This window comes from Janthinobacterium sp. GW821-FHT03C10 (assembly GCF_059420865.1).
Map to the genome: position 1 here is coordinate 55,317 of NZ_JBWKUN010000002.1, position 57,305 is coordinate 112,621.

52 protein-coding genes (2 of these 52 cut by a window edge) are annotated in these 57,305 nt (G+C 63.0%); 23 read left to right on the forward strand and 29 right to left on the reverse strand.

Translation table 11 applies throughout. The features are described 5' to 3' along the window. The 11 genes from ureG to tssK all read right to left on the reverse strand — a co-directional run. Window positions 1-22, reverse strand: partial view of an urease accessory protein UreG gene (gene ureG / locus AC07VH_RS08040; protein WP_493043815.1) — the beginning only. The gene continues 617 nt to the left of window position 1, outside the view; the window shows 22 of its 639 coding nt (coding positions 1-22); the start codon lies at window positions 20-22; the stop codon falls past the left edge of the window. Between the two features lie 22 nt (window positions 23-44). Further along, window positions 45-725 carry an urease accessory protein UreF gene (locus AC07VH_RS08045; protein ID WP_494787425.1) on the reverse strand — a complete coding sequence of 227 codons (681 nt, stop codon included), beginning with the start codon at window positions 723-725 and terminating at the stop codon, window positions 45-47. Beyond that, complete coding sequence (gene ureE / locus AC07VH_RS08050; protein WP_494787150.1) at window positions 725-1,249, reverse strand: urease accessory protein UreE; 525 nt, start codon at window positions 1,247-1,249, stop codon at window positions 725-727. Before ureE ends, AC07VH_RS08045 begins: the two co-directional genes overlap by 1 nt. Window positions 1,250-1,262: 13 nt before the next feature. Beyond that, the gene (gene ureC / locus AC07VH_RS08055; RefSeq protein ID WP_494787151.1) at window positions 1,263-2,963 is read right to left on the reverse strand and encodes an urease subunit alpha; all 1,701 of its coding nucleotides are present in this window, start codon (window positions 2,961-2,963) and stop codon (window positions 1,263-1,265) included. Window position 2,964: 1 nt separating this feature from the next. After that, a complete protein-coding gene (locus tag AC07VH_RS08060) occupies window positions 2,965-3,294 on the reverse strand; it encodes an urease subunit beta (RefSeq protein ID WP_219306870.1) in 330 nt (109 codons plus the stop codon). 23 nt (window positions 3,295-3,317) lie between these two features. After that, window positions 3,318-3,620, reverse strand: coding sequence for an urease subunit gamma (locus AC07VH_RS08065; RefSeq protein ID WP_034751936.1), 303 nt, complete (start codon window positions 3,618-3,620; stop codon window positions 3,318-3,320). Between the two features lie 25 nt (window positions 3,621-3,645). Then, window positions 3,646-4,488 (reverse strand): urease accessory protein UreD, encoded by an 843-nt coding sequence (locus AC07VH_RS08070; protein ID WP_494787152.1) that lies wholly within the window; start codon window positions 4,486-4,488, stop codon window positions 3,646-3,648. Window positions 4,489-4,642: 154 nt separating this feature from the next. Beyond that, window positions 4,643-6,853 (reverse strand): EAL domain-containing response regulator, encoded by a 2,211-nt coding sequence (locus AC07VH_RS08075; protein WP_494787153.1) that lies wholly within the window; start codon window positions 6,851-6,853, stop codon window positions 4,643-4,645. 174 nt (window positions 6,854-7,027) lie between these two features. Further along, window positions 7,028-9,193, reverse strand: a complete 2,166-nt coding sequence (locus tag AC07VH_RS08080; protein WP_494787154.1) for a sensor histidine kinase — start codon at window positions 9,191-9,193, stop codon at window positions 7,028-7,030. Next, on the reverse strand, window positions 9,190-12,243 hold the full coding sequence (locus AC07VH_RS08085; protein WP_494787155.1) for an ATP-binding protein: 3,054 nt from the start codon (window positions 12,241-12,243) through the stop codon (window positions 9,190-9,192). Before AC07VH_RS08085 ends, AC07VH_RS08080 begins: the two co-directional genes overlap by 4 nt. Window positions 12,244-12,405: 162 nt before the next feature. Then, window positions 12,406-13,821, reverse strand: a complete 1,416-nt coding sequence (gene tssK, locus AC07VH_RS08090) for a type VI secretion system baseplate subunit TssK (protein ID WP_494787156.1) — start codon at window positions 13,819-13,821, stop codon at window positions 12,406-12,408. A 104-nt stretch (window positions 13,822-13,925) separates the two neighbouring features. Between tssK and tssF the strand changes: the two genes are divergently transcribed. From tssF to AC07VH_RS08140, 10 genes are all read left to right on the forward strand, one after another. Further along, entirely contained in the window at window positions 13,926-15,731 is a 1,806-nt protein-coding gene (tssF, locus tag AC07VH_RS08095) for a type VI secretion system baseplate subunit TssF (protein WP_494787157.1), read from the forward strand. After that, window positions 15,695-16,720: a type VI secretion system baseplate subunit TssG gene (tssG, locus tag AC07VH_RS08100; protein WP_494787158.1), complete on the forward strand. Its 1,026-nt coding sequence runs from the start codon at window positions 15,695-15,697 to the stop codon at window positions 16,718-16,720. Before tssF ends, tssG begins: the two co-directional genes overlap by 37 nt. 30 nt (window positions 16,721-16,750) lie before the next feature. After that, window positions 16,751-17,005, forward strand: coding sequence for a PAAR domain-containing protein (locus tag AC07VH_RS08105; protein ID WP_494787159.1), 255 nt, complete (start codon window positions 16,751-16,753; stop codon window positions 17,003-17,005). Window positions 17,006-17,017: 12 nt separating this feature from the next. Then, the gene (locus tag AC07VH_RS08110) at window positions 17,018-19,612 is read left to right on the forward strand and encodes a type VI secretion system Vgr family protein (protein WP_494787160.1); all 2,595 of its coding nucleotides are present in this window, start codon (window positions 17,018-17,020) and stop codon (window positions 19,610-19,612) included. After that, a complete protein-coding gene (locus AC07VH_RS08115) occupies window positions 19,609-21,468 on the forward strand; it encodes an esterase/lipase family protein (protein ID WP_494787161.1) in 1,860 nt (619 codons plus the stop codon). Before AC07VH_RS08110 ends, AC07VH_RS08115 begins: the two co-directional genes overlap by 4 nt. A 2-nt stretch (window positions 21,469-21,470) precedes the next feature. Then, window positions 21,471-22,595, forward strand: a complete 1,125-nt coding sequence (locus tag AC07VH_RS08120; protein ID WP_494787162.1) for a T6SS immunity protein Tli4 family protein — start codon at window positions 21,471-21,473, stop codon at window positions 22,593-22,595. Between the two features lie 36 nt (window positions 22,596-22,631). Then, window positions 22,632-23,039, forward strand: a complete 408-nt coding sequence (locus AC07VH_RS08125) for a DUF2345 domain-containing protein (RefSeq protein ID WP_494787163.1) — start codon at window positions 22,632-22,634, stop codon at window positions 23,037-23,039. Beyond that, window positions 23,036-24,529, forward strand: coding sequence for an esterase/lipase family protein (locus tag AC07VH_RS08130; protein ID WP_494787164.1), 1,494 nt, complete (start codon window positions 23,036-23,038; stop codon window positions 24,527-24,529). Before AC07VH_RS08125 ends, AC07VH_RS08130 begins: the two co-directional genes overlap by 4 nt. Window positions 24,530-24,891: 362 nt before the next feature. Continuing rightward, entirely contained in the window at window positions 24,892-26,019 is a 1,128-nt protein-coding gene (locus AC07VH_RS08135; protein ID WP_494787165.1) for a T6SS immunity protein Tli4 family protein, read from the forward strand. A 71-nt stretch (window positions 26,020-26,090) separates the two neighbouring features. Next, window positions 26,091-26,570: a GNAT family N-acetyltransferase gene (locus AC07VH_RS08140; protein WP_494787166.1), complete on the forward strand. Its 480-nt coding sequence runs from the start codon at window positions 26,091-26,093 to the stop codon at window positions 26,568-26,570. A gap of 4 nt (window positions 26,571-26,574) precedes the next feature. On the opposite strand, the gene AC07VH_RS08145 is transcribed toward AC07VH_RS08140, so the two are convergent. The 6 genes from AC07VH_RS08145 to AC07VH_RS08170 form a co-directional block, all read right to left on the reverse strand. Continuing rightward, window positions 26,575-26,754: a hypothetical protein gene (locus tag AC07VH_RS08145; RefSeq protein WP_494787167.1), complete on the reverse strand. Its 180-nt coding sequence runs from the start codon at window positions 26,752-26,754 to the stop codon at window positions 26,575-26,577. Continuing rightward, window positions 26,747-27,124 (reverse strand): DUF2750 domain-containing protein, encoded by a 378-nt coding sequence (locus AC07VH_RS08150; protein ID WP_489630523.1) that lies wholly within the window; start codon window positions 27,122-27,124, stop codon window positions 26,747-26,749. The genes AC07VH_RS08145 and AC07VH_RS08150 overlap by 8 nt, the downstream gene beginning before the upstream one ends. Then, entirely contained in the window at window positions 27,114-27,398 is a 285-nt protein-coding gene (locus tag AC07VH_RS08155; RefSeq protein WP_494787168.1) for a hypothetical protein, read from the reverse strand. The genes AC07VH_RS08150 and AC07VH_RS08155 overlap by 11 nt, the downstream gene beginning before the upstream one ends. A gap of 1 nt (window position 27,399) precedes the next feature. After that, window positions 27,400-27,789, reverse strand: coding sequence for an Imm1 family immunity protein (locus AC07VH_RS08160; RefSeq protein WP_494787169.1), 390 nt, complete (start codon window positions 27,787-27,789; stop codon window positions 27,400-27,402). After that, window positions 27,786-29,426: a SulP family inorganic anion transporter gene (locus AC07VH_RS08165; RefSeq protein ID WP_494787170.1), complete on the reverse strand. Its 1,641-nt coding sequence runs from the start codon at window positions 29,424-29,426 to the stop codon at window positions 27,786-27,788. Before AC07VH_RS08165 ends, AC07VH_RS08160 begins: the two co-directional genes overlap by 4 nt. A gap of 68 nt (window positions 29,427-29,494) precedes the next feature. Further along, window positions 29,495-30,064: a TetR/AcrR family transcriptional regulator gene (locus tag AC07VH_RS08170; protein WP_494787171.1), complete on the reverse strand. Its 570-nt coding sequence runs from the start codon at window positions 30,062-30,064 to the stop codon at window positions 29,495-29,497. Between the two features lie 127 nt (window positions 30,065-30,191). On the opposite strand from AC07VH_RS08170, the gene AC07VH_RS08175 reads away from it, so the two are divergent. From AC07VH_RS08175 to AC07VH_RS08185, 3 genes are all read left to right on the forward strand, one after another. Continuing rightward, window positions 30,192-31,166, forward strand: coding sequence for an SDR family oxidoreductase (locus AC07VH_RS08175; RefSeq protein ID WP_494787172.1), 975 nt, complete (start codon window positions 30,192-30,194; stop codon window positions 31,164-31,166). 3 nt (window positions 31,167-31,169) lie between these two features. Continuing rightward, the gene (ku, locus tag AC07VH_RS08180) at window positions 31,170-32,045 is read left to right on the forward strand and encodes a non-homologous end joining protein Ku (protein ID WP_475413998.1); all 876 of its coding nucleotides are present in this window, start codon (window positions 31,170-31,172) and stop codon (window positions 32,043-32,045) included. Window positions 32,046-32,164: 119 nt separating this feature from the next. After that, window positions 32,165-34,477: a PAS domain S-box protein gene (locus tag AC07VH_RS08185; protein ID WP_494787173.1), complete on the forward strand. Its 2,313-nt coding sequence runs from the start codon at window positions 32,165-32,167 to the stop codon at window positions 34,475-34,477. Here AC07VH_RS08185 and ligD read toward each other — a convergent pair. Beyond that, window positions 34,461-36,959: a DNA ligase D gene (ligD, locus tag AC07VH_RS08190; protein WP_494787174.1), complete on the reverse strand. Its 2,499-nt coding sequence runs from the start codon at window positions 36,957-36,959 to the stop codon at window positions 34,461-34,463. The genes AC07VH_RS08185 and ligD overlap by 17 nt on opposite strands. Before the next feature lie 210 nt (window positions 36,960-37,169). Between ligD and AC07VH_RS08195 the strand changes: the two genes are divergently transcribed. From AC07VH_RS08195 to AC07VH_RS08225, 7 genes are all read left to right on the forward strand, one after another. Continuing rightward, window positions 37,170-37,493, forward strand: coding sequence for a hypothetical protein (locus tag AC07VH_RS08195; protein ID WP_475414000.1), 324 nt, complete (start codon window positions 37,170-37,172; stop codon window positions 37,491-37,493). A 224-nt stretch (window positions 37,494-37,717) separates the two neighbouring features. Then, window positions 37,718-38,059: a hypothetical protein gene (locus AC07VH_RS08200; RefSeq protein ID WP_494787175.1), complete on the forward strand. Its 342-nt coding sequence runs from the start codon at window positions 37,718-37,720 to the stop codon at window positions 38,057-38,059. Between the two features lie 41 nt (window positions 38,060-38,100). After that, window positions 38,101-38,439 carry a hypothetical protein gene (locus tag AC07VH_RS08205; RefSeq protein WP_494787176.1) on the forward strand — a complete coding sequence of 113 codons (339 nt, stop codon included), beginning with the start codon at window positions 38,101-38,103 and terminating at the stop codon, window positions 38,437-38,439. Window positions 38,440-38,716: 277 nt separating this feature from the next. Continuing rightward, window positions 38,717-40,885: a TonB-dependent siderophore receptor gene (locus tag AC07VH_RS08210; protein WP_494787177.1), complete on the forward strand. Its 2,169-nt coding sequence runs from the start codon at window positions 38,717-38,719 to the stop codon at window positions 40,883-40,885. Between the two features lie 15 nt (window positions 40,886-40,900). Then, window positions 40,901-42,094, forward strand: a complete 1,194-nt coding sequence (locus tag AC07VH_RS08215; protein ID WP_494787426.1) for a PepSY-associated TM helix domain-containing protein — start codon at window positions 40,901-40,903, stop codon at window positions 42,092-42,094. Window positions 42,095-42,255: 161 nt separating this feature from the next. Then, window positions 42,256-42,600: a hypothetical protein gene (locus AC07VH_RS08220; RefSeq protein ID WP_494787178.1), complete on the forward strand. Its 345-nt coding sequence runs from the start codon at window positions 42,256-42,258 to the stop codon at window positions 42,598-42,600. 45 nt (window positions 42,601-42,645) lie between these two features. Further along, window positions 42,646-42,906, forward strand: a complete 261-nt coding sequence (locus AC07VH_RS08225; RefSeq protein ID WP_475414005.1) for a hypothetical protein — start codon at window positions 42,646-42,648, stop codon at window positions 42,904-42,906. A gap of 67 nt (window positions 42,907-42,973) precedes the next feature. Here AC07VH_RS08225 and AC07VH_RS08230 read toward each other — a convergent pair whose 3' ends face one another. The 6 genes from AC07VH_RS08230 to AC07VH_RS08255 all read right to left on the reverse strand — a co-directional run bounded on the left by AC07VH_RS08230 (window position 42,974) and on the right by AC07VH_RS08255 (window position 50,937). Further along, window positions 42,974-43,531 (reverse strand): fasciclin domain-containing protein, encoded by a 558-nt coding sequence (locus AC07VH_RS08230; protein WP_489630512.1) that lies wholly within the window; start codon window positions 43,529-43,531, stop codon window positions 42,974-42,976. Between the two features lie 172 nt (window positions 43,532-43,703). After that, entirely contained in the window at window positions 43,704-45,146 is a 1,443-nt protein-coding gene (locus AC07VH_RS08235; protein WP_494787427.1) for an efflux transporter outer membrane subunit, read from the reverse strand. Window positions 45,147-45,190: 44 nt separating this feature from the next. Further along, complete coding sequence (locus AC07VH_RS08240; protein ID WP_494787179.1) at window positions 45,191-48,391, reverse strand: efflux RND transporter permease subunit; 3,201 nt, start codon at window positions 48,389-48,391, stop codon at window positions 45,191-45,193. Window positions 48,392-48,393: 2 nt separating this feature from the next. Further along, window positions 48,394-49,638 carry an efflux RND transporter periplasmic adaptor subunit gene (locus AC07VH_RS08245; RefSeq protein ID WP_494787180.1) on the reverse strand — a complete coding sequence of 415 codons (1,245 nt, stop codon included), beginning with the start codon at window positions 49,636-49,638 and terminating at the stop codon, window positions 48,394-48,396. A 271-nt stretch (window positions 49,639-49,909) separates the two neighbouring features. Continuing rightward, complete coding sequence (locus AC07VH_RS08250; protein ID WP_494787181.1) at window positions 49,910-50,770, reverse strand: alpha/beta hydrolase; 861 nt, start codon at window positions 50,768-50,770, stop codon at window positions 49,910-49,912. Beyond that, the gene (locus AC07VH_RS08255; protein WP_494787182.1) at window positions 50,767-50,937 is read right to left on the reverse strand and encodes a hypothetical protein; all 171 of its coding nucleotides are present in this window, start codon (window positions 50,935-50,937) and stop codon (window positions 50,767-50,769) included. The genes AC07VH_RS08250 and AC07VH_RS08255 overlap by 4 nt, the downstream gene beginning before the upstream one ends. A gap of 190 nt (window positions 50,938-51,127) precedes the next feature. Between AC07VH_RS08255 and AC07VH_RS08260 the strand changes: the two genes are divergently transcribed. Genes AC07VH_RS08260 through AC07VH_RS08270 form a run of 3 tightly spaced genes read left to right on the forward strand, consistent with a single transcriptional unit; the run spans window position 51,128 to window position 53,522 of the window. Then, window positions 51,128-52,087 (forward strand): LysR family transcriptional regulator, encoded by a 960-nt coding sequence (locus AC07VH_RS08260; RefSeq protein WP_475414010.1) that lies wholly within the window; start codon window positions 51,128-51,130, stop codon window positions 52,085-52,087. Next, on the forward strand, window positions 52,084-53,067 hold the full coding sequence (locus tag AC07VH_RS08265) for a D-2-hydroxyacid dehydrogenase (protein ID WP_494787183.1): 984 nt from the start codon (window positions 52,084-52,086) through the stop codon (window positions 53,065-53,067). The genes AC07VH_RS08260 and AC07VH_RS08265 overlap by 4 nt, the downstream gene beginning before the upstream one ends. Then, window positions 53,064-53,522, forward strand: coding sequence for a hypothetical protein (locus tag AC07VH_RS08270; protein ID WP_494787184.1), 459 nt, complete (start codon window positions 53,064-53,066; stop codon window positions 53,520-53,522). The genes AC07VH_RS08265 and AC07VH_RS08270 overlap by 4 nt, the downstream gene beginning before the upstream one ends. A 3-nt stretch (window positions 53,523-53,525) precedes the next feature. On the opposite strand, the gene AC07VH_RS08275 is transcribed toward AC07VH_RS08270, so the two are convergent. The 5 genes from AC07VH_RS08275 to AC07VH_RS08295 all read right to left on the reverse strand — a co-directional run. After that, complete coding sequence (locus tag AC07VH_RS08275) at window positions 53,526-54,029, reverse strand: DUF1993 family protein (RefSeq protein ID WP_494787185.1); 504 nt, start codon at window positions 54,027-54,029, stop codon at window positions 53,526-53,528. A 60-nt stretch (window positions 54,030-54,089) separates the two neighbouring features. Then, a complete protein-coding gene (locus AC07VH_RS08280) occupies window positions 54,090-54,965 on the reverse strand; it encodes an extracellular catalytic domain type 1 short-chain-length polyhydroxyalkanoate depolymerase (protein WP_494787186.1) in 876 nt (291 codons plus the stop codon). A 75-nt stretch (window positions 54,966-55,040) separates the two neighbouring features. Then, window positions 55,041-56,264 (reverse strand): sensor histidine kinase, encoded by a 1,224-nt coding sequence (locus AC07VH_RS08285; protein ID WP_494787187.1) that lies wholly within the window; start codon window positions 56,262-56,264, stop codon window positions 55,041-55,043. Next, complete coding sequence (locus AC07VH_RS08290) at window positions 56,261-56,971, reverse strand: response regulator transcription factor (RefSeq protein ID WP_494787188.1); 711 nt, start codon at window positions 56,969-56,971, stop codon at window positions 56,261-56,263. Before AC07VH_RS08290 ends, AC07VH_RS08285 begins: the two co-directional genes overlap by 4 nt. Then, on the reverse strand, window positions 56,968-57,305 hold the 3' portion of the coding sequence (locus tag AC07VH_RS08295) for a GNAT family N-acetyltransferase (protein ID WP_494787189.1). The gene runs 202 nt beyond the window's last position; the window shows 338 of its 540 coding nt (coding positions 203-540); the start codon falls outside the window, past its right edge; the stop codon is at window positions 56,968-56,970. The genes AC07VH_RS08290 and AC07VH_RS08295 overlap by 4 nt, the downstream gene beginning before the upstream one ends.

Consider the following 57,305-nt stretch of genomic DNA (forward strand, 5'->3'; position numbering starts at 1 on the left):
GATTGGAGGTAATCGATGTCATGTTTGCTCTCTCATTGAATAGTTCAGGAACGGTACAGGCGGCTGTACTGCACTTCGTGCCGCATCGACAGCAGCGACAGGCCCGGTGCCCAGTTGCCCATCTCGTCGTCTGCCAAGGTTTGCGCCGTGATCGCCGCCGCTTCCAGGTCCGGCCGCAGCGACAGCAGCAAACGCTGGCCCGCCACCTGCCCCAGCGGCACGGATTTCACGCAGACGAGCACCTGGTTTTCCGCCCAGGCGAACAGCATGGCCAGCAGCGCCTCTTCGCGCGGGATGGCCAGTGCCGCCACGGCGCAGGCATACGCGGTGGGCAGGGCCACTTCCGGCTCGCCCTGCAGCATGTCGATCAGCACGCCGTCGGCCACGCCCAGCTCGGCCAGCAATTTGGTCAGCGAGTATCCCATCTGGATGGTTTCGGCGCGAAATTCCGCCGTGTCGCGCGAAGCGATGAAACGCTCGCTCCAGCGCTGCACGGCGCCCAGGTCCTGCGCTGCAAACGCCTGCATCAAGCGCCAGCACAAAGGCGCCTCCCAGCGCGCCACCACCTGCGCCAGATGCTGCGCGATCCACTCGCGCGCCGTGGCCGCATCCGTCACCAGGCCCGATTCCAGCGCCGCTTCCAGCCCCTGCGAATAGCTGTAGGCGCCGATCGGCAAGGCCGGGCTGGCGAACTGCAGCAGATGCAGCAGGGCCGATGCCTGCATCACGCGGCGCCCGGCGCATCGCCTGGACGGTGGATTTTCTGCCGCAGCGGCACGGGCGCCAGCAAGTGCTGGCCGTGGCCGTCGTGGTGGCCATGGCCGCCGCCGTAGGCGCCCGCTTCCGGCTCGAACGGCGCGCTTTCTTCCGTCACCGTCGCCTGCAAGCCCTCCAGCATTTCCTTCAACACCACATCCTTGCGGATGCGCAAGAAGCCGTCGCCCACCTGCGCCTGCGTGTGGCGGTTCCCCAGGTGGAAAGCGCAGCGCAGCAGGGTATGCGCATCCGCGCAGCGCACCAGGTAGGTCGGTTCGCGCGCGGCGACGATCCGCACCACCTGCCCTTCCGGCCCCGTCATGCGCTCGCCGTCGCGCAGCACCGTGCCGCGCACGGTGAACACGGCGACGTCGTCGCCATTCGACAGCACGGCGCGCAGCCGGCATTTTTCGCGCTGGTCGTAGGGCAGCACCAATTGGGCAAACGGCGCGCGGTCATCGTCGGGACCTAATTTGGTATGCAAAGTGAGCATGCTTGTCTCCCGCTTAAAATAGAAAATAACGCTGCGCCATGGGCAGCACGGCCGCCGCCTCGCACACGAGCAGCTGGCCGTCGGCGCGCACGGCATAGGTTTCCGGGTCCACTTCCATGTGCGGCGTGGCGCCGTTGTGGATCATGTCGGCCTTGCGCAAGCCGCGCATGTTTTTCACGGCGATGACGGATTTATTGAGTTTGAGCTGATGCCCGATATCGAGCTCGTAGGCCGCCTGCGAGACGAACGTAAACGACTTTTTCAGGCCGCCGCCGAAGGCGCCGAACATCATGCGGTAATGCACGGGCTGCGGCGTGGGAATCGAGGCGTTCGGGTCGCCCATCTGCGCGGCCGCGATCATGCCGCCCTTGAGTATCATCGACGGCTTGACGCCGAAGAAGGCCGGCTTCCACAGCACGATATCGGCGATCTTGCCCGCCTCGATGGAACCCACCACGTGCGATATCCCGTGCGTGATGGCCGGGTTGATCGTGTACTTGGCGATGTAGCGCTTGGCGCGGAAATTGTCGCTGCGCGCCGTGTCGGGCGCCAGCGCGCCCCGCTGCACCTTCATCTTGTGCGCCGTCTGCCAGGTGCGCATGATCACTTCGCCCACGCGGCCCATCGCCTGCGAGTCGGACGACATCATCGAGATGGCGCCGATATCGTGCAGGATGTCTTCGGCGGCGATGGTTTCGCGGCGGATGCGCGACTCGGCAAAGGCCACGTCTTCGGCAATGGCCGGGTCCAGGTGGTGACACACCATCAGCATGTCCAGGTGCTCGTCGAGCGTGTTGACGGTGAACGGGCGCGTGGGGTTGGTCGACGAGGGCAGCACGTTGGACTGGCCCACGGCGGCGATGATGTCGGGCGCATGGCCGCCGCCCGCCCCTTCCGTGTGGAAGGTGTGGATGGTGCGGTCCTTGAAGGCAGCCAGGGTGTGTTCGAGGAAGCCCCCTTCGTTGAGGGTATCGCTGTGCAGCGCCACCTGAATATCCATGCGGTCGGCCACCGACAGGCAGTTGTCGATGGCGGCCGGCGTGCTGCCCCAGTCCTCGTGCAGTTTCAGGCCGATGGCGCCCGCGCGCACCTGTTCTTCCAGGGGCAGCGGCAAACTGACGTTGCCTTTGCCCATGAAGCCCAGGTTCATCGGGAAGGCGTCGGCGGCGGCCAGCATGGCGTGCAAGTGCCACGGTCCCGGCGTGCAGGTGGTGGCGGCCGTGCCCACGGCCGGCCCCGTGCCGCCGCCCAGCATGGTGGTCACGCCGCTCATCAGCGCTTCCTCGATCTGCTGCGGGCAGATGAAGTGGATGTGCGTGTCGACGCCGCCGGCCGTGACGATCATGCCTTCGCCGGCGATGATCTCGGTGGCGCCGCCGATGGCGAGCGTGACGCCGGGCTGGATGTCCGGGTTGCCCGCCTTGCCGATGCCGAAGATCAGGCCGTTTTTCAGGCCGATATCCGCCTTCACGATGCCCCAGTGGTCGAGGATGACGGCATTCGTGATGACGGTGTCCATCACCTCGGCCGCGCAGCGCTGCGACTGGCCCATGCCGTCGCGGATGACTTTGCCTCCGCCGAATTTCACTTCTTCGCCGTAGATCGCGTAATCATGCTCGATCTCGATGAACAGTGCCGTGTCGGCCAGGCGGATGCGGTCGCCCTTGGTGGGGCCGAACATCTCGGCATACGCGCCGCGGGGAATGCTGGCCATCTCAATCCTTTCCCGGTGGTGTGTCTTGCAGTTCGCCCATCACTGCGCCATTGAAGCCGAACACCTTGCGCTCGCCCGCCAGCGCCACCAGTTCCACCGTACGCTGCTGGCCCGGCTCGAAGCGCACGGCCGTGCCGGCCGTGATGTTCAGGCGCATGCCGTAGGCGCGCCAGCGCTCGAAGGCCAGCGCCGGGTTGACTTCAAAAAAGTGGAAGTGCGAGCCGACCTGGATGGGCCGGTCGCCGCGGTTGGCCACCACCACGGTGGCCGTGGCGCGCCCCGCGTTCAAGCTGATTTCGCCTTCTTCCAACTGGTATTCGCCTGGGGTCATGAGGGGCTCCTTCGCAAAAAAAACTACGGTATCGGGTGGTGCACGGTCACCAGCTTGCTGCCATCGGGGAAAGTCGCTTCCACCTGGATGTCGGGGATCATCTCGGCGATGCCGTCCATGACGTCCGCGCGCGAAAGTATCTTCGTGCCGTCCGACATCAGCTGCGCCACCGACTTGCCGTCGCGCGCCCCTTCCATGATGGCGGCGCTGATCAGGGCCACCGCTTCCGGGTAATTGAGCTTCAAGCCGCGCGCCAGGCGCCGTTCGGCCAGCAGCGCGGCCGTAAAAATGAGCAGCTTGTCTTTTTCGCGGGGAGTCAGGTCCATGGTTTTCCTTGTGCTTCTTTCCTGTTCAAGTGTTCCAGATGCGAGGCACGACGGCGTCGCGCCCCAGCATGGCGGGGCGCAGCAACTGCCAGGCGGCCAGCATGATGCGGCGCGCCGCCTCGCTGTCGCCACACAGCAGGCGCACCGCCACCAGCGATTTCATCTGCGTGGCGCCAAATGCGGCGCCTTCCGGCACGGCGATCCCGCGCACGGCCGCCAGTACGGCGGAAGAAACGGGCGTGCCGACGGCGATCAGGGTGGCGCATACCGTGTGTCCGCCCAGGCCGAGGGGGCTGGCCATCAGCGCGCCGCGGGCGGCCAGCACGCCCTGCTCCCACCACAGCAGCTTGCCGCCGCGGCGGATCCGCACCTGCTGGCTGATGCTGCCCGTGTTGAACATTTCCCCCGCGGCGCTGCGGCCCAGGCAGACGATGTCGCAGCCGATGTAGCCGGCGTCCGGCGCCAGCTCCACTTCATGGCGCAGGCGCACGCAGGCCTGGTCGAAGAAAATGCTTTCCTGCGGCAGCCACTCGATAGCGGCGCCGCGGCCCGCGCGCAGCACGATGTGCTGGCCCGAGACGTGGCCATTCGCGCGGTACCATTTGGCGGCGCCCGGCGACGTGAGCAAGGCGTGCGCGCCCTCGCCCGCCGTGACGTCGACGGCCAGCTGGTCGCCACCCACCACGCCGCCGGGCGGATGGATGATGATGGCGTGGCAGACGCCATCGCCTTCCGGGTACAGGGGCTTTTGCACGCGCAGGGGGCCGCTGTGCGTGCGCTCGACGAGGCGGCTGACGCCATCGTGCAGCGCAAAGCCCAGGCGCAGGTGCGCCTGCCAGGCGCCGTGCGCGCTGGCTGGTGTAGGCATGACTGGATGGCTGCTGTCTGGCATGCGGGGCAATCGCGTAAATAAGCGATTACCTAAGCAGGATATGTGCCAGCGTCAGGGGAAGGAAAAGTGAGAATCACGCACCGCGCTGCAGCGGACGCACCGGCATGGTGCATCGGCCGCACCGCGGCGCTTAGGCCTGGGCCATGGCCAGGGTGCGCCGTTCGCGCAGCAAGGCCGTAAACGATGCGGCGCCCAGGGGACGGCTGAAATAATAGCCCTGCATTTCATCGCAGCCGTGTTCCGTCAAAAAGTCGACCTGCTCGCGCGTCTCCACGCCCTCGGCGATGACGCGCATGTCGAGGTTGTGCGCCAGCGAGATGACGGAGCGGGCGATGGCCGCGTCGCTGCTGCTGGTGGTGACGTCGTCGACGAAGGATTTGTCGATCTTCAGCACGTCGATGGGGAAGCGCTTCAGGTAGCCGAGGCTGGAATAGCCGGTGCCGAAGTCGTCGAGCGAAATGCCCACGCCGATGTCCTTCAGGCGCGTCAGGGCCGCCACGGCCTTGTCCGGGTCGCCCATCACCGTGCTTTCCGTGATCTCGATGCCGAGGCAGGCGGGCGCGATGCCGTACTTGCGCAGGGCCGCCTCGACGAAAGGCACCGTGCGGTCCTGCGCGAACTGCTTGCCGGACAGGTTGACGGCCACCTTGATGCTGCCCAGGCCCGCATCGTGCCACACGCGGATCTGCGCGCAGACGCTTTCGAGCACCCACTCGCCGATGGCCGTGATGGAACCATACTCCTCGGCCAGCGCGATGAACAGGCCGGGCGGCACCTTGCCCAGCACAGGGTTATTCCAGCGCAACAACGCTTCCGCGCCCAGCATGGCGCCCGTGCGCAAGCACATCTGCGGCTGGTAATGCACTTCGAATTCATCGCGGCCGATGGCGCCGCGCAGCTGCTGCTGCATGGCCAGGCGGGCGCGGATATCGCTGCCCATGCGCTCCGTGAAGAAGGCGTAATGGTCGCGCCCCATTTCCTTGGCGCGCACCAGGGCCGTGTCGGCATGGCGCAGCACGTCGTCGAGGCTGTCGCCGTCGGCCGGGCACATGGCGATGCCGATGCTGGTGGTCAGCGCCAGGCGCTCGCCGTCGACGCTGAGTTCTTCGCGCAGGCCGGCCAGGATGGTTTGCGCCAGCGCCAGCGTGCGGCCCAGCAGGGCATCGTCCTGCAGCAGGATCTGGAATTCGTCGCCGCCCTGGCGCACCACCGTGTCGCCCTCGCGCACGCAGCCGGACAGGAAACGCGCCACCACCTGCAAGGCCTTGTCGCCCACAGCCTGGCCGTGCGAATCGTTGATGTTCTTGAAGCGGTCCAGGTCAAGGCACATCAGCACCACCTGCTGGCCGTCGCGCAGGGCGTTCGCGCGCGCCTGTTCGAAACGCTCGCGCAGCAGCACGCGGTTCGGCAAACCCGTCAACGCGTCGTGGTAGGAGAGGAAATCGATCAGATGCTGCTCGGCCTTGCGCTCGCTGATGTCGAGGAAGACGCCGATGTAGTTGACGACGGCGCCGTCCGGGCCGTGCACGGTGGAGGCGCTGAGCAAACAGGGATAGGTGTCGCCGCTCTTGCGCCGCGTCTGCACCTCGCCCGACCAGCAGCCGCTGCTGCGCAAGCCCTGGCGCAGGGCCAGCAGCACCGCTTCGCCCGTGTATTCGGCATGCAGGCGCATGATGTCCGTGCCCACCACTTCCTGTGCCGCATAGCCGGTGATGCGGGTAAAGGCGGGATTGGCGGTGACGATGATGCCGGCCGGATCGGTGATCAGGATGGCGTCCTGGGTCGCTTCGAAGACCTGGCCCGACAGGCGCAGCAATTCTTCGTTGGCGCGGCGGATCTGCACTTCGCGCGCCAGGGTGCTGGCCACCTGCTCCAGTTCGGCCGTGCGCTCGGCCACGCGCCGCTCCAGGTTGGCGCGCTCCTGCGCCAGCTGCAGCTGCGCCCGCGCCAGACGCACGTGGGCATCGGTGCGGGCCAGGATTTCCTCGGCCTGGAAGGGCTTGGCGATGAAATCGACGGCACCCAGCGCAAAGCCGCGCACCTTGTCGTCCGTATCGTATTGCGCCGACAGGAAGATCACCGGCACCTGGCTCAGCGATGGAATTTCCTTCAGGCGGCGGCACACTTCAAAGCCGTCGAGGCCCGGCATGCGCACGTCGAGCAGGATCAGCTCCGGCGGGCGCGCCTGGGCCGTCCACAGGGCCAGTTCGCCGTTCGGCGCCTGGCGCACCGCATAGCCGGCGCCGCCCAGCAAATCGCTCAACAGCTTCAGCGAAGCCGGCGTATCTTCAACGATCAGTACTTCGCCCTTCGAGTTCACTTCCGAAAAATCGCGGTGCATGTAGCAGTTCTCTCAGCTTTGGATGAGGCGCGGCGGTCCGTTGCCGCGCTGGACAAGACATTTCTTTGCGATGAACTACGTACTATCATCATAATCTTTATTGCAATTTAGCACCATCCATCGGCCCTACTTAGTCCGTCTTTTCAGCGAAACCGATGTTGTCAGCCCACACTTTCACGTGTGCGCCAGCGCCTCCTCATTCTCCAGCAAGTCGCACAGCTGGCGGTACCGATGCTGGTCGAGCATGGCCTGCAGCGGCGCCAGCACGGGCGCCGCCGCCGGCGGCAAGGCGCCCAGCAGCAGGGCCACCCTGGCCAGGTTCAATTCGCGCAGCGCCACCAGCAAGGCGGCGCGCTCCTCGCCGGCCAGCAGCTGCAAGTCCTGCGCCCGCAGTGCCGGCGGCGCCTCGTGCGCCGGCATTGCGGGCAGCGGCACGGGCGCCTGCACGGGCGCCTCGGCCGCCTGCGCGGGAATGCTGAAACGGAAGGTGGCGCCCTGCCCCGGCATGGATTCCACCGTCAGTTCCCCTTTCATCAGCTGCACGAATTCGCGCGAGATGGCCAGGCCCAGGCCCGTGCCATCCTTCGGTCCCGCGCTGTCGGCCTGCACGAAGGGCTCGAAGATGCGCTGCTGGTCCTCCGGGGCGATGCCGATGCCCGTGTCGCTGACGGCGAACGACAGCATCCATTCATCGCCGCCGCGCCGCTCGCCGCGCACGCGCAAGGTCACCTCGCCGCCGCCGGCGAACTTGACGGCGTTCGACATCAGGTTCAGCAGCACCTGGCGCAGGCGCGTCGCGTCGAGCAGCACGGCCGCGGGCAGGTCCGCGCAATCGAGGCGCAGCGCCAGCCCCTGCTGCTCGGCGCGCATGCCCAGCATGTCCATCACTTCCTGCAGCAGCGGCGCCAGCGCCGCCACGGCCGTCTGCGCCTGCAGGCGGCCCGCCTCGCCCTTCGACAGTTCGAGGATTTCATTGATCAGGGTGAGCAAATGGTTGCCCGAGCGGTGGATGATGGCCAGGTTGCGCTTTTCATCGTCCTGCATGTTCGGCGAGGCGGCCATCAGGCGCGAAAAGCCGATCACGGAATTCAAGGGCGTGCGCAGCTCATGGCTCATGTTGGCCAGGAAGGTGCTCTTGGCGCGGTTCGCCGCCTGCGCCTGGCTGACGGCCACCGACAGGGCGCTCGTGCGCTCGGCCACCAGTTCTTCCAGGTGGTGGCGGTGGCGCAGCAGTTCCAGTTCGGCCTCGCGGTGCGCCGTGATGTCGTAGTTCGAGCCCACCAGACGCATGGGCCGGCCCTGGCCGTCGCGGAAGATCACGGCGTCGGCCTTGATGTAGCGGATGGCGCCATCGGGCCACAGGATGCGGTATTCGTGCGTGAACGCCTGGCCGGCGCCCAGCGCGGCGCGCAGGGCCGCCTTGGCGGCCGGCACGTCGTCCGGCATCAGCGCCCTGCGCCAGATCGCCGCCGGCGCCATGCCGCTTTCCGCGTCGGCCTTGAACTGCGCATACATCTGCTCATCCCACTGCAAGGCATCGCTGCTGACGTTCCAGTCCCAGATGCCGATGCTGGCCGCGCCCGTGGCCATCTGCACGCGCTCCTCGCTGCGCTGCAAGGCGCGGTAGCGGCTGTCGAGCAGCGCCACCATGTCGCGGATGGAGCGGTACAAGGTGCGCAGCTCGCCCAGGAACCACGCTTTCGGCGGCGTGCCGGACGCTTCGCCCTGCCCTGCCTGGATGCCGGCCGCATACTGGCCGATCGCCTTCAGAGGCTTGAGCATCAGACACCACATGAGCAGCCAGATGCTGGCCACCAGGATCACGTCCAGCGCCACGATCATGGCGCCGATGCCCAGCGCGCGCTGGCGCAGCTGCGCGTGCAGCAGGGCCGGCGTCGCATACACGGCAACGTTGCCGATGACCTGTCCGCCCATCGTCACGGGGCGCCGCTGCACCAGCCAGCCGGGTTCCGCGGACAGCGAAGAAAAGCTGCCGATGGCACCGGACGCAGTGCGGCGCAGGACCAGTGCTTCCTTGCTGATGCCCGGCGTGAGGGAACTGGCCACCAGGTCGCGCTTGCCCAGCATGCTGCGCATGATGGCCTGCATCTGCTTTTCATCGAGATTCCACAATGGCAGTTCGATGGCCACGGCCAGCTGGTCCGCGCTGACCGACAGGCTGCGCTCCAGCTGCTGCCAGCGCTGCTCGCGTTCTGACTGGTAAAACAGCACGGCAAACACCAGCAGCAGCGCGGTGACGACAAAGGTCAGCGCCACGCTGACGGCCAGCACGATGGACACGCCGCCCAGGCGCGCGCCCTTGGATGCGTGCAAAGTCATGCGTCTTCGCCCTGCGGCTCGCTGGCCGGCTGCGCCAGCAAGGCGCACAGCGGCTGGTACTGGTGCTGTTCCAGCATGGCGGCGATGTGCGCGGTCAGCTGCGGCAGGCTGGTCGCCACGCCGGCCAGCACGATGGCGCTGCGCCGCAAGTCGAGGGCCTGCACGGATTCGAGCAGCGCCTGCCGCTCGGCCCCGCCCAGCTGGCCCAGCGCCTGCTGCAGGTCGAAGGCGGCGGCCGGCACGCGCGGCGCCGAGGCGGCCGTGCGCTGGAAGCGCAGGCCCAGCTGCTGCTCCAGCATGGCGAACAGGTGTTCCTGCTCGATCGGCTTGCGCAGGAAGCCGTCGGCGCCGGCCGCCAGCGCCTCCTGCTTTTCTTCCTCGAAGGCGGAGGCGGTCATGATCACCAGGCGCGGCTGCACCAGCGCCGGCTGCGCGCGCAGCCAGCGCGTCAGCGCCAGGCCGTCCAGGTCCGGCATGCGCCAGTCGCTGAGCACCATGTCGTAGCGCTGCGCCGCCAGCATGGCTTGCGCCTGCACGCCGCCCGCTGCCTCGTGCAGCTGGAAGCCCAGCGGCGCCAGCAAGCCGGCCAGCAGCTTGCGGCAATTGTCGTCATCGTCGACCAGCAGCACCATGCGCCCGCGCTGGGCCGGCGGCAGGCGCGCCACGCGGCCCGGCGCCAGCGCCGCGATGGCCGGCTGCCGCAGCAGCGGTGCGCGCAGCGCGAAGCTGAAGCGGGAACCGGCGCCCAGGGTCGATTCGACGCGCAGCTCGCCGCCCATCAGGCGCACGAATTCGCGCGAAATCGTCAGCCCCAGTCCCGTGCCGGCCTGCGCCACGGCGCTGTCGGCCTGCACGAACGGTTCAAAGATGCGTTCCAGGTCTTCTTCCGCGATGCCGCTGCCCGTATCGCGCACGGCAAACGCCAGCGCCACTTGCCCGTCGTCGCCCGCCTGGCAGGCCAGCGACAGGGTCACGCTGCCCTGCTCGATGAACTTGAGCGCGTTTGACAGCAAATTGAGCAGCACCTGGCGCAGCTTGGCGCCGTCGAGGCGCACCAGCGGCGGCACGCCGGCACGCTCGAGCCGCAGCGCGATGCCCTGGTCGCTCGAGCGCATGCGCACCATCTCGAGCACCTCGTCGAGCAAGCCGTTCAAGTCCACCGGCCCCGCCTGCAGCTGCATGCGGCCCGCCTCGATTTTCGACAATTCCAGGATATCGTTGATCAAGGTCAGCAAGTGGTGGCCCGCGCGGTTGATGATGGCCAGGTTGTGTTTTTCTTCCTCGAACATGCTGCTCGAATCGGCCATCATCTGCGAAAAGCCGATCACGGAATTCAAGGGCGTGCGCAATTCATGGCTCATGTTGGCGAGAAAAACGCTTTTCGCGCGGTTCGCCGATTCGGCCTCGGTGACGGCCACGGACAGGGCCGCCGTGCGCTGCTGCACCAGCTCTTCCAGGTGGTCGCGGTAGCCGAGCAGCTCCTGCTCGCTTTGCTTGCGCTCGGAAATGTCGACGATGCCGCTGCGCACCAGGCGCCGCCCTTCCATCGGCAAGCGCACCAGCCGCACCTCGCAGGGGAAAATGCTGCCGTCGGCGCGCCGCACATGGCGCTCGACCATGATGGGTTCGCCCAGCATGGCGCGGCGCAGATGCTCTTCCACCATCAGGCCCAAAGGCAGGCCGTCTGGCTGCTCCGTGCTGTACAGGTCGAACGGCCCGCGCGCCAGCAGCGCTTCGCGCGACATGCCCAGCATGCGCTGCGCGCTGCTGTTGGCGTCGATGAAGCGGTCCTGGTCCAGGTCGTACACGACGATGGCCTCGGGCGCATGCTCGACGAGGATGCGGAAGCGCTGTTCGCTTTCGCGCGCTTCGCGCTCGGCATGGCGCAAACGCCGCCGCTGCAGCAGCAGGGCGCTCAGCAAGCCGGCCATCACGATGAAGATGGCGCCCACCAGCAGCACGGCGGCGCGGTGTTCGTGCCACAGCTGCGGCGGACGGTTGAAGAACAGAGTGTGCGGCGGCAGCTGGCTGATGTCGGCATCCCAGCGCTGCAGCTGCTCCCAGTCGTACATGGGCACGGGGCGGACCGGCGGCAGCAAGGCACCCGGCGCGGCAGGCGCCTTGCCGTCCAACACGGCCAGCGACATCTGCGCCACCTGCTGCGCGGCCCGCTCGATGTGCAGGATGGAGCCGCCCAGGATGCCCTTGCCGACCGTCGCGTTATACATGCCAAAGGCGGGCACATTGGCCAGCCGCGCCAGCTGCACGGAAAACTGCACGGGCGTGGCGATGTTGCCATCCACGTCGCGGTTGACGTTGCCCGCCACCAGCAGCGTATTGGCGGGCAGGTGCGCCACCGCCGCGCGCATCTGCTCGAGGGACAGGTTGTCGAGATACCGCATGGCCACCTTGCCCCGCCAGGCCAGCGCCGCCTGCTGCATGCTGCGCTTCAAGGCCTGGTCGGCCTCGCTGGTGCCGACGGCCATGACGATGCTTTTGGTCTCCGGGAACAGCGCCATCGCTTGCGCCAGGGTGCCGGGAAAATCGACATTCGCCTTTTGCTGCCAGATGGACGCCGGGCTGCCGGCCGGCAAGGCCTTGCCCGAGGTGTTAATCGCCAGCACGGGCACGCCGCGCGCCAGCGGCGCCAGGTCCGACAGCAAGAAATCGAGCGCCGGCTGCTGCATGGCGATGATCAGGTCCGCCTTGCGCCCCATCATCTGGGTGTATCTTAAAAGCAACAAATCGCGCATCTCGTTGCGCAGCGCCGGGTCACCCTGGGTATTCAGGTTCAGGTGCTCGACCATGATGTCTTCGCTGGCCAGGCCCGCGGCGGCCATGGCGGCCACATAGGTGCGCGTGTACGATTCCACGCCGGCGCGGCCGTAATCGTAGGCGTTAAGGAACAGCACGCGCTGCCCCTGGTGCGCCGGCGCGGCGGCCGGCACGGCGGCAGGGGCCGCGGCGACACAGAGCGCCAGCAGCAATGCGCGGCCGCAGCGGCGCGCCGCTGTCCCACCCATCCCGCCGCCCGGCGCTTCACGCATCATTCGCCATGCCCATGCTCACCCTCGCCTGTCACCATGTTTCAACTATGCGCCGACCATTCAGCCACCGACACTTACAAAAACATGATAACGTCAACTGCCGGGGCAAGTCTATTGCTTAGGGCAATCATTTGACAATACACGCGCTCGCTACGCCAGCCATCGTTACGCGGCGGTGCCGCTGATACCGAACAATTCCAGCTTCAACCCTTTTATGCCAGACGGCACATAAATCGCAATCGCCTGGGCCTTGATCATGCCGTCATAAATACCGCCCTTGTTATCGATGGAAAAGTAATACGTGTTTGGCCGCACCGGCACTTCGGCGGGAACCTGTGCCAGATGGCGCAACTCGGCCCCCGGCAGCGCGCGGCCCAGCAATAGTTCGATATTGTCCGGAGATGAAATCTTGAACTGCAACGGCACCGTGGCGACCAGTTCCAGCGCCGGCATATCGGCGTTTACCGCAAGACAGAGTTCGGTCTGACGGTCGATGCGCGCAGCATCGAGCAAGCCGTGATAATGGGTGTTTTGTTGCGCGTCGTTGGACAGTGGAATCGGGAAGTAACGCGACAGGAGAACAGTATCGATCAGGTCGCGAATGATGCCATCGAGCTTGCCGAAACCGGGCGCCGCGTCATCGTGAGAATAAGCGGGCAAGTCGCTCAGTGTGTATTTTTTCGAGAACGTCATCAAGCCACCGGCCAATGCCATCAATTTTTCAAACAAATACACGGGATGGTGGCGCCGGTAACTGGCGCAATGACTGAGCATCGCGCTGGCCGTGCTCAAGGTATGGAGCATCCAGAACGAGGAAACATCCCCGCCATGAAATTCCACCGTATTGTTACCAGGCTGACGGTGGCGGCTGTACAACGCCTCAATCTTCGCGCCCATGCGCTCGATCAGGGAATCGAGCAGTTTCTGCAGCGAGGAATCGGCACTGATGGTCAGGCCAGGCGGCATGAAGGCGGCATCGATTTCAAAGCTGCCATTGCCAGCGCGGTACAAACGGATCACAGGGATGGCAAGGTAATCATTCAGGGGCTCCAGTTGCGACAGCAGATACACGCGTTTCTTCAGGTAGGCGACGTCTATGCTGACCGCCTCGCTGTACAGGTCCGGGGTTTCGATATCCGCCTGTGCATAGCGCGCGCCTGCGGAGCTCACATTGCCGCCATGTGCCTGCAGTGCGGGCAGCGCGGCATAAAAGGTAAAACTATGTTCGCTGGCTGGCAACCTGGACAAGTCAACCGCACTGGGCAATACGTCGCCAAGCGGCGCCTCAAACAGTTCACCATCCTGAAAGACGAGCGACATGGCGTCCGCCCGCAGGCTATTGTTGGCCAGCGCATCCATATTCCAGCTGACGCCATGCACGCCCCATAAATGTGGATTGATCAATGAAGCCAGACGCTGCAGGCGCGCTTCATGGTAGCGGTCCAGCTGCTGGAATTGCTGGGGACCGATGGCCAGGCCTTCGGACCAGAGCAATTTGGATGGCAATGTCATTGCGTTCTCCCTATTGAGCGTTGGAATCTTTCTGCCTTGCCAGTCTGATATTGCCAGCGTGGAGGTCATTGATGTTGCGCAGCAACCTTGTTCAATTATTTGCGCAAACGCAATTTACCCTTGAGCAAAGGCTCGGATACTGGCCATTCCACCGCCAGGACACAGGAAGAGAGATGGAGGACTTGCTGCCGTATTTCGAACGCGAGCTGGTGATGCTGCGGCGGCATTGCCGTGAGTTCTCCGAACGCTATCCGAGAATCGCCGGTAAATTGCACATGTCCGGCGAGTCGTGCGAAGACCCCCACGTGGAACATTTGATCGAATCGGTGGCCATGCTGGCGGCACGTATCTCAAAACGGCTCGATGACGACTATCCGCAATTTACGGAAGCCCTGTTCGAAGCCCTGTTCCCGCATTATCTGCGCCCCTTTCCATCGTGCAGCATCGTGTGCCAGCCCGCCCCGGCGGCTGGTGCGGGCGTATTGCACTTGCCATCCGGCAGTGAAATGGATGCAACGCCTGTACGTGGCGTGCGCTGCCGCTTCAAGACGGTCTACGACATGACGACCGGCGCATCGCTACTGGACAGCGCCGTTTTCGATGCGATGATCAAGGCGCCGCCGGGCGTGCGCCTGCCGGCATCGGCCAGTTGCTCGCTGAACATCGGCATCCTGCATCCCGGTGCGGCGCCCGCATCGCTGCGCGTTTTCATCGATGGCGAAGCTTCTTTGTCCGCTGCATTGCGCGATGCCCTGTTCATGCATACCGTCTGCGCATTCGTGTCGACCGACGCGGTGCAATGGATGGCCTTGCCTGCCGTGCCCTTGACGCCCGTCGGCTTCGCCGACACGGATGCCTTGATACCTTTCGGTGCTCGCTCGCAGCCGGCCTACCGCATCCTGAGCGAGTATTTTGCCTATCCGGAAAAATTCAATTTCTTTGACATCGATACCGCGGCGCTGGGCGCCGCCCTGCCGCCTGGCAGCCAGCGCCTTACCCTGCATCTGTGCATGGCCGGCTTGCGCTCCGATTCCGCCACGGCGCGCATGTTGTCCAGCATTTCCAGCGAAAACCTGAAGCTGGGCTGCAGTCCCGCAGTCAATCTCTTCCGCCAGGAAGGCGTGCCGATTTCCGTCACCCGGCAGAAAACCGATTACTCCGTGCTGGCCCATGCCACCCATGCGCATGGCTACGAAGTCGTCACTGTCGATGCGGTGCGTTTGCTGCGCCAACGCGGCGGCGAAAGCACGCTGACGGAATTTCGCCCCCTGTACAGCCTGCGCCATGGGGAGGGTGCGTCTCAACAAGGTCATTACTGGGTCTTGCGCCACGATACGGCGCTGGCCATCAACAGTCCGGGTCACGAAAAGAAAATCACGCTGGTCGACGGCGACTTCAATCCCCTGATCCATGAAAAGGCCAGCCTGTCGCTGTCGCTGACATGCAGCAACCGCGATCTTCCCCTTGCGCTCAAATACGGCCAGCCGCAAGGAGACCTGCAGCCATGCGCTGGCGGCCCGGCACTGCACATGCTGCGACGCCCCAGCCAGCCGCGCCGCTTCTCACCTGGCGCGGGCCTGCACTGGCGCCTGATTTCGCACCTGACGCTGAATCATCACGCGCTGGTCCAGGAGGGCCTGCCGGCGCTGCGCGAAATGCTGACGCTGTACGACCTGTCCCGATCGGCGACCTCGCAACGCCAGATCGGCGGTATCGCCGCGCTGGCCCACTCGCCGACCACGACATGGCTGCGGCACCGGCGCGGCACCTCGCTGGCGCATGGCGTGGAGGTACGCATCACGCTGGACGAGGAAGCCTTTATCGGCAGCGGCATGCACCTGTTTGTACAGGTGATCGATCACTTCCTTGGGCTGTATGTGCAAATCAACAGTTTCATCGAACTGGTGGTGCTGTCACTGCAAAGCGGAGAGGAGCTGATCCGATGCAAACCAAGAAGCGGACTGCAGAATCTGGTGTAGTCCAACACTTGCTCGCCGAACCTTACCGCTATCAGTTCGTGCAGGCGGTGCGTATTCTGCTGTGCTGGCTACGCCGGCAGAATGTGTCCCATGCGCAAACCTTCGGCCAGGTGCTGCGCTTCAAGAACAGCCTGTCCTTGAGTTTTCCGGCCAGTGAAATCGAGCAGCTCTCGCTCGACGAGAATGAACAACTGATCCTGATACCGGCTTTCATGCGGTTTCTGGGCGTCGGCGGCACTTTGCCCTTGCACCACTCGGAACGGATCGCCGCCTACCGCCTGTCGAGCAAGGACGCCGGCGTCTCGGCCTTCCTCGATATCTTTTCGCACCGCATGCTCACGCTGTATTACGCGGCGTGTGAAAAGTATCGGCTGGAATCCATGCTCCAGACCCAGGCAAAGGACGAGCAACTACTGTTGTTGTCGGCACTGGCCGGCGTGCAGCGCGATGCTCTGCCGTCGAGCGCAGAACCTGATGCCGTGACACAGGACGTCGCGGCCTGGTACGCGGGTCTGCTGCGCTGCCGCCCCGTCTCCGCGCAAGCGATTGCCCCCGTGCTGGCCGAATACTGCGGCGTACCCGTCGCCCTGCAACAATTTGTCGGTGGCTGGGACTATCTGGAAAAAAACCGGCGCAGCCTGCTGGGCAGTATCAACTTCACCCTGGCGCGCGGCGCAACGCTCGGCCTGCGGCTGTGGCGCCAGGACATGCGCGTCTGTCTGCATATCGGTCCGCTGGATCCGGCGGGCCTGCAACGCTTCCTGCCGCGCAGCGCAGGTGCGGCGGCACTGGCGAAGATGCTGGCGCTGTTTGGCGTACCGGATTTGCAATACGAAGTGCGGCTGATACTGAGTCCGCCATGCATCAAGCCCCTGCTCCTGAGTTCCAAGCCTTCCGAAAGACGGCGCCTGGGCTGGACGACGTTCTTGCAGACGGCACAAGGCAAGGTACGCGGCGCCGAGGTGCGCTATTTGCTGCAGCTGGATTGAACAATTCATCCCTGGAAAAGCGAGGCAAGCATGAAACATGCGGGACGCGGCGTCATCCGACTCGGAGACGCAACCGATCACGGCGGCAAAGTCACCAGCGCATCGTCCGGCAGCACCGTGATGGGGAAGACGGCGGCGCTGGCCGATGACATGACTTTTTGCCCGAAGTGCAAGGGCAGCTTTCCCATCACGCCGGACGGCGCCGGCGCAAAACACATGGACAAACCGTACGCCTATGACGGCGATGCCACCGCCTGCGGCGCCCGCCTGATCACATCGCTATAAGGGAGGCAGGCCATGCATGCAAGCATCCAGGCGGCGCTATCGGCCTTCGACCTCGCCGCGCAAGAGCGGCGCCTGCTGAAGATCGATTTCCCCCATGACGATGGACCGGATGGCGCCATACTGCTGGTCAATTCGCTGACCGCCAGGGAAGAAGTATCGCGCGACTTCCGTTTCGAAGCCGAGCTGCTGTCGGACGACGCGCACATCGCGCTCAAGGCCATGATGGGCCGCATGGTGAGCATTTCCATGGTGCGCGACGATGGCACGCTGCGCCACTTTAACGGCTATGTGGGCGAATTTTGCCTGCTGCGCGCAGACGGCGGCTTCGCCTGGTACCGCATGGTGCTGCAACCGTGGCTGGCCTTTGCCCGGCTGCGCCAGGACAACGTCTCCTTTCATGGCCAAAGCGTGATGCAGCTGACCGAAACAACGTTTGCGCACTACGGGCAGCGCGACTGGAAAACCAGCATCCATGGCGACGATCCGCAGATCACCTGCGCCAACCAGCACAATGAAACCGACTACAACCACCTGCACCGGCGCTGGGAAGCCCTCGGCTGGTATTACTGGTACGAACACCGTGCCGATGGCCACACCTTGTGGCTCGCAGACAATAGCACCCTGGCGGACATGATCGCCACGGCATCCGGCGACGGCGCCATGCGCTTCCACTCCGCGTCGGGTTCCCTGGAAGACGATGGCCTGCAGCAATGGCAAGCCGTGCGCCGGATCGGCTCCGGGCAGCTGACCTTGGCCAGTTTCGACTATAAGAATCCGCAGCCACGCCTTGCCAGCGGCTACTCCCTGAATCACCAGGGCGATGTCTTTGCGCACGAATTGTATGAAAACACGGGTGCCTATGGCTACAGGAATGTCGATGACGGGGAGTCTCTGGCACAGCGCCGCATGGAAGAAAGCGACCATCTGCGCCAGTATTTCGAGGCGGCAGGCAATCACCGTGGCGCACAGCCCGGCCTTTGCTTCCGGCTCGATGGACATTTCAGCGCCGAGGAAAAACGCTATCAGCCTGGCCAGGAGCGCCCGGACAGTATTGCCGAACGCGAGTACCTGATCCTGTCAGTGGTGCATATCGCCAGCAACAATTATCAGGCGGGCCCCAGCGCGCCATCTGACTATGCGAACACGCTCGTGTGCGTGCGGCGGGACATCCGCTGGCGCCCGGGCCGCGGCTACAACAGCACACCGTGCGTGGTTGCCGGCGTGCAGACGGCGCTGGTGGTCGGGCCGGCCGGGGAAGAGATCCATACCGATGCACTGGGACGCATCCGCCTGCAATTTCACTGGGACCGCCTGGGGGAATTCGATGAACGCAGCTCGCCATGGATAAGGGTCATGATGCCGATGGCGGGAGCGCAAATGGGACAGATCGCCTTGCCACGCGTGGGCCAGGAAGTCGTCGTGCAATTTCAGGACGGTAATATCGACCACCCCATCGTCATCGGCGTCGTCTACAACAGCGCCAATCCGCCGCCGTGGCAATTGCCGCAGCAGCGCGCCCTGTCCGGCTTGCGCAGCCGCGAACTGGGCGCCCGCAGCGCCAACCATCTGGTACTCGACGACACCAAGGGCGCGATCCAGGCACAGCTGCGCAGCGAACACCAGGACAGCCGGCTCTCATTGGGCAACATCACCCGCATCGACGACAACGCCGGCCGCAAGGAAGCGCGCGGCGCGGGTTTTGAATTGGCCAGCAATGCCTGGGGCGCCCTGCGCGCTGCCAAAGGCATGCTGATCACCACCGAAGCACCGGCAGGAACTGGATCGGTCAAACAGCTCGACGAAACGCAGTCCCGCCTGGCGCAGGCACGCCAACTGCAAGAGGGACTTGCCGGCATGGCCGTCGACGCGGGCGCGCAGGACAGTACCGCACAGCAAGGCGCCGTGGCCGACGCCATCCAGCGGCAAAACGCCGCCATCAAGGGCAGCGGCGGCGATTTCCCGGAACTGTCCGAAGCACATCTGGTGCTGGCCAGCCCGGCAGGCGTCGAACTGAGCACGGCCCAGTCCATCCACCTGGCCGCCAGCGAGCACGTGGCGCTCAGCAGCAGCAAGCATATTTCACTCGCCAGCGGCGACAGCATGTTTGCCAGCATCGCCAAAACCTTCAGCCTGTTCGTGTACAAGGCCGGCATGAAGCTGATCGCGGCCAGCGGCAAGGTAGCCATCCAGGCCCAGAGCGACGAGGTGGAAATCCTCGCGCAGAAAGTGCTATCGCTGATCAGCGAAGCGGACTGGGTCAACATCAAGGGCAAGAAAGGCGTGCGCCTGCACGGCGCCAGCCACATGCTGGAAATCAGCGACAAGGTGCAGTTCTTCACCTCCTCGCCCGTGCTCTTCAATGGCAACCTGGAAACCCTGGCGCCGAAGAGCGTGTCGCAGGAATTTAATGAACGACCACACAGCAGTTTTGACCAGGAAGTGTTGCTGGTGAATGCCGACGATACACCGGCCGCTGGCCTTGCTTTTGAAATCCTGCGCGATGACGGCAACATGGCCGGCAAAAGCGCGGAAGACGGTTCCACGCAGCTACAAAAATCCACGGGCATGGACAGCTACATCATTCGCTATAAGGGAGAACTGCCATGAGTGACAACGATGAGCTGAACCAACGAGGTAATCATCCAAGACAATTTACACAGGGTGTGGGCGGATGGGCGGAATACGCGGTGCAGATGACCAAGACCAGCGACACGGCACGTCATGAGCTCGCCAAGCCACCAGGCAAAGTGATACCGATCATTTTTCTGCCAGGCGTCATGGGCAGCAACTTACGTATGTCCAAGGTGCGGCAAAAACAGTTGGAGCGCCCGGACAATCGAGCATGGCGACCGGACGACTTGATGGGGGTGGGAGGAATGGCAGATGTTGCCGCCGGAACTGGTTTGGGCGGATGGTTCAGAGAGGCTACGCCTCAACAACGTCAATTGGTGTTTGATCCCAATGAAACAGAAGTCGAATACTACCATTACACAGAAAACAATGGGCGATTTGACGCGGAGGGACCAGAAACAATGGCTTCCGATATGCGACATCAGAATGTTCCTGACAGTCTGACACCCATCCCTCCCCTGATGGGCTCGAACAGAATCAACCCCGGCAGTCGTCCTGTTCAAGGGAAACCGCAAGCGTTCGCAACTCCAGCGCAGGTAGCGCGATGGCGCGGCTGGAGCGAAGTGCTATTTGATGGAGCTTATGGCTCCATGCTCCAACACACTGAAAAGCACATGAACAATATAGTGTTAGGCGGGAAGCTGCATCCAGTCTGGCGCGGGACAAGTGGCTTGGGTGCGTCGGTGATGAAAGATCCTTCCACGTTTGGTGGCGTATCAAGCAATCCCATAACGGAAGAAGACTTGAAAAAAATCGCGGCATGCTGGTATCCAGTTCACGCGATGGGCTACAACTTTGTGCAGAGCAATGGCGTCACTGCCGTGACAATTACCAAACGCATAAGAGGCCTGGTCAAAGGTTATCGCGAGCGAGGATTCAAATGTCATGAAGTCATTCTGGTCACGCACAGCATGGGTGGCTTGCTGGCCCGCGCCTTGATACACCCTGACTATGGAAAAATAGTCAACGATAAGGACCTGACCATACTTGGCATTTATCACAGTGTTATGCCAGCCATCGGCGCCGCCGGAGCATATAAACGCATGCGCTTCGGTTTTCAGGAAAAAGACACTACTGCGGGTGAATACGAAGCAGAGGTACTTGGCATCAATGGCATCCATGCGACAGCCATTCTGGCGAATGCTCCGGCACCGCTGGAGATGATGCCTGGCGTCGTCTACGGTGAAAAATGGCTCAGGGTGGTAGATCAGCAAGACAAAGAACTGTGGAGCTGGCCGCGCGAGGGTGCTACAGCATTGGATGCTATTTACTTGCAGCCACCGAATGCGTGGTGGCGGCTTATAAATCCAAAATGGATAAATCCGGCAAACATCGACAAAAAAAGTGGAGGTGGCCTTGATAATGTCAAGTATAGGCTTAACGATGCATTCAAATTCTTGAACTCAATAAAAGAAACTTTTCACACCACCACTTTTGCAAGCTACTGCGCCTCGCCAAAGAGGTTAAGTTATGGAAATGTCGTATTTAAAGTAATTGAAGGACTCAACAGCGGACTATCAGTTTCTAAGGAAAGTCAAAATTTACCTCCGCCTGAAAAATGGACACTACTTGAAGACAATGCTAAAAATGAGCTTGTTGTTCAAGCTACCCCTCGAAAATTACGATTAAAGCTAATGCCAGCCAGTGCCGCTGGCGATGACACAGTCCCATCAAAAGATTTAGAAAAGTGCTTTAAAAAAGAAAGATTATTCATTCACGGGGTAAAAGATGGTACTGATTATGGGCATCAAGATAGCTATTCAAATCCCAATGTACTTACCTCAATGCTGTATTCCATCATACAAATCGCAAAAACCTCAAAGTGGACTTGATCATGTTTAATCAAAAAAAAATATTAATTCTTTTCACCACCATTGCAATATTTGGATTGTTTCAACCTTGCAAAGCACGAAGTACCATCGAGGAGAATGCCGTGTCAGAAAATATCGCTCTTACTAAACGTCTTGAAGTGCTCTTTCTGCAAACGAAATTAGCATGTTTTGGGCGTTATGCCCTGCGCATACCGCAAGAGGCTGAATTGATTTCTGGCGGGGTATCCCTTCCATCAACGATTGGAATAAGAACTGATGGATTAGAAGGGAGGGACATACAGGTTTTAGAGGATGTTGAAAAAATAAAGCTCAATAATCCAACCTCGGAAATTATCTACAACGGCATAGGCCCAATTGAAGACAGTTGGCAGATTCAGTATTTTGAAAATGAATATACCAAAAAAGAAGGTGATATATATTTCAACACATATATCACAAAAAGAAACATCACATTTACGATAGGAGATTCGACCCCAGAAGGCCAAAGCAAGCAAAGTGCCGAACAAAAACAAGTAGTTCGCGCAAAAAATTTACATCTACGCAAAGAAGATGAGATACCATCCGAATCCGGCAACTGCATTCCTTATGGATTCATTTTTGATAATAGTTATAACGAACAAGAAATAGTCAATACAGGACTTTACCTCCCCAGCCTCCCAGATGTAACATTCTCCGTCAGCTCGAATAAGAACGCTTATGGTGATTACTCACCTGCTGAGTTCGAAAAGAATGTGAGAGGTGACCTTTCCTTAATTCACCGAATTCAGCAAGCAAAACACCGGCAAGGCAATCGCTATCCCAAGCGAACCCTGCTACGCGAGGGCAAACGCAACGTCCAGCACTGGCAGGGGGAGGAATCGCTGATACGACGAACAGATGGCGTGCACGATTTTGAATGGGCCCTGGTCGGCAAACCGCGCGATGTCGCGAATCCATCTGTGCTGGAGGTGCACATGTACACGAAGGTTGCCCACAACACCGTCGGCGCCGCCGAAGCCGCGTCGCTGACGGACCAGGAGGCGATCGCATTGTGGGACAAGCTGCTGTCCGGCCTGAAGTTCCGGGTGAAAGTGCCGGGCGCGCCGCCGGGCTCGTACTACATCGATCCGGACAAGCCGGCGCAGTGACGGCCAGGTAAGCGTGGCATCAGCATAACTAGCCGAATGCAGTCATCGTACTTTTGTCCGGGAAGCCTTCATGCTCACCTTGTGTACCACCCGACCTTCCAACTTCGCCACACAAGAGCCGCATCTGCTGAACCAGTTTTCCTTCAGAGGCCAAATTTCTTTCCGACGACGCATATATCACTCTCGAGGCCAAGTGGTGCTGGCGCTCAGGATAGCACCGGACAACAAGGCTCCGCCGCAGGCGATTTCCCGGAGCTGTCCGAACCACATTTGCTGCTGGCCAGCCCGGCAGGCACCGAACTGAGCACGGCCCAGTCCATCCACCTGGCCGCCAGCGAGCATGTGGCGCTCAGCACCGGCAAGCATATTTCACTCGCCAGCGGCGACAGCACGTTTGCCAGCATCGCCAGCTACATCATTCGCTATAAGGGAGAACTGCCATGAGCAAATGTGAGGACTTGAATAAGCGCGGCAATCATCCTGCAAAGTTTAGTCAGGGCGTGGGAGGGTGGGCGGAACTCGCTGTTTCGATGACGGAAACAAAAGATACTGCTCGGCATGACGTCACCGTGCCGCCAGGCAAAGTCATTCCTGTCATTTTCCTGCCAGGCGTGATGGGCAGCAATCTAAGGATGAGCAAGGTTCGGCAAGAAGAATTGCGCCGTCCAGACAATCGGGCTTGGCGACCAGACGATATGATGGGTGCGGGAGGCAAGACGGCGGTCCTCACAGGCAACGGCTTGGGTGGCTGGTTCAAAGATGCATCGCCACGGCAGCGTCAATTGGTGTTCGATCCCACAGAAACCGAAGTCGAGTATTACCACTATACCGAGAGCAATAGCCGCTTCGATCCAGATGGTGCGGAAACCAAAGCCGCAGATGCGCGGCATCAAAATGTGCCTGACAGCTTTACCCCCATTCCTCCTCTGATGGGAACGAACAGGATAGCGACAACATCACGCCCGAATCAAGGCAAAGCCTGCTCGTATCAAAGCCCAGCGCAAATAGCCCGTTGGCGCGGATGGAGTGAAGTGTTATTTGCTGGTGCGTACGGAACAATGTTGCGGGCTGCCGAATTGCATCTCAATAACATGATTTCCGACGGTAAGCCACATCCTGTCTGGCGTCAAACAAGTGGCCTTGGCGCACTGCTTTTGCAAGATCCAGAAAATTTTGGCGCGTCATCTGGGAAAGCCATTACCGTCAGCGATTTAAAGAAAATTTCTCCTTGCTGGTATCCCGTGCACGCGATGGGTTATAACTTTATCAAGAGCAATGGGGTATCCGCCGTCACTATTGCAGAGCGACTACGCGGCCTTGTCAAAGGCTACCAGCAACGCGGATTCAAATGTAACGAAGTCATCATCGTCACACATAGCATGGGGGGCTTGCTGGCCCGTGCATTGATACACCCCAGCTATGGAAATATGTTAGACGATAAAGATGTGAAAATTCTGGGCATTTATCACAACGTGATGCCGACCATTGGCGCCGCAGGAGCGTATAAACGCATGCGTTTTGGTTTTCAGGAAAGAGAAGGTTCCATTGCCGAAATAGAGGCCAGCATTCTAGGAATCAATGGTGTACATGCTACCGCCATTCTGGCTAACGCACCGGCGCCACTGGAAATGTTGCCAGGTGCGGCATATGGCCAGAATTGGCTGAAAATTGTAGATGCACAGGATAAAGTTTTATGGAGCTGGCCTCGCGATAAGGCCACTGCACTGGAAAGCATTTACCTTCAACCCGCCAATGCGTGGTGGAGGCTAGTCAATCCAAAATGGGTAAACCCCGCAGACCTTCCTTATGAAAAAGGTGGGGGTATAGAAAGAACAATGGAGAGAATAACATCCGCTTCAAAATTTCTATCGTCCATAGAAAAAAATTCCACCCAAAGACTTATGCAAGCTATTGCGCTTCCCGAAATTTTTTAAGTTACGGCGACGTCGTATTTAAATTAATTGAAGGTCTTCATAGTGGCTCAAATGATCCGTGGAATAAATTCGAGCCGTTACCTGAAAAATGGAAGTTACTTGAAGATGATGCAAAGGGACAACTCCTGGTCCAGGCCGGAGGTAAATTCCTAAAGTTAAGGCTACAAGCAGCTAATGCACGCGGTGATGGAACGGTGCCGTCAGACCGTTCTGCCCAGCATATCACAGGCACACTTTTCGTACATGGCACGGCGGAAGCGAACGGTTATGAACACCAGAACAGCTACGCCGATACAAATATAATGGCATCCATGCTGTATTCCATCGTACAAATTGCCAAGACGGCAAAATGGGAGTAAGCCATGAACAATAAGATAGAGAAAACAATTTTCCTCACGATTACGGTTATTGCGATGGTATTCCTATCCGCCTACGCGAAAAAAAATTCAGCCAAGGAGATCACAATGCCTGAAAATTTCAAAATCAGCAAACGCCTGGAGACACTATTCTTAAAAACAAAAATAGTATGCTTCGGGCGCTATGCCCTAGAGGTTCCGCAAGAAGCACAACTCATATCAGGAGGGACAACAATTCTTTCGGAAATCAAGACCATACCAGGCGGAATAACAGAAAAAAACGAACGCATAGCAGAAGAAATTGAAAAAATAAAAAAAGATGACCCAACCTCTGAAATTACATACAATGGAAAAGGTCCAATAGAAAATAGCTGGCAACTTCAATACTATGATGGAGAATTCTCCAAAGAAGGCGGGCGTTTAATCTTCAAAACCTACATCACAAAAGGAAACCATATATTCATTCTTGACGGATCAACACGAAAAGGTGAAACAATAGCAGATTCCATAGAAAATCAAATGGTCCGCGCTAATAACTTACGTCTGCGCGATGAAAATGAAGTTCCCAAGGAACCTGGCTATTGCGTCAAAAATGGTTTCATGACCGATAACAAATATGATAGTCAGGAAATGGCAGATGCAGGCCTGTATTTCCCCAGCTTTCCAGACGTGACTTTTTCCATCACATCAAATAAAAATGCCTACGGTGACTATCCTCCTGCCGAATATGATGCAAAAGTACGCGGGAAATTATCATTACTTGCTCGTATTCAGGAAGCAAAAGACCAGCAAGGCAAGAACTACCCTCCTCGTACTCTGCTACGCGAAGGCAAGCGTGACGTGCAGCATTGGCATGGCGAGGAATCGTTGATACGGCGTACCGATGGCGTGCATGATTTTGAATGGACGCTGGTCGGTACGCCGCGCGATATCGCTTATCCAGCGGTATTGGAAGCATCCATGTACACCAAAGTCGCCCACAACATGGTCGGCGCCGCCGAAGCCGCGTCGCTGACCGACGAAGAGGCCATCGCCTTGTGGGACAAGCTGCTGTCCGGCTTGAAGTTCCGGGTGAAGGTGCCGGGTGCGCCGCCGGGTTCGTATTACTTCGATCCGGACAAGCCGGCGCATTGACAATTGACAAGCTCATGCTGGCGCCGTGCAAGCCATTGCGCTAGCATGCTCCTTTTGCCCGGAAAACCCCCATGCCCATCACCCTGCGCCCCGCCCTGCCCTCCGACATCGACGCCCTGTGGGCCCTGCGCACGGTAGCCGTGCGCGTCAGTTGCGCCACGCACTATGCGCCGGAACAGATCGCCGCGTGGACGGCCTCGCCCGTGCCGGCATCGTATGGCGCCATGCTGGCTGCCGGTGGCGGCATCGTGGCGATGCAGGACGGGGCCATCGCCGGCTATGCCATGCTCGATGCGGACAAGCAGGAAGTCGATGCCGTATTCGTCGATCCCGCATACGCGGGCCTGGGTATCGGCAAGCGCCTGCTGGCGGCGCTGGAGCAGCTGGCGCGCGGGCGCGGCATCGTGCGCCTGCACCTGTCTGCCTCGCTCAATGCGGAGCCGTTTTACCGGGCTGCCGGTTTTGTTGCCTTGCGCGCGGAAGCGTATGCGCATCCGAGCGGCATCAGCCTGGCCAGCGTGGCGATGGAAAAGGCGCTGGCGGCCGCCTGAACCTTCAGTCTTCTGCCGCAGCAGCGCTGGCCTCGGACTCTGCCAGGCATTGCTGCAGCTTCGCGATCAAGGCGCGCACTTCGTCGTCGCCCAGGTCCAGCGGATCGCCGTGCGCGCCGACGGCGATCAGGCAGATGGCCGAGCCGTCGTACCAGGCGTCCAGGCGATCCTTGCCTTCATTCATATTGTTCCGCCTCACCGTGCAAGTCCATCAATAGATCAGCCGGCGCCGCGATGGCACCCGGTCCTTGCGGCACGGGGAACACGGACGCCAGTTGGCCGTTGCCCGCCATGCCGGGCAGCCATTTGGCCAAAAGATCGTCGAGCGCGATGGCGCGCGGCTGGAAATGTTCCCACTCGCCGCCGGCGCACGCTTGCGCGAACGCCGCTTCCGGCCAGAATGGTATCGCCACCTTGCCATGGGCTTGCGCCGTGGCCCAGCCGTCATGGTGCAAACCCCATACTTCTTGCGTATCGGCCACCTTGCGCACGAAATAGCCATGGCGTTCGGCGGACGGCAGGCCCGCCACCTGCTTGAACTTTTCAGGGTGCACGGTTTTCCCCTACCCCGTCCCATACCCGCAGATGCGGCGTGCACCAGCCCGTCACCATGTCGAGGGCGTCCAGTATCACGTCTTCCTGCGCCTCATCCTGCGCGCCGTCCTGCGCAGACGGACGCAGTTCCTGCAGCAAGGCGGCCACTTGCGCCGCCGTCACGCCGCTGGCCTTGTAGCGCAGCAGGATGGCGCGCAGCGTCAATAAACCTGCCCGGGCATCGAGCGCGGCCAGCAAGTCCCTGTCGATCTCGGCGATGATGGTGTGCGCCATATCAATCCGCCTCCCAGGCGATGGCGGCCGGCCGCGCGCCGCCCGTCCTGAAAAAATCGGCAAAGGCATGCCGGCAGTGTTCCACGTCCACGCACCACGCTTCCGGATATTCATCCACCTGGCCATTCGCCAGCAGATAGCTGCAAACGCCGTCCGCCTCCTCGTCGCCCAGCGAGTGAAAACTCAGGTCGTCCTGCCCCGACAGATACATCAGCCAGGCGTTGCCGCCATTGCGCAGCATGCACAGGGCCGGGCCCTGCTCCGCATCGGTCGCCATGGTCATCCACAGTTCGCACTGCGCCAGGGCGCGCGCGTCGGTCAGCGCCTGTTCCAGCGCAAGGATATCGTCGACGGCGCGTGCTTCGCCATGCAGGTTCAATTCCATCGTCATGTTTTGCTCCCGCTCAAATCGTTCATCGCCAGCGCCGTGCTCAGGTACAGCTTGCCGCTCAGCTCTTGCAGCAGGCTGCTCTGGCGCAGGCGGTCCATCACGGGCCCCTTCACCTCGGCCAGGTTCAGGCTGATGCCGCGCTTGGCCAGCGTGCTGTTGAGCTCGATCAAGCCCAGCAAGGCCGTGCTGTCGATCTGATTGACCGCCGACAACACCAGCACCAGGTGGCGCGCCGTCGGATGTCCCCGCAACTCGTCTTCCACGCGCTCCGTGACGGCTTCCACATTGCCGAAGAACAGGCCCGCATCGATGCGCAGCAGCAAGACGTCGGGCAGGGTTTGCGCCTCGTAGCGCTCCACGTTGCGGAAGTGCTCGCTGTTCGGGATACGCCCCAGCACGGCGATATGGGGACGGCTGGCGCGCCAGATCAGGGTGCCCATCGACAGCAGCACGCCGATCACCACGCCCGCTTCCACGCCCAGCACCAGCACGCCGGCCGTCGTCGCCAGCAGGGCCAGCGCATCGCTGCGGTCGTAGCGCCACGACAGTTTCAAGGTATCCCAGTCCAGCAGGCTGCTGACGGCAAAGATGATGGTGGCGGCCAGCACGGGCAGCGGCAGCAGGGCCAGCCAGCCCGTGGGCGCCACCAGCGCCAGCGCCAGCAAGCCCGCCGTGATGATGCTGGCCAGCGGCGTGTTGGCGCCCGCCTGGAAATTGACGGCCGAGCGGGAAATCGAGCCCGTGACGGGAAAGCCGCCCGACAGCGCGCTGGCCACGTTGGCAGCGCCCAGGCCCAGCAGTTCGCGGTTCGTATGCAGTTTTTCACCGCGTTTTTGCGCCAGGGTCTGGGCGGCGGACATGCTCATCAAAAAAACGATGAAGGCGATCAGCAGCGCCGGCGACAGCAGGGTGCGCCAATGGGCGCTGGAGGTGGCCAGGTTCAGGCCCGGCAAGCCGCTGGGCACGTGGCCCGTCGTCTGCACGCCCATCGCTGCCAGGCCGCCATAGGCGACGAGCGCGATGCCGGCCAGCACCAGCGCCATCGGCGCCAGGCGCGCGCCCACGTCGGCCGCGACTTTATTCAGGCCGCAGCGCTGCAGCAGGCGCGACAGGTAACGCTTGGCCAGCCACAAGAACAGCAGGCCGGACAGCCCCAGCACGAGGCTGGGCGCGTGCCAGTGAGGAAGCGTTGCGCCCAGCAGGGGCGTGATCTGGCCCCAGATGATCAGGATCGCCGCGCCGTTGCTGAAACCGCTGATCACGGGACGCGACAAAAAGCTGGCCATGAAGCCGAGGCGCAGCACGCCGCACAGCAGCAGGACGAGGCCGCTGATGAAGGCCAGCTGGGCGGCCAGCACGATATACAGGGAGGAGCCGGGGTCGGCCAGCGGCGCCAGGGCCGCGGCCGTCATCAGGGAAACGATGGCCATCGGGCCCACCGATTGCGTCATGCTGCTGCCGAACAAGGCATACAGCACGGGCGGCAAGATGCTGGCGTAGATGCCCACGACGGGCGGCAAGCCGGCTACCAGCGCGTAAGCCATGCCTTGCGGCACCATCATCATGGCGACAACGATACCGGCGGTGATGTCCCCGGCCAACAGAGGACGCCGGTATTGCCTAAGCCAAAGCAGCATGATGCGATCCCAAAATCTGAAAACCGAAGCCTATCATGCGACGAGGCCGGCTGACAGGGGGAAAGCCATCAGTCTGGCAGCAATTGCGCCTTCACGGCATCGAGGATTTCCATCGACAGCGCTTCGTCATCGACGGAGCGGGCCAGCACCATGGCGCCCACCATGGCGGCAAACGTGGCGATCGCCTGCTGGCGCCGTTCCGCCGGCGCGCCGTCGGGCAACAAGCCTTCCAGCAGCGCGAACTGCTGCCGCGTGGCTTGCGTAAACACGGGGCGCGCGCCGGGCGACATGCGCGCCACGTCGACGCCCATGGCCGCCGCCGGGCAACCTCCGCCGGGCTGGTCGCGGTGCCGGGTGGTCAGGTAGCTGTCTATAATCGCCGGCAGCGCCCGCTGCGGGTCGCTGGCAACCTTCGCCCGCCAGCCTTCCAGCGATTTCTCCAGGGCATGCTGGCACGCCTCGATCATCAAGTCTTCCTTGGACGCGAAATGGCCGTAGAAGCCGCCATGCGTGAGGCCCGCGTTCTTCATCAGGTCGGCCACGCCGATGCCGTCATAGCCCTTTTCGCGGAACAATCTTGCCGCCACGTCGACGATGCGCTCGCGGTTCAGCGTCGCCTGCTCCCTGCTCACTTTCATGCTGCCCTCCTACATTTATGTCAATCATCATATAACTTTACGCCCGTTTGCGCCACTCTGTTAGCAAGCGCACCGTTTGATGCCGGCGCCGCGCAGATACTGGATCTTCGTTTCCAGGGAGGCCAGCATGAACGAAAACAAGGACCAGTCCGCCGGCAACTTGCAGCGCGCCATCCAGCAAGAGCAGGATGGCCGCGATGCCGCCAAGCCAGACCAGGAAAGCAAGCCCCCCGTGCAGACGGGCAGCCGCAGCCAGCCGGCGCCTCCCCTGCCCGCCCAGCACCTGGACAAGCCGGGCATCGAAGCGCAGATGGCATTGAAACCCCGCTTCCTGGCGCCCGACTACTGCGGCAGCGGCAAGCTGGCCGGCATGGTGGCCGTCATCACGGGCGGCGATTCTGGCATCGGCCGCGCCGTGGCCGTGCTGTATGCGCGCGAAGGGGCCGACGTGGCCATCATTTACCTGAACGAACATGCGGACGCCAACGAAACGAAGCGCTACGTGGAAGCGGAAGGCCAGAGCTGCCTCTTGATTCCCGGCGACGTGCGCGACCAGGGCTTTTGCCAGCAAGCCGTCAGCCAGGTGCTGGACAAGTTCACGCACATCGACGTGCTGGTCAACAACGCCGCCTTCCAGGAACACGCGGAATCCCTGCTGGAACTGAGCGAAGAGCGCTTCGACCTCACCATGAAGACCAATGTCTACGGCTACTTTCACATGGCCAAGGCCGTGCTGCCCCATTTGCAGCGGGGCGCGTCCATCATCAACACGGGTTCCGTGACGGGTTTGCAGGGTTCCAAGCACCTGCTCGACTATTCCACCACCAAGGGCGCCATCCATGCGTTCACCATGGCGCTGGCAGGCAACCTGCTGGACAAGGGCATCCGCGTCAACGCCATCGCGCCCGGCCCCGTCTGGACGCCGCTCAATCCAGCCGACAAGTCGCCCGAGGAGATCCAGAAATTCGGCCAGGACACGGACATGCGCCGCCCGGCCCAGCCCGAGGAACTGTCGCCCGCCTATGTCTTCCTGGCCTCGCCCGCCTGTTCCAGCTACATCAGCGGCATCGTCCTGCCCGTCACCGGCACGGTGGGAGACTAGCCGATGGCGCGCGCACTGTGGAAAGGCGCCATCAGCTTCGGTCTCGTGCACATCCCCGTCGAGCTGATTTCTGCCAGCCTCGACCATGAACTGGACTTGTCCATGCTGGACCGGCGCGACTTCGCGCCCATCGGCTACAAGCGCTACAACAAGCAGACGGGCAAGGAAGTCGAGTGGGACGACATCATCAAGGGCTATGAATACAAGACGGACGAATACGTGGTGCTGTCCGACGAGGATTTAAGGCAGGCGAACGTGAAGGCCACGCAAACCATAGCCATATTGACCTTTGTCGATGCGGCGGAGGTGCCGCTGACCTTTTACGAGCACCCGTATTACCTGCTGCCCGCCAAGGGCGGCGAAAAAGTCTATGCCTTGCTGCGCGAAACCTTGCGCAAGGCCAACAAAGTGGGTATCGCCAGCGTAGTCATGCGCACCAAGCAGCATTTGTGCGCGCTCGTCTGCGTGGACGACGCCATCGTGCTCAACACCCTGCGCTACGCCGATGAGCTCCGCGCCACGGACGACCTGGACTTGCCCGCCAGCAACCTGAAGGCGGCCGGCATTTCCGACAAGGAACTCAAGATGGCCCTGTCGCTCGTGGAAGGCATGAGCGAAGCGTGGGAACCGGAGCAATACCACGACAGCTACCGCGAAGACGTGCTGGCGCTGGTCAAGAAGAAAATCAAGGCGAAACAGACCAAGACCATCACCCCGCCCGCGCCCGCGCCGGAAGAAGAGCACGGCAGCAATGTGATCGACCTGGTCGCCCTGCTGCAGCAAAGCCTGGGCAAGAAGGCGCCCGCCGCGCCGGCCCGCAAGCGGACGGCCTCGTCCCCCGCCCGCAAAGCGGCGCCCGCCAGGCGCAAGGCGGCTTGAACCGCATTACCGGCCCGGAAGCAGCGTCAATAATACAAATGCATTGACTTTGATCAAGCTTCTCGCTACGTTATGCACAGGCCTGCCAGCCGGCAAGCCCTGTCACGCGTGCGGAAAAAATGGATGCCGAGTTAGATCAGCTTATCCTCAGCGGCGCCCCTGGCGGCGTCGTCATCACGAACGAAGAGCATGCCGTCGTGCGCTGGACGGTGGGTGCCCAGCGCATCTTCGGCTATGCCAGCGACGAGGCGCTGGGCCGCACGCTGTGGGAGCTGATCTCTCTGCCAGGACAAGCCGAAGCGGCCCTGCTGATCGACGAACAGCTGACCCTGCACGGCAGCTACGACCGCGAATCGCTGCGGCGGCGCAAGGATGGCGAACTTATCCACGTCGATGTGGCGTGCCAGGCCGCACAGGCCGGGGCGGACTCCCCCCGCTACCTGATTTCCACCATGAAGGACACGACCTTGCTGAAGGCGGCGCGCGACGCCCAGTTCGTCGAGGTACGCTATCGCGTGCTGTTCGAATCGACGCCGGACAGCGTCATCATGGTCAATGCCACGGGCGCCATCGTGCTGGTCAACCAGCAGGCGCAGCGCCTGTTCGGCTACGCAGAAGGCGAATTGAACGGCAGGCAAATCGATAGTCTGCTGCCGCAACGCCTGCGCCATTCGCACGTGGCGCACCGCGCCCGCTATTTCGACCAGCCCCGCACGCGCACCATGGGCGCCGACCTGGAATTGCTGGGCTTGCGCAAGGACAACGTCGAGTTCCCCGTCGAAATCAGCCTCTCGCCCATCCAGACGGAGATCGGCACCTTCGTCATCAGCGCGATCCGCGACGTCAGCGACCGCCGCCGGGCCGAGCAGAAGTTCCGCGGCCTGCTCGAATCGGCGCCGGACGCCATCGTCATCGTCAACGGCGACGGCGAAATCGTGCTCGTCAACTCGCAGACGGAACGCCTGTTCGGCTATTCGCGCGCGGAGTTACTCGGACGCAATGTGGAAGTGCTGATCCCGGCCCGCTACGCGCACGACCATCCGCGCCACCGCCATGCGTTTTCCACGGCGCCGCGCGCCCGCTCCATGGGCGCAGGGCTGGAACTGTATGGCTTGCGCCGCGACGGCACCGAATTCCCCGTCGAAATCAGCCTGTCGCCGCTGGAAACGGACGAAGGCGTGCTCGTCTCGTCGGCCATCCGCGACATCTCCGAGCGCAAGCGCATTGAACGCACGCTCAACGAACAGAAAGTCGAACTGGAGCGGGCCAGCCAGGCGAAGGACCGCTTTCTCACCAGCATGTCGCACGAGCTGCGCACGCCGCTGAACGCCATCCTCGGCTTTGCCCAGCTGCTGGCCAACGAAGCCCTGCCCGCGACCGTGCTGCAAAAACGCACCTTCGTGCAAAACATCGTCACCTCGGGCCGCCACCTGCTCACCCTGATCAATGAAATCCTCGACCTGGCGAAGATCGAATCAGGCAGTCTGAGCCTGTCGATGGAAGCGGTGACGCTGCCCGCGCTGATCGAGGAAGTGCGCGTGATGGTGGAAGAACAGGCGCAGCAGCGCCAGATCCACCTGATCTTTCCGGCCTGCGACGCGCTGACGCTCAGGGCCGACCATACGCGCCTCAAGCAAGTGCTGCTGAACCTGCTGTCGAACGCCATCAAATACAACCGCCCGGCCGGCAAGGTGGAGCTGGAAATTTCGCAGCCCGATGCGCTGTGCGTGCGCATCGCCATCCGCGACACGGGCAAGGGGCTGGACGACGCGCAGATGGCCGAACTGTTCCAGCCGTTTAACCGCCTGGGGCAGGAGGCCGGCAGCGAAGAAGGCACGGGCATCGGCCTGGTCGTCACCAAGCGCCTGGTCGAACTGATGGGCGGGCGCATGGGCGTGCACAGCTGCCTCGGCGTGGGCAGCGTGTTCTGGATCGAACTCGACACCATGGCCGCGCCGCCCGACAGCACGCCGCCGGATACGGAGGGGCTATCCGAGCCTGCCGGCGAAACCGGGGACGAGGTCAACGGCCAGGCCCTGCTGCTGTACGTGGAAGACAATCCGGCCAGCCTGCGCCTGGTGGAAGACATCGTCAGCTTCCTGCCCCATCTGCGCATGATCTCGGCCACGGACGCGCGCCAGGGCATCGCGCTGGCGCTGGAACGCCATCCCGATGTCATCCTGATGGATATCAACCTGCCCGGCATGAATGGCAACCAGGCGCAGCGCATCCTGCGCACCGATCCGCGCACGGCGCACATTCCCGTCATCGCGCTGACGGCCAACGCCATGAAGGACGACATCCGGCATGGCCTGGCCGCGGGTTTTTTCCGCTACCTGACCAAACCCGTCGAGATCGCCCTGCTCAACGCCGCCATCGACGAAGCCCTGCAACTGGCGCGCGCCACCCTGCCATTCAAGCCGGAGGAGTAAAGGCCAGCTTTTTCATGGCCGCATCGAGCCCTTTCGCGCTGCGCGCATAGCCATCCCACGGCCCGTTGCCCACGTCGAGGCGGCTGTGGACATTGCCCACGTTCCATTGATCGCCCGCCTTCAGCTGGTCGAGTTCCTCCCAGGCCAGCGGCACGGAAATGCCCAGCCCCGAACGCGTGCGGGCCGACCACGCGCACACGGTGGTGGCGCCCCGGCCGTTGCGCAAATAATCGATGAAGATCTTGCCGACCCGGTTGGACGGTCCGCTTTTCAGGACAAAGCGCTGGGGAATCAGCTGAGCCATGTGCGCCACGATGGCTTGCGAAAACGCCTTGACGGTATCCCAGTCGTGTTTCGGGCGGATCGGCACGACCACGTGCAAGCCCTTGCCGCCGCTGGTCTTCAGCCAGGCGGGCAAACCCAGCTCCGTCAGGAAGGCGCGCAGCAGCACGGCCGCCTCGCGGATGGCGGGCCAGGCCACGCCCTTGCCCGGATCCAGGTCGAACACCAGGCGGTTCGGCGTGTCGTAGGCGCCGGCCAGCGCGTTCTGCGTGTGAAATTCCACCACATTCCACTGCGCCGCCGACAGCAAGCCCTGTACGCTGGCCACTTCCAGCATGGAGGCATGCTCGGGATCGAGGCCGGGGTCGAGCTGCCGGACGCCGGACATGGCGGACGTGTCCGCATGCTTCTGGAAAAACAATTCTCCGCCCACGCCGGCCGGCGCGCGCACCAGCGACACGGGCCGGCCCCGCAAATGCACGAGCATCAGCTTGCCCACCAGCGCGTAGTAGCGCACCAGGTCGATCTTCCTGGCGCCGCTGTCCTTGTCGATCACCCTGTCCGCATGGCTGACCTTGAAACTGGCCGGCAGGACGCCGTCCAGCGTGGATGTGTTCTGCATCGTCTTCTCCCCGTCGATCCGCTGTGGCCGCTCGCGCACGATGGCGGCCGGCTGTTTGTCCGCGCGCAAGCCGTGAAAGACGGCGTGGCGCACGGCGCCGCCGCTGGTCCATTGCGCAAAACCGACCTCGGCCACCAGCTCCGGCTTGACCCAGATGGGCTGGCGCACGCCGCCCGCCCTGCCCGCGAACGGACTCGTTTCGATGGCCAAGGCGTCGAGGCAGCGCCGCAGGTCGCGCAAGGCCGCATCGTCAAAGCCGCTGCCCACATTGCCCGCATAACGCAGCTTGCCCTGTGCATCGTGCACGCCCAGCAGCAGCGAACCGATGCCTTCGCGCGCGCCCTGCGGCGCCGTGTAGCCGCCGATGACGAATTCCTGGCGCAGCCCGCATTTGAGCTTGATCCAGTCGCCGGATCGTCGCGTGACGTAGGACGAGCCGCGCCGCTTGCCGATCACGCCTTCCAGCCCCAGGCGGCAGGCGTGGGCCAGCAATTGCCGGGGCTTGGCGTCGAGCGCGCCGCTGAAGCGCACCAGCGGCGCGGCCGGCAAGCGCTGCAGCAACTGTTCCAGCAAGGCCCGGCGCGCCTCGACGGGCTGGCCGCGCAGATCGTGGCCGTCAAAATACGGCACGTCGAACAGGTAATACACGATGTCGCTCGTCGTTTCCGCATCGAAGGCGCGCTGCAAGGCGCCGAAATCCGGGTGGCCGCCGGCGTCGTTGACGACGATTTCGCCGTCATACCAGCCTGGCGGCAAGCCCAGCTGCTCCAGCGCCTGGCGCAGCTTCGGCAGTTTCGCCGTCCAGTCGTTGCCATTGCGCGTGATCAGGCTGACCCGTTCGCCATCGCAACGCGCGAGGATGCGGTAGCCGTCGAATTTCACCTCGAATATCCAGTCTTGCGCGTCTGGCGGCGGCGTATCGACGAGGGTGGCCAGCTGCGGCGACAGGGTGGCGGGCAGCCTGACGGCGGGCGCTGCCGCCTGCTGCGCGCTTTGTTTGCGCTTGGGCATGGCCTGGTGCTTGACGCTGTCGGGGAATTCGTCGACGACAGAAAATTCCAGCGCCGGCCGGGCATATTCGTCTTTTTCCTTGATCAGCAGCCAGGCGGGCTGCGTTTCGCTGCGCTTGTCTCCCTTGCCCTTCATGCGCACCAGCACCCAGTTGCCGTGCATCTTGTGGCCGTAGAGGGTGAATTTCAGCTCGCCGGCCGCCAGCGCGGCGCGCGCATCGGGCGTGGCGGACTGGGCCTGCCAGGTGCCCTTGTCCCAGATGATGACCTTGCCCGCGCCATACTGTTTTTCGGGGATCGTGCCTTCAAAACCGGCGTAGGCAAGGGGATGGTCTTCCACCTGCACGGCCATGCGCTTGTCGCGCGGGTCGTAGCTGGGCCCTTTCGGCACGGCCCAGCTTTTCAGCGTGCCATCGAGCTCCAGGCGAAAGTCATAGTGCAGACGGCTGGCCCAGTGCTTCTGGATGACGAAGCTGAGCCCGTCGCCCGCCGCCTCGCCACCCTCCGCAGGCTCGGGCGTGGCGGCGAAATTGCGCTTGGCTTGATAGGTTTTCAAGGCGGCTTTCATGGCGGACCCATGCGGTGACGATGGCATCGAGTCTAGGCCGCCGCGGGCCGTGGCGCGGTACGCCAGCTAACAGAGTGCCTGCCCCGGCAAATGTAAGTGTTTGTAATTGACAGAAAACCTGTCAACGCAATTGCCGGACGGCGCGTTTTTGCCTCAGTGACAGGGGATTGATCTCCTGAACTACAACCCCACTTCTCGAGGAACTGCATCATGAAAAAACGCACTGTCAACATTGTCGCTACTCTGATCGCCGGCTTGTTCGCTACCGCAGCCTTTGCTCAAACGCCAGCCGTGCCGGCCAAGGCCGAAGCCAAGCACACCAAGGAAGTGGCAAAAGCGGAAGCCAAGGAAACCAAGGCCGTCGTGAAAGCCGATGCCAAGGAAGCCGCCGTCGCCGCCGATGCGAAAGCCGATGTCGCCAGCGCCAAGGCCGATGCCGCCGCCACCAAGGCCAAAGCCCATCACAAAGCGAAAAAAGCCAAGGCCAAGGCTGCCGAAGACAAAGCTGAAGCGACCGCGGCAGCAGCCAAATAATCCCCTCCGCGCGATTTTTTGCGCCACGAAAAAAAGACAGCTTCGGCTGTCTTTTTTCGTTTTCATGTACGCATCACGCAACAACAGCCGATAAAACACCTGATTGTAAGAAAGTGTAAACAAGGTCAACGGCAAGCTTCCGGGGCGCGTTTTATGCTCAGTGACACGGGAATCATCCCGGCACCAACAGACGTACCAGACAAACCACCACTGAGGACTGCACCATGAAAAAAGCAATTGTTACCCTGATCGCCGGCCTGTTCGCTACCGCTGCCTTCGCCCAAACGCCTGCAGCGCCAGCAGCCCCGGCAGTGCCCGCCAAAGTGGAAGCGGCCCACACCAAGGCCGTCGTGAAAGCCGATGCCAAGGAAGCGCAAGCCGTCGTGAAAGCGGACGCGAAAGAAGCGAAAGCCGTCGTCGCCGCGAAAACGGAAGTCGCCAGCGCCAAGGCGGAAGCGGCCACCACCAAGGCCAAGGCCCACCACAAAGCCAAGAAAACCAAAGCCAAGGCTGATGCCAAGCTGGCTTCGGCCACCGCCGAAGCAGCACCGGCAGCAGCCAAGTAATCATCGACACACCATCGTTTACCACTCTCCAGGACAATACAATGAAAAAAGTTATCGCCACTCTCGTCGCCAGCCTGTTCGCTACCGCCGCCTTCGCCCAAACCCCTGCCGCCCCGGCAGCGCCGGTTCCCGCCAAGGCGGAAGCGGCCCACACGAAAGCCGTAGCAAAAGCGGAAGCCAAGGAAACCAAGGCCGTCGTGAAAGCCGATGCGAAAGAAGCAGCCGTCGCCGCCGATGCGAAAGCCGACGTGGCCAGCGCCAAGGCCGACGCCAAGGTCAGCAAGGCCAAGGCCCATCACAAGGCCAGCAAGGCCAAAGTGAAAGCGGACGCAGCGAAAGCGGCAGAAGCCGTTCCGGCGGCGCCAGCGCCAGCGAAGTAATCGCGGCAGTGACCACGGGAGCGCTTCCGCCGGGTCTGCGCTTCCGTGGTGGCTTCGCCCCATTACCAAGGACAGCTTCGGCTGTCTTTTTTTTCGCGCCCGGCAATGGTTGCGCGTGACCGGCAATTACGGCCGCCAGCAGGAAGCACCCGCGTAAAACCATGTAAAGATGTAAAAAAACAACGCTTTTCAGTCACAAAAAGGCCCCATTCCGGCGACTCCTCAAATAGAATTGAGAATTATTCTCATTCTCATCCTTGATTCAGGAGCCGTTTCAATGCCAGGTCGCACCGTCCTTTCCGCCGCACCGTCCACCCCATCCTCCCCCTCCGCACTGTCGTTGCGCCCGCTGGCCCTGGCCATTTCACTGGCGCTCGGCGCCGGCATGGCGCATGGCGCCGACGGCGCCCCCGCCGATGACGCTGGCGAAGATACGCCCGTGATGCAAACCATTACCGTCACGGGCAGCAGCGACGCGAACGCCTACACGGCGCGCAAGAGCGCCTCGGCCAGCAAGTTCGTCCTGTCGCTGCGCGAGACGCCGCAGGCCGTTTCCGTGGTTACGCGCGCGCAAATGGACGATTTCAGGCTCGATAACGCCAGCAAGGTGCTGGCGCAAACGACGGGCGTGACGGTGGAAGCGGTGGAAACGGACCGCACCTATTACACGGCGCGCGGCTACGACATCACCAATTTCCAGTTCGACGGCGTGGGCCTTCCTTTCGTCTTCGGCAATGTGATGGGCGACCTCGATACGGCGCTGTTCGAGCGCGTCGACATCGTGCGCGGCGCGAATGGCCTGATCTCCTCGACCGGCAATCCGTCGGCCACCGTCAACTTCGTGCGCAAGCGCCCGACCCAGGGCCTGGCCGCTGCCGCCGGCGTCACGCTGGGCTCCTGGAACACGCGCCGGCTCGATGCCGACGTGTCCACGCCGCTGGGCGCCGATGGCAAGGTGGCGGCGCGCTTCGTCGCCGCCCACGAGGAAGGCGATTCCCACCTGGACCGCTACTCGCCGCGCAAGGATGTCGCCTACGCCATCGTCGAAGCGAAGCTGACGCCGGACACCCGCCTGGCCGTGGGCCACAGTTACCAGAACAACCTGGCCAGGGGCGGCATGTGGGGCGCCCTGCCCGTCGCCTACACGGACGGCACGCCGACCGACTACCCGGTTTCCGCCTCGACGTCGGCCGACTGGTCGCGCTGGAGCATCCTCAACAACAGCACCTTCGCCGAACTGGCGCACCAGTTCAATACCGACTGGCGCGTGACGGCCACCGCCACCTACAACCGCTCCACCTCGGATTCAAAGCTGTTCTACGTCTACGGCACGCCGGACAAGGCCACGGGCAACGGCTTGTTCAGCTACCCTTCGCGCTATGCCTCGGCCAACAAGCAGCGCCTGCTCGATGTCGCCGCCACGGGCGAATTCACGCTGGCCGGGCGCCGGCATGACCTCAGCATGGGCCTGGCCTGGTCGAAGTCCACGCTGGACGACGTGTCGTATTATGGCCGCGGCATCGGCACGGCCCTGCCGAACGGCACGGCCTTCGACGGTTCCTACCCGGAACCGCTCTTCGATGCATCGACCAATGGCAGCGCCTACAAGGATGAACGCAAGAATGCCTACCTGGCCGCCCGTTTCAACCTGGCCGACAATGCCAAGCTGCTGGCGGGCGTGAACACCGTCAAGGCCGACAGCACGGGCAGCGCGTACGGCGTCAGCCAGGCCAAATCGCAGAGCGACACCACGCCCTACGTGGGCCTGGTGTACGACATCGGCCGCCATGTGTCCGCCTACGGCAGCTATACGGAGATCTTCAACCCGCAAAGCAGCATCGACCGCACGGGCCAGACCCTGGCGGCGGCCACCGGCAAGAGCCTGGAAGCGGGCTTGAAAAGCGACTGGTTCGACGGGCGCCTGAACCTGTCCGGCGCCCTGTTCAAGACGCGCCAGAAGAACGTGGCCGAAGCGGCCGGCACCACGCCTGACCTCAAGACGTTCTACAAGGGCGTCGATTCGGAATCGCAGGGTTTCGAGCTCGATGCCTCGGGCGAACTGGCGAAAGGCTGGCAGGCGAACGCCGGCTATGCGCGGCTGCGCATCCAGGGCGACGACGGCCAGGATGCGCGCACCTTCATCCCGCGCAAGCGCTTCCACCTGGCCACCACCTATCACGTGCCGGCGGTGCAGGCGCTGAAGGTGGGCGCCAGCCTGACCTGGCAGGACGCCATCTACAACAAGGTCGACGACGGCACCACCCTGCACCAGGGCGCCTACGCGCAACTGGGCCTGATGGCCAGCTATGCCATCAGCCGCAACGTCAGCCTGTCGCTGAACCTGAACAATGTGACGGACAAGAAGCACCTGACCAGCCTGTACTGGACCCAGTCGCTGTACGCGGCCGGCCGCAATGGCAGCGCCACCCTGAGCTGGAAATACTAGGGAGCCGCCATGCGACTGCGTCCTCCCATGGTTGTTCTGCACCGCTGGTTCGGCCTGGCGGCGGCGCTCTTCCTGTTCATTTCCGGCCTGACGGGCGCCTTGATCTCGTGGGATCACGAGCTCGACGCCTGGCTCAATCCGCAGCTGTTCCACGCCGCCGGCGCCGCCGGTGACGGCCCCGCCAAATCGGGACTGGAGCTGGCGCGCCAGCTCGAGGCGCAGGACCGGCGCCTGCGCGTGAACTACGCGCTCACGGCGATCGAGCCTGGCCACACGACGCTGATCTCGGTGGAAGGCCGGCCCGACCCGGCCACCGGCAAGCCGTTTGAACCGGGCTTCAACCAGGTGGCCGTCGATCCGGCCACAGGCGCCATCCAGGGCACGCGCCAGTGGGGCGCGGTCTCGCTGACGCGCGAAAACCTGCTGCCTTTCCTGTATAAGCTGCACTACACCATGCACATTCCCGATGGCTGGGGCATCGAGCTGGGCGTGTGGTTCATGGGCATCATCGGCATCGTGTGGGTCCTTGACTGCGGCATCGCCCTGTACCTGTCGTTCCCGAACTGGCGCAGCTGGCGCAAGTCGCTGGCCTTCCGCTGGCGCGAAGGGGGCCACCGGCTGAACTTCGACCTGCACCGCTCGGGCGGGGTGTGGGTCTGGTTGCTGCTGCTGGTGCTGGCCGTCACCTCCGTGTCGATGAATCTGCAAACCCAGGTGATGCGTCCCCTGGTGGCGAAGTTGTCCACGCTCAGCCCGAACGCCTTCGACAGCCGCACGCCGCAGCCGCCGGAACACCCCATCGAGCCGCTGCTGACGCGCGAACAGGTTGTCGCGCTGGCGAAGACGGAAGCGGCAAGGCGGGGCTGGACGCTGCCGGCCGGCGGCGTGTTCTATTCTTCCGCCTACGGCCTGTATGGCGTCGGGTTCTTCGCGGCGGACAACGACCATGGCGACGGCGGCCTGGGCAATGCGTGGCTGTACTTCGACGGGCGCGACGGCAAGCCGGCCGGCGGCGTGGTGCCCGGCACGGGCAGCGCGGGCGACATCTTCCTGCAGGCGCAATTCCCCCTGCATTCGGGCCGCATCCTGGGCCTGCCCGGGCGCATCCTGATTTCCGCCATGGGCCTGGTGGTGGCCATGCTGAGCGCGACAGGCCTGATCATATGGCTGCGCAAGCGCCGCGCACGCGCGGCGCTTGCGGGCAGCTGAAGACATCCCGCAATCCATCCTGAAGGCGGACGCTACGCAGATGTAAGCGTTTGTAATGACCGTCAACGCCAGCGTCCGGGGGCGCGTTTTATGCTCAGTGATACGGGAATCACCCCGGCACCAACAGACATACCAGACAAACCACCACTGAGGACTGCACCATGAAAAAAAGCATTTTCAACCTGAGCGCTACCCTGATCGCCGGCCTGTTCGCCACCGCTGCCTTTGCCCAGACGCCTGCAGCGCCAGCAGCCTCGGTTCCCGCCAAAGTGGAAGCAGCCCACACCAAGGCCGTCGTGAAAGCCGACGCCAAGGAAGCGCAAGCCGTCGTGAAAGCGGACGCAAAAGAAGCGAAAGCCGTCGTCGCCGCGAAAACGGAAGTGGCCAGCGCCAAAACGGAAGCGGCCGCCACCAAGGCCAAGGCCCACCACAAGGCCAAGAAAACCAAGGCCAAGGCTGACGAAAAGCTGGCATCGGCCGCCGCCGAAGCGGCACCCGCCAAGTAATTCCTTCTCACTGCATTCACCCGAAAAAACACCAAGGATCTCATCATGAAAAAAGTCATCGCCACCCTGATCGCCAGCCTGTTCGCCACCGCCGCTTTCGCCCAGGCGCCAGCCGCTCCCGCCGCCACGCCAGCAACGCCTGCCGTTGCAGCTGTACCGGCAGCGAAAGCGGAGGCACCGGCCGCCGCCAAGCCAGCGGAACACAAGAAAGCCAAGCATCACAAGGCGAAGAAAGCGGCACCGGCAACGCCAGCAACTCCGGCCGCACCAGCAGCTTCCGCACCGGCAGCTGCGCCAGCCAAGTAATCGCGGCCGCGCAAACCAAAAAGACAGGGTTTTCCCTGTCTTTTTTTTCATCCGCTTTTTTGTGTATTTATTTCGGCATCAGCACCGTGTCGATGACATTGATCACGCCATTCGACTGGTACACATCATAGGTGCTGATGTTGGCACTGTTGCCGCCTTCATCCATCACGACGATGTTGTGCATGCCGTTCATGGCGAACATCAGCTTGCCGCCGCTGGCCGTGGGCAAGGTGGCTTTACCGTCATGCATCTTGATTTCCTTCGCCAGCGCCTTGAAGTCGTATTTGCCGGGCACCACGTGGTAGGTGAGGATTTTCGTCAGGGTCGCCTTGTTTTCCGGTTTGACCAGGGTCTCGACGGTGCCGGCCGGCAGCTTGCCGAAGGCCGCATTCGTCGGCGCGAACACGGTGAACGGCCCCTTGCCTTTCAGGGTGTCGACCAGGCCGGCCGCCTTGACGGCAGCGACCAGGGTCGTATGGTCGGCCGAATTGACGGCGTTGTCGACGATGTCCTTGCTCGGGTACATGCTCTGGCCGCCCACCATGGTCGCCATGTCGGCGGCAAAAGGGGCGCTGGCGGCCAGCATGGAGGTGATGAACAGAGCTGCGGGAACGATGGTGCGCATGATGGTATCTCCTGGATGACTGCGTTTGCGTGATTGCAGGAGTATTTACGCGGCCTGTCCACAAACGGATTCAACTGGTTTTCAAAAAAAACGGCGCCGTGCAGATGCACGACGCCGTTTCGCGATGTTTTCCTTGCCGCGGGCCGGGGATGCCAGCCCGCGATGCCGGGAATCAGTTGGCCGCGACCTGCGGCTCCGTCTCGCCCCAGCCGCCGCCCAGGGCGCGGATCAGCGCCACCGTGGTGACGGCGCGGTTGCCGCGCAGCTGCACGGCGTTGCGCTCGATGGCAGCCAGGTTGCGCTGCGCGTCCAGCAGATCGAGGTAGCTGGAACGGCCCGCGTCGTACAGCTTTTGCGCCAGGTCGGCCGAGCGGCGCGCCGAGACGACGGCTTCGTCGATCTGCTGCGTCTGGCCCGACAGGATGCGCAGGCCGGCCAGGTTGTCTTCCACTTCGGCGAAGGCCACCAGCACGCTCTGGCGATACGTCGCCACCGACTCTTCCAGCTGCGCTTCGCTGCGGCTCACGGCCGCCTTGTTGCGGCCACCGTCGATGATGGGCATCGACATCAGGGCGCCCAGCAGCCAGGAGCGGCTGCTCCACTTGAAGATATCCGAGAAGGTATCGGACGCGCCGCCGCCGGAAGCGTTCAGGCTCAAGGCGGGGAACATGGCCGACTTGGCCACGCCGATGCGCGCATTCGACGCTTCCATGGTGCGCTGTGCCGAGGCGATGTCGGGACGGCGTTCCAGCAGCGACGATGGCATGCCGGCCGGGATCACGGGCAGGAAGCCGCTGTCCTGCAGCGGGTTGACGCCCGCCGTGAAGCTGGCGGCAGGTTTGCCCAGCAGGACGGCCAGCGCATGCTCGCTGGTGGCGCGCTGGCGCTGCAGGCCGATGGCTTCGGCGCGCACGGTCGACAGCTCCGTGCGGGCACGGGACAAATCGAATTCGCCGATGTCGCCCAGGTCGTAGCGGCGCTGGTTCACATACACGCTTTCCTCGCGCAGGCGCACCGTCTGTTCCAGGGTCGCCAGTTCGGCGTCCGTGGCGCGCAGCTGGAAGTAGGTTTGTGCCACGTCGGCCTGCAGCGACAGCAGCACCGAGCGGTAAGTCGCTTCCACGGCCAGCGCATCGCTGCGCGAGGCGCTGACGTTCGATGCCACCCTGCCGAACAGATCGACTTCGTAGCTGGCCGTCAGGCTGGCCTGGTAGACGTTGGTCGCCGCCACCGGCGCGCCGTTCGGCAAGCCGAGCGACACGGCGGAAGCGCGGTTGCGCTGGCCGCCCACGTTGACGCCCACTTGCGGAATGCGGTCCGCTTCGGCGATGCCGGCAATCGCCCTCGCCTGCTTGACGCGGGCGGCGGCCACGGCCAGGTTGGCGTTCGCCTGCGTGGCTTCGTTGATCAAGCTGGTGAGAGCCGGATCATTGAAGGCCAGCCACCACTCGCCGCGCGCCTGGCGCTCGGCCGGCACGCCCTGCTTCCAGCGCGTGCCGTCGGCTGCCGTCTGCACGGCGGGCGCTTGCGCTTCCTTGAACGCCGCCGGCGTCTCGATCTGCGGCTGCTTGAACTCGGGCGCCGCGCAGGCGGCCAGCAGCACGGCGGCGGCCATGGCGCTCAAGACGGGCGCCGCGCGCCGGATGATTGCATTGGTTTTCAATATATATCTCCTTCCAGGTTCAATGCTGGCGCGGCGGCAGGCTTGGCGGCAGCATCGGCTGGTTTTTTCTCAAAACGCTGCGCCAGGGTGCGCAGCAGTACGTAGAACACGGGCGTCAGGAACAGGCCGAAGAAGGTCACGCCCAGCATGCCGGCGAAGACCGCCACACCCATCGCATGGCGCATTTCCGAACCGGCGCCGTGCGAGAACACCAGGGGCACCACGCCCATGATGAAGGCGATCGACGTCATCAGGATCGGACGCAGACGCAGACGGCACGCTTCCAGCGCCGCTTGCACAACGGTGCGGCCATGCTCTTCCAGTTCGCGGGCAAATTCCACGATCAGGATGGCATTTTTTGATGCCAACCCCACCAGCACGAACAGCGCGATCTGGGTAAATACGTTGTTGTCACCGCCGGTCAGTTTCACGCCAAGCAAGGCGCAGAGGATCGACATCGGCACGATCAGGATCACGGCCAGCGGCAATGTCCAGCTTTCGTACTGGGCAGCGAGCACCAGGAACACCAGCAGCACGCACAGCGGGAAGACATAGATCATCGTATTGCCGGACAAGATGTCCTGATAGGTCAATTCCGTCCACTCATACGAAATCCCCTGCGGCAGCACTTCCTTGGCGATGCGTTCCAGCGCCGCTTGCGCCTGGCCGCTCGACACGCCAGGGGCTGCGCCGCCGTTGAAATCGGCTGCTGCATACGCGTTGTAGCGCTGCACGCGATCGGGACCATAGCTGTCCTTGACGCGCATCAGCGACGACAGCGGGATCATTTCGCCCTTGTCATTGCGTACCTTCAGCTGCGCGATATCCTGGGCATGTGAACGGAAAGCCGCATCGGCCTGCACGCGCACCTGGTAGGTGCGGCCAAACTGGTTGAAGTCATTCACGTACAGCGAACCGAGGTTGATCTGCAAGGTCTGGTAGATCGTTTGCAGCTGCACGCCCATCTGCTTGGCTTTTACACGGTCGACGTCGGCGAACAGCTGCGGCACGTTGATCTGGTAGCCCGAGAACACGCCCGCCAGTTCCGGCGTCTGGTAGGCCTTGGCGGCCAGTGCCTGGGTGGCGTTGTACAGCGCGTCGTAACCGAGGTTGCCGCGGTCTTCGATCATCATCTTGAAGCCGCCGATGGTACCGAGGCCGTTGACGGGCGGCGGCGGGAAGACCATGATGAAGGCGTCCTGGATGCCGCCCAGGCGCTTGTTGATCTCGGCCGCGATGGCGCCGCCGGACAGCTCCTTGGTAGTACGCTCGTCGAACGGCTTCAGGGTGGCGAAGACGATGCCGGCGTTCGGCGCATTGGTGAAGTCGTTGATCGACAGGCCTGGGAAGGCGATGGTCGATTCGACGCCGGGCACCGACTTGATGACGTCGGACATGCGGCGCACGACATCTTCCGTGCGGTCCAGCGAAGCGGCGTCGGGCAATTGCGCAAAGCCCACCAGGTATTGCTTGTCCTGCGCCGGCACGAAGCCGGCCGGCACGGACTTGAAGGTGAAGATGGCGGCAACGACCAGCAGCGCATACACGCCCAGCGAGGCGCTCTTGCGGCCCAACACACCCTTCACGCCCGCTTCATAGCGGTGCGAGGCGCGGCCGAAGAAGCGGTTGAACCAGGCGAAGAAGCGGCCGAAGACCATGTCCATGCCGCGCGTCAGTGCGTCTTTCGGCGCATCGTGCGGTTTCAGCAAAGCGGCCGACAGGGCCGGCGCCAGGGTCAGCGAGCTGAAAGCGGAGATCACGGTCGAAATGGCGATGGTCAGCGCGAACTGGCGATAGAACTCGCCCGACAGGCCGGGCACGAAGGCGATCGGCACGAACACGGCGCACAGCACCAGGGCGATGGCGACGATGGGACCGCTGACCTCTTTCATGGCCTGGATGGTGGCGTCGCGCGGCGACAAGCCTTCCTCGATGTTGCGCTCGACGTTTTCCACCACGACGATGGCGTCATCGACGACGATACCGATGGCCAGCACGAGGCCGAACAGCGACAGGGTGTTGATCGAGAAGCCAAAGCCCAGCATCACGGCAAAGGTACCGACAATCGACACGGGAACGGCCAGCAGCGGGATGATCGATGCGCGCCAGGTTTGCAGGAAGATGATCACCACCAGCACCACCAGGGCGATGGCCTCTAACAGGGTATGGATCACGGCTTCGATGGACGAGCGCACGAATTGCGTCGGGTCGTACTCGATGCGGTATTCCACGCCTTGCGGGAAGTCTTTTTTCAGCTCGTCCATCTTGGCGCGCACGTCGGAAGACAGTTGCAGCGCGTTGGCATTCGGTGCCTCGAAAATACCCATGCCGACGGCAGGATTATTGTTCAGCAGCGAACGCAGCGAGTAGCTGTTGGCGCCCATTTCCACGCGCGCCACGTCCTTCAGGTGCGTCACGGCGCCGTCGGCATTGGTGCGCACGATGATGGCGCCGAATTCCTCGGGCGTCTGCAGACGGCCCTGGGTATTGACGGTCAGCTGGAAGTCCGAGTTCTTCGCCGGCGAGGCGCCGATCACGCCGGCGGCCACCTGCACGTTCTGCTCGCGGATGGCGTCGACGACGTCATTGGCCGTCATGCCGCGCGCCGCTACCTTTTGCGGGTCGAGCCAGATGCGCATGGCGTAGTCGCCGGCGCCGAAGATCTGGATGTCGCCCATGCCGGGCAAACGGGCCAGTTGATCCTTGACGTTCAGCACCGCGTAGTTACGCAGGTACATATCGTCATAGCGCTTGTTGGGCGAGACCAGGTGCACGACCATGGTCAGGTTGGGCGAGGACTTGACGGTCGTCACGCCGATCTGGCGCACTTCCTCGGGCAGGCGCGGCAAGGCGCGCTGCACGCGGTTCTGCACCTGCGTCTCGGCCTGCTCGACGTTGGTGCCGATCTTGAAGGTCACGGTCAGCATCATCGCGCCGTCGGACGTGTTTTGCGAGGACATGTAGAGCATGTTCTCGACGCCGTTGATCTGCTCTTCGAGCGGCGCGGCCACGGTTTCGGCGATCACTTTCGGGTTGGCGCCCGGGTATTGCGCGCGCACCACCACGGATGGCGGCACGACGTCGGGATATTCGGAGATGGGCAGGCCGAAAATCGACAGCAGCCCGGCCACGAATATGACGATCGACAGCACCGCCGCGAAAATCGGCTTGTCGATGAAAAAGCGGGAAAAATTCATGTTTATTCCTTGGAAGTCGATGCTGCTTTCGCGGCGATCTTGGCGTCTTTTACTTCAGGTTTTGCGGGAGCGACGGGCGCGGTCGGGTTGAAATCCATCGCTACCATCTGCGGCGTCACGGGCGCGCCGGGGCGCACGCGCTGCAAGCCGTTGACGACGATCTTCTCGCCCGCCTTCAAGCCTTCGCGCACCACGCGCAAGCCGTCCGAGGTCGGGCCCAGCTTGACGGCACGGTATTCGGCCTTGTTATCGGCGCCCACCACGTAGACATATTTACGGCTTTGATCCGTGCCAACGGCGCGGTCGGAGATCAACAGCGCCGTGCTTTGCGCGTGCGGGCCGTTGCCGCCGTCGAGCTGGATGCGCGCGAACAGGCCCGGCACCAGCTGGCGCTCGGCGTTGGCGAAGGTGGCGCGCATGCGCACGCTGCCCGTGGCCGGGTCGAGCTGGTTGTCGACGAATTCCAGCTTGCCTTCGTGCGGGAAGCCCGTTTCGTTGGCCAGGCCTACCTTGACGGTGACGGGCGTGCCCTTTTGCGCCGTGCCGGCCACGCGCAGATAGGTATCTTCATCGCCGTCGAAGCTGGCGTAGATGCGGTCCGTCGACACCACGGAGGTGAGGATGGCGGAAGCGTCGATCAGGTTGCCGACGGTGATTTCCGCCTTGCTGACGCGGCCGCTGATCGGCGCCTGCACCTGCGTGTATGACAGGTTCAGCCTGGCCGCTTCATACGCGGCTTGCGCCGAGCGGACATTCGCGTCCAGCTCTTTCAGGCCCGAGGCCTTTTCATCGAATTCGCGCTGGGCGATGGCTTTTTCGGCCAGCAGCTTTTCAGCGCGCGACAGTTCCAGCTTGGCCAGTTCCGCCTTGGCGCGAGCCGATGCGGCCGTGCCTTCGGCGCGCGACACTTCGGCCTGGAAGGGGCGCGGATCGATGACGAACAGCACATCGCCCTTTTTGACTTCGCTGCCCGGCTTGAAGTTGACGGCCGTGATGAAGCCGCCGACGCGCGAGCGGATTTCCACGCGCTCGATCGCTTCCAGGCGGCCCGAGAATTCCTGCGTTTCCGTGATCTGTTTTTCAACGACGGCGGCGGCCGAGATGGGCGGGCCGCCGGCCGCTGGCGCGTCGGGCACCTTGCTATTGGCCGAATCGCAGCCGGCCAGGCTCACGGCCACCAGTCCCGCCAGCGCGAGCGAGGCCGCCAGGGGCTTGAGCAGAGTGGAAAATTGTTGAACGTTTTTCATTTTATTTCCCTGTTTTATGAAAATTTCTAATGGTATGGGCGGCAGGAAGCAACCCAGCTGAAAAAGTGAATGGTGGTGCCATGGCGCCCGACGGCGCTCGATCAAAGGTAAACAGGCCGCCAGCTGCTTGAAAGCGGACGGGGACGACGAAGCTGGCTGTGCGAACGCACAACGCAGACAGGAAGGGAACTACACTGCGTAGTGTAGCAACCGAAACTCAAAAAGTAAACTGATTAGTGTAAGTTTTTTTGCAGTGCCGCAGATGGCGGCTTTATGACTCGGGCTCCTGCCCCAGTCCGGCGACGAAACTGCTAATTTCGCTCAATACCTGCACCTTGCAGGCGCATTCATTACGGGCGGTCGCATCCTGCAGCGGCGCGGCGGCCATGCGCCGCACGGTGGTCTTGATGCCGCAGGCGATCAATTTGCTGCCGTATTGTTCAGCCTCGTCGCGCAATGGGTCGTCTTCGCTGGACAAGATCAAGGCTGGCGGCAGGTTCTTCAGGCGGCTCGACTGCAATGGCGACGCGTACGGATGGGTACGGTCAGCGGCATTCGGCAGGTAGCCGCGGTAGGCGGCGGCGCACTGGTCCGCCACTTCGGCCAGGTCCGGACAGGTCGGCAAGGATCGCATCGAGCAGGTCGACAGGCCGGGGTCGAGCATGGGCATGATCAGCACCTGGCCCGCGAGGGGCGGTCCGCCCCGGTCGCGCGACATCATGGCGCACACGGCAGCCAGGTTGGCGCCCGCTTCGATGCCCGACACCACCATCTGCTTGCCCGTCCAGCCCAGCTTGGACTTGTTCTTTTTCGCCCACAGCAGCACGGCATGCGCGTCTTCCACGGCGGCGGGGAATGGCCGCACCTTCGCCAACGTGTAGTTCGCGGCCAGCACCACGTGGTCGGGGTTGCTCAGCACGAGGCAGCGCAGGAAGTCGTCCGCGTCGTCCAGGTCGCCGGCCACAAAGCCGCCGCCATGGAAGAAGACCATCAGGTTCGGCTGCTTGGCGCCCGGCACGCCGGCCGTGTAGACGCGCGCGCCGAGCGCATCTTGCGCGCCCTGCACCTGGATGTCGCGTATCTTCAGCGCCTGGCCAGGCGCCAGTTCGGCCGCGTTGTCGGCAAACGTCATTGCGCCACCACCGGCTGCACCGCAGTATCGCGCACCGCGTCGTTCAGGCACAACAGGGCGACGCCGCCCACTTCATGGGTCAGGGCGCTATAACCGCTGGCTTCGCTTTGCGCCGCCAACGAGTAGGCATCCGTCGATACCATCGCGGCCAGAGCAAACGAGCTCATAGCGAGAGCAAGCACTGCAAAGATTCCATTCCGATGACCCATGATGTTTCTCCTGTGAACTTCCTGCGGCAATCACATTTATGCTGCAGTACAACAACTATAGACTTGATCTACAATCTGATAAAGAGTGCAATGCCGAATTGATTGTTCAGAATTCTGAATAATCACGTGGAAAGTGATAGGAAATCAAGTGAACAAGCTGCAAGCCATGGAAGTCTTCATCCAAGTCGTCGATGCGGGCGGCTTTACGCGCGCGGCGGAAAACATGCAGTTGCCGAAAGCCACCGTGTCGACCCTGATCCAGTCGCTGGAAAGCAGCCTGTCGGTCAAGTTGCTCAACCGCACCACGCGCCACGTCAGCATCACGTCCGACGGCGCCGCGTATTACGAACGCTGCGTGCGCATCCTGTCGGACGTGCGCGAGGCCGAGGAATCGCTGTCGCGCACGCGCCTGAGCCCCAGCGGACGGCTGCGCGTGGATGCGCCCACGGCCCTGGCCAGCGAACTGATCATCCCCGCCCTGCCCGACTTCTTCGCCCGCTACCCGGACATCTCGCTGGAACTCGGCTGCAGCGACCGCCCCGTCGACCTGATCGAGGAAGGCGTCGACTGCGCCGTGCGCGGCGGAGAATTGGGCGATTTGAACCTGATCGCGCGCCGGGTCGGCGTATTGCATTTCATCACCTGCGCCGCGCCCGGCTACCTGGCGCGCCATGGCACGCCGCTGCACCCGAACGACCTGGCGCAGCACCGGGGCGTGAATTTTTTCTCCGCCAAGACGGGTAAGACCTTCGACTGGGATTTCACGCGCGCCGGCGAGCGCATCCAGATGTCCATGCCCAGCCATATCGCCCTGAACGACTCGAACGCCTATGCGGCCGCCGGCCTGGCGGGCCTGGGCATCGTGCAAATGACGCATTTCATGCTTGCGCCTCTGCTGGAACAGGGCAAAATGGTGGAATTGCTGGGCGATTGGGAATCCGACCCCCTGCCCATCCACGTGATCTATCCGCCCAACCGCCACCTGTCCGCCAAGGTGCGCGTGTTCGTCGAATGGGTCGCCGACATGTTTACCAACCACCCGGCCACGCAGCTGAAGGGCAAGAGCCCCCTGCCCGCGCGTGCCGCCCTGACCGAGGCCCAGCCATGACCGCAGCAAGCACACCACCGCACCTGCACCCGCACCGCATCGTCTTTCTCGACCGCGACAGCCTGATCGCCACCGTGCGCCCACCCGCCTTTGCGCACGGCTGGGAAGAATATCCGCACACCAAGGGCAGCGAGCAGACGGTAGCCCGCCTGCAAGGCGCCACCATCGCCATCACGAACAAGGTACCGCTGCGCGCGGCCGAGCTGGCGCAACTGCCCGACCTGAAGATGATCGCCGTGGCCGCCACGGGCACGGACATCCTCGACCTGGCCGCCTGCCGCGAACGGGGCATTATTGTCGCGAATATCCGCGACTATGCGCGCGCCACCGTGCCCGAGCATACCCTGGCGCTGATGCTGGCCCTGCGCCGCCAGCTGGTCGCCTACCGCTTTGATGTGGAAGCGGGCCTGTGGCAGGCATCGGACCGCTTCTGCCTGTTCGGCCACCCGATCCGCGACCTGGCGGGCAGCCGCCTGGGCTTGCTCGGCTACGGCGCGCTGGGCAAGTCCGTGGCGCAGCTGGGGCGCGCCTTCGGCATGCAGGTGATCGTGCACAACCGTTCCCCGATCCAGGAAGATGGCGTGCAGGAAGTGAGTTTTGACGAATTGCTGGCCACCTCCGACGTACTGAGCCTGCATCTGCCTTTGACGGACAAGACGCGCAACATCATCGGAGAGCAAGAGCTGGCGCGCATGCAGCCCACGTCGCTGCTGATCAACACGGCGCGGGGCGGCCTCGTCGACGAGGCGGCGCTGGCCCAGGCATTGACGAACGGCGTGATCGCCGGCGCCGGCTTCGACGTGCTGTCGAAGGAACCGCCGCCGCCAGACAATCCGCTGTTGAACTTGCGTCTGCCCAACTTCATCCTCACGCCGCACACGGCCTGGGCCAGCGGCGAGGCCATGCAAAAGCTGGCCGACATATTGATCGGCAACGTGGAAGCGTTCGAACGCGGTGCGCCCGTGAACGTGGTGGCATGAACGCCGTGCACGAACTCGATGAACTGCTGGGGCTGGATAGCGACGAATACGACCGCCTCGACCTGTTTCAGGAGGCGGACGAACTGATCGGGCAACTGCGGACGGCCGACGTGCCCGCGCTGCTGGCCCTGTGGCAAGCGCGCAGCCTGTGCTGGCAGCAGCGTTTCACGCAAGCGAGCAGTTCGATCGACGGCGCCGTGCTGCGCGCCCTGCTGGCCGGTTTGCTGCAGATCAAGGAGACGTTCCACGGCGTGTTCGAACTGATGAGCCGCCTGCCGCCCATGGCCGACCATTCCCCGCTCAGCGACGCCCTGCTCGATTACGCCGAGCGAGCCTGGTATGCGCAGGGGGCGGCAAGACACCGGCAAATCCAGATCAGTTGCTGGAGCTGCGGGCTGTCGGGCCGGCTGCTGAAGCGGCTGGGGCTGTCTGCCTGGAAGGATGCGGGGCTGTAGCCGCTACGACGCGGCGGGACGCTCAAAGCTGAAACCCGGCGCATACGCGTGATAACCGTCGAAATCGCCCTTGCCGATGGCGGCACCTTGGCTGCGGGCAATCGCATACGCCATGCTGAAGTGAAAGTAGAAATTCGGCAGGATGTACAGATTCAAGTACTCATCGGCCGGCAGCGCGATGTCGGCAAAACCGGCCCGGTCGCGGCAGATGCGTCCGGGCGGCCCGTCGAAGCGTTCAGGGGGAATCGCCTTGAGGTAGCGCATGGTCTGCGCGATCTGTTCCTGCAGGCTGGCGGCGGCGCTGAAATCGGCCGCCTCCAGCCCCGCCAGCGGGCAGCAGCCGCGCAGGGAAAAGCTCACGGCCGCGCGCACCTGCTGGGCGAACGGCAGCATGTCCGGGTGCAGGCGCGCCGCCAGCAGCTGCGGCGCCGTGCCGGTCTTGGCGAGCATGGCGGAGAACTGCGCCAGCGAGCGGCAAAAGATGGCGACGGGGTGGCTGTTCATCATTTCCTTGTACAAGATTCAAGATGACAAGAGTGTGCCACAGGCACCCGCGTCCCCGCAGCGTTATCGCCGGTGCTTGCTGAAAAATTCCCACATCACCTCGTTCGCATCGATGGCGCGCGTGGTCTTGCCGATGGGCAGGCCAACATTGAAGGCGTCGGCACCGGGCCACGTGTGGCCGCCATCCTTGACGGTGAGCAAAGCCACGCTGGCGCCGCCAGTGCCCTGCTCCTGCCAACTCACTTGCGTGGTATCGCCGGCAGGGCCAGGCATCAGGCGCGGCTGCGGCGCGGCGCCGTCGATGCCGTTGTGCCTGCGCCAGTAGGCGAAGGTGTCTTCGGCCGACAGATAGCTGGCGGCCTTGCCCTCGAACAGCACCACCTTGTCGGCCGTGCCCTGTATCAGCAGCATGCCGACCTTGTCCGTCTGCTGGTGATGTTGCAGCACGGGTTCCGGCATGGGCGCGCCCACCGAGGCGACGGCGGCGAAATGCTGTGGCAATTCCGCCGCCAGGCGCAGGGCAAAGAAACCGCCGCGCGACAGGCCCGTCGCATACACGCGCTTGTCATCGATGCGGTAATCTTGCTTGAGCTTGCTCAATATCGCCTGCGTAAAACCGACATCGTCCGTGCCTGCCAGGTAATCCATGCCGAAGCCCACGTTCCAGTCTTGCTTGATGCCTTGCGGATACACAACGATGAACCGGTGGCGCTCGGCCGCCTTGTTCATCTGCGTGTACAGCATCTGTTCCGCCATGCTCATGCCGCCGCCATGGAAATTGAAGACGACGGGAAACGCCTGCTGCGGCGCCTGGTCGTAGGCGGCGGGCGTGTAGACGATGTAGCGGCGTTTTTGCTCTTTGTGGACGAGGCTGCTCACTTGCGCCGGCGCGGGGATGCTGGTGCACGCCAGCACCAGCAGGCTGATAAGAAGTTTCATGCGGTTTTCTCCATTCATCAAGAACTTGCAGCTTATGCAAGCGCCGGTGAAATCGCGGTGAAATCTGCCTGCTTTTTATGGTTTCTGGAGGGGAATGATGTCGACGCGGTAGTGCGCCTCGCCCGGATGGAAACGGATTTCCCAGCGCATGGCCCGCGCCACGCGCCCCAGCAAGCTTTGCCCATGCGCAAAGCCCTGGATGCGCCGCGGCTGCCCCGCCGGCACGGTATTGCCGATGCTCAGGCAGCCTTGCGCAAACGCGATGTTGATGCGGCAAGCGGGGCCGCCATGGAACAGGGCGTTCGCCAGGCAGTTATTGATGAGCAACATCGTCAGCTGCCTATTGCCGACGACATCCAGGCGCTCGGGCAAGTCCAGCGCCAGCAGGCTGGCATCCCACGGATGTTCGTCGAGCAGGCGCAGCAGGCATTGCTCTATGCAGCCGCGCAGCTCGACTACTTCGCCGGACACCTGCTCTGCCCGCGCCAGCGCGAACAGCACGTCGATGGTGGCGCGCATCTCATCGACACCCTGGCGCAGCTGCGCCTGCCCGTCTGCCGCCAGGGGCTGTGCGCCCGCCAGCGCCAGGCTGTTGTGCATCAAAGTGAGCGGCGTGCGCAGTTCATGGCTGACGTCGCGCGCGAACGCCTGTTCGCGCCGCAACACCGTTTGCAGTTCGGTAAACGTGGTTTCCAGGCGGCGCGCCAGGAAACCGATCTCGTCGGGGCGGTCGCGCTCGCTGAAATGCACGGCGCCGCCGGGCGCCAGCTGGCGCGCTTCCCGGGCCAGGCGCTGCAAGGGCAGCACGAGGCGGCGCGCCAGCCAGTACGCCAGCAGCAGGGCCAGGGCGATCAGCGCCAGGGCCACGCCAGCGACGACACCGCCCACTTCCCGCGCCAGGCGCTGCACCACCAGCACGGGCGCCACATCCGCCAGCAGATAGCTGCGCTGCGGCTTGCCCGCAGCAACGAGGTCCAGCGCCAGCACGTGATAATGCTGGCCCGTCGTCGTGAACACTTCGCCGCGCGGGGCAGACGGCGGCACTTGCGCGCGCACCGCTTGAGGCAAGTCAAGGTAACTGCCATAAACCGTGATGAGGTCGCTGCCAGACGGCGTAAGCTTGCCGTGCTGCTGCCAGCGCATGCTGACGGCAGCCGCTTCGCGCCCGAGCAGGCGCTGCACCAGCATGTCTTCCGTCACGTAGGCGATCACCAGCGCCAGGCCCGTGTAACACAGGCACAGCACGACGGTGAAGCCGGCCAGGGCCGCGAACAGCCGGCGGCGGATCGACTTGGTCATGGGGGCGCCGCAGAGTCGAAGGCCAGGCGGTAGCCCAGCTGCGGGATGGTCACGAGCATACCCGCCGCGCCAGCCCCTCCAACCAGTTCCAGCTGCTTGCGCAGCGCGTAGATGTGCGATTTGAGGGCGTCGCTGTCGGGCGGCTGGCTGCCCCACAGGGCTTGCAGCAAGGCCGAGCGCGACACGGCGTGGGGATGCTCGCGGCATAGCAGCAGCAGGATTTTAAAACCCGTCTGCGTCAGCGCCAGGGGAGCATCATCGTACAGGGCGCGTCCTGCGCGCGTCTGCAAGGTGAACGGACCCACGCGCATTTCCTGGCGCACGTGCAGCTGCTGCCGGCGCGCCAGCGCTTCGCAGCGCAAGGCCACCTCGCGCAAGTCGAAGGGCTTGGTCAGATAGTCGTCGGCGCCGTCGCGAAAGCCGCGTGCCTTGTCTTCATAAGAGTCGCGCGCCGTCAGCATCAGGATCGGCACATTGCTGGGCGCGGCCGCCTTGATGGCGCGGCACACTTGCAAGCCATCGATATCGGGCAGGTTCAGGTCCAGCAGCACCACGTCATAGGGGTTGCGCGTGGCCAGCGCGACACCGAGCGCGCCCGTGCCCGCATGGTCCGTCTGCCAGCCCAGGCCGTCGAGGAAATCCAATACCTGGCGCGCGATGGCCAGGTGGTCTTCCACCAGCAGGATATTCAAGGGCGCTTTGCTCATGGCACGCCGGCAAGGCGCGCATACAGCCAGAAGTTGCCCGATCTTCCACGGATTTGCCGGTAGCAGCGCAGATAGCCTTCCCGCTCGAAATGGCAACGCTCGAGCACGCGCAGCGAACGCTCGTTGCTTTCCAGCACGGTCGCCTGGATACGCAGCAAGCCCAGGCGCTGGAAGCCCCAGTCCACGACGGCGTTCACGATGGACGTGGCCACGCCCCGCCCCCACACTGCAGGAGAAAGGTCGTAGGCGATTTCGGCCGTGCGGTGCTGTGGGGAAATCGCATTCAAGCCGATCGTGCCCACCAGCTGGCCGCCGTCGCGCAGCACGACGGCCA

Bases quoted from the DNA above. Each gene is read 5' to 3' on its own strand.
- AC07VH_RS08205 (WP_494787176.1), top strand. From the start codon at position 38,101: ATGAAAAAAGTTATCGCCACTCTCGTCGCCAGCCTGTTCGCTACCGCC.
- AC07VH_RS08140 (WP_494787166.1), top strand. From the start codon at position 26,091: ATGCCCATCACCCTGCGCCCCGCCCTGCCCTCCGACATCGACGCCCTG.
- ureE (WP_494787150.1), bottom strand. From the start codon at position 1,249: ATGCTCACTTTGCATACCAAATTAGGTCCCGACGATGACCGCGCGCCG.
- AC07VH_RS08075 (WP_494787153.1), bottom strand. From the start codon at position 6,853: ATGCACCGCGATTTTTCGGAAGTGAACTCGAAGGGCGAAGTACTGATC.
- tssF (WP_494787157.1), top strand. From the start codon at position 13,926: ATGGAGGACTTGCTGCCGTATTTCGAACGCGAGCTGGTGATGCTGCGG.
- AC07VH_RS08225 (WP_475414005.1), top strand. From the start codon at position 42,646: ATGAAAAAAGTCATCGCCACCCTGATCGCCAGCCTGTTCGCCACCGCC.
- AC07VH_RS08045 (WP_494787425.1), bottom strand. From the start codon at position 725: ATGCAGGCATCGGCCCTGCTGCATCTGCTGCAGTTCGCCAGCCCGGCC.
- AC07VH_RS08105 (WP_494787159.1), top strand. From the start codon at position 16,751: ATGAAACATGCGGGACGCGGCGTCATCCGACTCGGAGACGCAACCGAT.
- AC07VH_RS08275 (WP_494787185.1), bottom strand. From the start codon at position 54,029: ATGATGAACAGCCACCCCGTCGCCATCTTTTGCCGCTCGCTGGCGCAG.
- AC07VH_RS08135 (WP_494787165.1), top strand. From the start codon at position 24,892: ATGAACAATAAGATAGAGAAAACAATTTTCCTCACGATTACGGTTATT.
- AC07VH_RS08170 (WP_494787171.1), bottom strand. From the start codon at position 30,064: ATGAAAGTGAGCAGGGAGCAGGCGACGCTGAACCGCGAGCGCATCGTC.
- AC07VH_RS08115 (WP_494787161.1), top strand. From the start codon at position 19,609: ATGAGTGACAACGATGAGCTGAACCAACGAGGTAATCATCCAAGACAA.
- AC07VH_RS08220 (WP_494787178.1), top strand. From the start codon at position 42,256: ATGAAAAAAAGCATTTTCAACCTGAGCGCTACCCTGATCGCCGGCCTG.
- AC07VH_RS08175 (WP_494787172.1), top strand. From the start codon at position 30,192: ATGAACGAAAACAAGGACCAGTCCGCCGGCAACTTGCAGCGCGCCATC.
- AC07VH_RS08270 (WP_494787184.1), top strand. From the start codon at position 53,064: ATGAACGCCGTGCACGAACTCGATGAACTGCTGGGGCTGGATAGCGAC.
- AC07VH_RS08280 (WP_494787186.1), bottom strand. From the start codon at position 54,965: ATGAAACTTCTTATCAGCCTGCTGGTGCTGGCGTGCACCAGCATCCCC.
- AC07VH_RS08230 (WP_489630512.1), bottom strand. From the start codon at position 43,531: ATGCGCACCATCGTTCCCGCAGCTCTGTTCATCACCTCCATGCTGGCC.
- AC07VH_RS08145 (WP_494787167.1), bottom strand. From the start codon at position 26,754: ATGAATGAAGGCAAGGATCGCCTGGACGCCTGGTACGACGGCTCGGCC.
- AC07VH_RS08235 (WP_494787427.1), bottom strand. From the start codon at position 45,146: ATGGCCGCCGCCGTGCTGCTGGCCGCCTGCGCGGCGCCCGAGTTCAAG.
- AC07VH_RS08110 (WP_494787160.1), top strand. From the start codon at position 17,018: ATGCATGCAAGCATCCAGGCGGCGCTATCGGCCTTCGACCTCGCCGCG.
- AC07VH_RS08250 (WP_494787181.1), bottom strand. From the start codon at position 50,770: ATGACGTTTGCCGACAACGCGGCCGAACTGGCGCCTGGCCAGGCGCTG.
- AC07VH_RS08200 (WP_494787175.1), top strand. From the start codon at position 37,718: ATGAAAAAAGCAATTGTTACCCTGATCGCCGGCCTGTTCGCTACCGCT.
- AC07VH_RS08065 (WP_034751936.1), bottom strand. From the start codon at position 3,620: ATGGACCTGACTCCCCGCGAAAAAGACAAGCTGCTCATTTTTACGGCC.
- AC07VH_RS08285 (WP_494787187.1), bottom strand. From the start codon at position 56,264: ATGACCAAGTCGATCCGCCGCCGGCTGTTCGCGGCCCTGGCCGGCTTC.
- AC07VH_RS08210 (WP_494787177.1), top strand. From the start codon at position 38,717: ATGCCAGGTCGCACCGTCCTTTCCGCCGCACCGTCCACCCCATCCTCC.
- AC07VH_RS08155 (WP_494787168.1), bottom strand. From the start codon at position 27,398: ATGGCGCACACCATCATCGCCGAGATCGACAGGGACTTGCTGGCCGCG.
- AC07VH_RS08160 (WP_494787169.1), bottom strand. From the start codon at position 27,789: ATGACGATGGAATTGAACCTGCATGGCGAAGCACGCGCCGTCGACGAT.
- AC07VH_RS08195 (WP_475414000.1), top strand. From the start codon at position 37,170: ATGAAAAAACGCACTGTCAACATTGTCGCTACTCTGATCGCCGGCTTG.
- AC07VH_RS08240 (WP_494787179.1), bottom strand. From the start codon at position 48,391: ATGAATTTTTCCCGCTTTTTCATCGACAAGCCGATTTTCGCGGCGGTG.
- AC07VH_RS08185 (WP_494787173.1), top strand. From the start codon at position 32,165: ATGGATGCCGAGTTAGATCAGCTTATCCTCAGCGGCGCCCCTGGCGGC.
- AC07VH_RS08125 (WP_494787163.1), top strand. From the start codon at position 22,632: ATGCAGTCATCGTACTTTTGTCCGGGAAGCCTTCATGCTCACCTTGTG.
- AC07VH_RS08120 (WP_494787162.1), top strand. From the start codon at position 21,471: ATGTTTAATCAAAAAAAAATATTAATTCTTTTCACCACCATTGCAATA.
- ku (WP_475413998.1), top strand. From the start codon at position 31,170: ATGGCGCGCGCACTGTGGAAAGGCGCCATCAGCTTCGGTCTCGTGCAC.
- AC07VH_RS08080 (WP_494787154.1), bottom strand. From the start codon at position 9,193: ATGACTTTGCACGCATCCAAGGGCGCGCGCCTGGGCGGCGTGTCCATC.
- ureC (WP_494787151.1), bottom strand. From the start codon at position 2,963: ATGGCCAGCATTCCCCGCGGCGCGTATGCCGAGATGTTCGGCCCCACC.
- AC07VH_RS08245 (WP_494787180.1), bottom strand. From the start codon at position 49,638: ATGAAAAACGTTCAACAATTTTCCACTCTGCTCAAGCCCCTGGCGGCC.
- tssK (WP_494787156.1), bottom strand. From the start codon at position 13,821: ATGACCTCCACGCTGGCAATATCAGACTGGCAAGGCAGAAAGATTCCA.
- AC07VH_RS08165 (WP_494787170.1), bottom strand. From the start codon at position 29,426: ATGCTGCTTTGGCTTAGGCAATACCGGCGTCCTCTGTTGGCCGGGGAC.
- AC07VH_RS08255 (WP_494787182.1), bottom strand. From the start codon at position 50,937: ATGAGCTCGTTTGCTCTGGCCGCGATGGTATCGACGGATGCCTACTCG.
- AC07VH_RS08265 (WP_494787183.1), top strand. From the start codon at position 52,084: ATGACCGCAGCAAGCACACCACCGCACCTGCACCCGCACCGCATCGTC.
- tssG (WP_494787158.1), top strand. From the start codon at position 15,695: ATGCAAACCAAGAAGCGGACTGCAGAATCTGGTGTAGTCCAACACTTG.
- AC07VH_RS08290 (WP_494787188.1), bottom strand. From the start codon at position 56,971: ATGAGCAAAGCGCCCTTGAATATCCTGCTGGTGGAAGACCACCTGGCC.
- AC07VH_RS08085 (WP_494787155.1), bottom strand. From the start codon at position 12,243: ATGATGCGTGAAGCGCCGGGCGGCGGGATGGGTGGGACAGCGGCGCGC.
- AC07VH_RS08130 (WP_494787164.1), top strand. From the start codon at position 23,036: ATGAGCAAATGTGAGGACTTGAATAAGCGCGGCAATCATCCTGCAAAG.
- ligD (WP_494787174.1), bottom strand. From the start codon at position 36,959: ATGAAAGCCGCCTTGAAAACCTATCAAGCCAAGCGCAATTTCGCCGCC.
- AC07VH_RS08070 (WP_494787152.1), bottom strand. From the start codon at position 4,488: ATGCCTACACCAGCCAGCGCGCACGGCGCCTGGCAGGCGCACCTGCGC.
- AC07VH_RS08060 (WP_219306870.1), bottom strand. From the start codon at position 3,294: ATGACCCCAGGCGAATACCAGTTGGAAGAAGGCGAAATCAGCTTGAAC.